The sequence below is a fragment of the Streptomyces violascens genome (genome assembly GCF_014649955.1).
Classification (GTDB): domain Bacteria; phylum Actinomycetota; class Actinomycetes; order Streptomycetales; family Streptomycetaceae; genus Streptomyces; species Streptomyces violascens.
In genome coordinates, this window is sequence record NZ_BMUA01000016.1 from 111828 (window position 1) to 167395 (window position 55568).

At 71.0% G+C, this 55568-nt stretch carries 52 protein-coding genes and 3 tRNA genes (2 of these 55 cut by a window edge); 23 read left to right on the forward strand and 32 right to left on the reverse strand.

Annotated elements, in window-relative coordinates:
• Window positions 1-231 carry the 5' portion of a cytochrome P450 family protein gene (locus IE206_RS27405; RefSeq protein ID WP_189966633.1) on the reverse strand. The gene continues 1005 nt to the left of window position 1, outside the view, so the window shows 231 of its 1236 coding nt (coding positions 1-231); its start codon is at window positions 229-231; its stop codon lies off the left edge, out of view.
• Window positions 232-320: 89 nt separating this feature from the next.
• On the reverse strand, window positions 321-1223 hold the full coding sequence (locus tag IE206_RS27410; protein ID WP_189966635.1) for a TroA family protein: 903 nt from the start codon (window positions 1221-1223) through the stop codon (window positions 321-323).
• Window positions 1224-1579: 356 nt separating this feature from the next.
• On the opposite strand from IE206_RS27410, the gene IE206_RS27415 reads away from it, so the two are divergent.
• On the forward strand, window positions 1580-2095 hold the full coding sequence (locus IE206_RS27415; protein WP_189966637.1) for a COG1361 family protein: 516 nt from the start codon (window positions 1580-1582) through the stop codon (window positions 2093-2095).
• A 63-nt stretch (window positions 2096-2158) separates the two neighbouring features.
• On the opposite strand, the gene IE206_RS43440 is transcribed toward IE206_RS27415, so the two are convergent.
• Window positions 2159-2812 carry a chaplin gene (locus tag IE206_RS43440; protein ID WP_189966639.1) on the reverse strand — a complete coding sequence of 218 codons (654 nt, stop codon included), beginning with the start codon at window positions 2810-2812 and terminating at the stop codon, window positions 2159-2161.
• 300 nt (window positions 2813-3112) lie between these two features.
• On the opposite strand from IE206_RS43440, the gene IE206_RS27425 reads away from it, so the two are divergent.
• Window positions 3113-3919, forward strand: coding sequence for a hypothetical protein (locus IE206_RS27425; protein WP_189966641.1), 807 nt, complete (start codon window positions 3113-3115; stop codon window positions 3917-3919).
• Between the two features lie 15 nt (window positions 3920-3934).
• Here the strand turns inward: IE206_RS27425 and IE206_RS27430 are convergent, their stop codons facing one another.
• The 4 genes from IE206_RS27430 to IE206_RS27440 form a co-directional block, all read right to left on the reverse strand.
• Window positions 3935-4654, reverse strand: a complete 720-nt coding sequence (locus tag IE206_RS27430) for an MgtC/SapB family protein (RefSeq protein WP_189966642.1) — start codon at window positions 4652-4654, stop codon at window positions 3935-3937.
• Window positions 4655-4736: 82 nt separating this feature from the next.
• Entirely contained in the window at window positions 4737-5528 is a 792-nt protein-coding gene (locus tag IE206_RS43445) for a PucR family transcriptional regulator (protein WP_308433951.1), read from the reverse strand.
• 363 nt (window positions 5529-5891) lie between these two features.
• Window positions 5892-6257 carry a PucR family transcriptional regulator ligand-binding domain-containing protein gene (locus IE206_RS43450; RefSeq protein ID WP_308433952.1) on the reverse strand — a complete coding sequence of 122 codons (366 nt, stop codon included), beginning with the start codon at window positions 6255-6257 and terminating at the stop codon, window positions 5892-5894.
• Window positions 6258-6653: 396 nt separating this feature from the next.
• Window positions 6654-6727: transfer RNA gene (locus IE206_RS27440), tRNA-Pro, on the reverse strand.
• Window positions 6728-6820: 93 nt separating this feature from the next.
• Between IE206_RS27440 and IE206_RS27445 the strand changes: the two genes are divergently transcribed.
• Window positions 6821-7306, forward strand: a complete 486-nt coding sequence (locus IE206_RS27445) for a DUF309 domain-containing protein (protein WP_189966644.1) — start codon at window positions 6821-6823, stop codon at window positions 7304-7306.
• On the opposite strand, the gene IE206_RS27450 is transcribed toward IE206_RS27445, so the two are convergent.
• The 6 genes from IE206_RS27450 to IE206_RS27475 all read right to left on the reverse strand — a co-directional run bounded on the left by IE206_RS27450 (window position 7296) and on the right by IE206_RS27475 (window position 13374).
• Complete coding sequence (locus tag IE206_RS27450; protein ID WP_189966646.1) at window positions 7296-7919, reverse strand: LutC/YkgG family protein; 624 nt, start codon at window positions 7917-7919, stop codon at window positions 7296-7298. The two genes, IE206_RS27445 and IE206_RS27450, sit on opposite strands and share 11 nt — an antisense overlap.
• Window positions 7916-9343 carry a LutB/LldF family L-lactate oxidation iron-sulfur protein gene (locus tag IE206_RS27455; RefSeq protein ID WP_189966648.1) on the reverse strand — a complete coding sequence of 476 codons (1428 nt, stop codon included), beginning with the start codon at window positions 9341-9343 and terminating at the stop codon, window positions 7916-7918. The genes IE206_RS27450 and IE206_RS27455 overlap by 4 nt, the downstream gene beginning before the upstream one ends.
• Window positions 9340-10095 (reverse strand): (Fe-S)-binding protein, encoded by a 756-nt coding sequence (locus IE206_RS27460; protein ID WP_189966650.1) that lies wholly within the window; start codon window positions 10093-10095, stop codon window positions 9340-9342. The genes IE206_RS27455 and IE206_RS27460 overlap by 4 nt, the downstream gene beginning before the upstream one ends.
• Before the next feature lie 142 nt (window positions 10096-10237).
• Window positions 10238-11467, reverse strand: coding sequence for a cytochrome P450 (locus IE206_RS27465; RefSeq protein ID WP_189966652.1), 1230 nt, complete (start codon window positions 11465-11467; stop codon window positions 10238-10240).
• A 110-nt stretch (window positions 11468-11577) separates the two neighbouring features.
• Entirely contained in the window at window positions 11578-12435 is an 858-nt protein-coding gene (locus tag IE206_RS27470) for a class II fructose-bisphosphate aldolase (RefSeq protein ID WP_189966654.1), read from the reverse strand.
• A 54-nt stretch (window positions 12436-12489) separates the two neighbouring features.
• A complete protein-coding gene (locus tag IE206_RS27475) occupies window positions 12490-13374 on the reverse strand; it encodes an SIS domain-containing protein (protein WP_189966656.1) in 885 nt (294 codons plus the stop codon).
• A gap of 156 nt (window positions 13375-13530) precedes the next feature.
• Between IE206_RS27475 and IE206_RS27480 the strand changes: the two genes are divergently transcribed.
• Entirely contained in the window at window positions 13531-14310 is a 780-nt protein-coding gene (locus IE206_RS27480; RefSeq protein ID WP_189966658.1) for a DeoR/GlpR family DNA-binding transcription regulator, read from the forward strand.
• Window positions 14311-14383: 73 nt separating this feature from the next.
• Here the strand turns inward: IE206_RS27480 and IE206_RS27485 are convergent, their stop codons facing one another.
• Window positions 14384-14983, reverse strand: coding sequence for a TetR/AcrR family transcriptional regulator (locus IE206_RS27485; RefSeq protein ID WP_189966661.1), 600 nt, complete (start codon window positions 14981-14983; stop codon window positions 14384-14386).
• Window positions 14984-15154: 171 nt separating this feature from the next.
• Here IE206_RS27485 and IE206_RS27490 point away from each other — a divergent pair, with 171 nt between their 5' ends.
• Entirely contained in the window at window positions 15155-16027 is an 873-nt protein-coding gene (locus IE206_RS27490) for a phosphatase PAP2 family protein (RefSeq protein WP_189966663.1), read from the forward strand.
• On the forward strand, window positions 16024-16938 hold the full coding sequence (locus tag IE206_RS27495; protein ID WP_189966665.1) for a DMT family transporter: 915 nt from the start codon (window positions 16024-16026) through the stop codon (window positions 16936-16938). The genes IE206_RS27490 and IE206_RS27495 overlap by 4 nt, the downstream gene beginning before the upstream one ends.
• Window positions 16939-16948: 10 nt before the next feature.
• Here the strand turns inward: IE206_RS27495 and IE206_RS27500 are convergent, their stop codons facing one another.
• Window positions 16949-18058, reverse strand: a complete 1110-nt coding sequence (locus IE206_RS27500) for an FAD-dependent monooxygenase (protein ID WP_189966667.1) — start codon at window positions 18056-18058, stop codon at window positions 16949-16951.
• Window positions 18059-18290: 232 nt separating this feature from the next.
• On the opposite strand from IE206_RS27500, the gene IE206_RS27505 reads away from it, so the two are divergent.
• Window positions 18291-19256 (forward strand): TetR/AcrR family transcriptional regulator C-terminal domain-containing protein, encoded by a 966-nt coding sequence (locus IE206_RS27505; RefSeq protein ID WP_189966670.1) that lies wholly within the window; start codon window positions 18291-18293, stop codon window positions 19254-19256.
• Here the strand turns inward: IE206_RS27505 and acuI are convergent.
• Window positions 19246-20229, reverse strand: a complete 984-nt coding sequence (acuI, locus tag IE206_RS27510; RefSeq protein ID WP_189966672.1) for an acrylyl-CoA reductase (NADPH) — start codon at window positions 20227-20229, stop codon at window positions 19246-19248. The genes IE206_RS27505 and acuI overlap by 11 nt on opposite strands.
• A 133-nt stretch (window positions 20230-20362) precedes the next feature.
• On the reverse strand, window positions 20363-23032 hold the full coding sequence (locus IE206_RS27515) for a glycoside hydrolase family 31 protein (RefSeq protein WP_373300989.1): 2670 nt from the start codon (window positions 23030-23032) through the stop codon (window positions 20363-20365).
• Window positions 23033-23628: 596 nt separating this feature from the next.
• Between IE206_RS27515 and IE206_RS27520 the strand changes: the two genes are divergently transcribed.
• A complete protein-coding gene (locus IE206_RS27520) occupies window positions 23629-24771 on the forward strand; it encodes an acyltransferase family protein (RefSeq protein ID WP_189966674.1) in 1143 nt (380 codons plus the stop codon).
• Window positions 24772-24840: 69 nt separating this feature from the next.
• On the opposite strand, the gene IE206_RS42600 is transcribed toward IE206_RS27520, so the two are convergent.
• On the reverse strand, window positions 24841-25410 hold the full coding sequence (locus tag IE206_RS42600) for a DUF308 domain-containing protein (RefSeq protein ID WP_226599568.1): 570 nt from the start codon (window positions 25408-25410) through the stop codon (window positions 24841-24843).
• Between the two features lie 450 nt (window positions 25411-25860).
• Between IE206_RS42600 and IE206_RS27530 the strand changes: the two genes are divergently transcribed.
• Complete coding sequence (locus tag IE206_RS27530; protein ID WP_226599569.1) at window positions 25861-26598, forward strand: AfsR/SARP family transcriptional regulator; 738 nt, start codon at window positions 25861-25863, stop codon at window positions 26596-26598.
• Window positions 26599-26610: 12 nt separating this feature from the next.
• Here the strand turns inward: IE206_RS27530 and IE206_RS27535 are convergent, their stop codons facing one another.
• On the reverse strand, window positions 26611-27603 hold the full coding sequence (locus IE206_RS27535) for a DUF2156 domain-containing protein (RefSeq protein ID WP_189966678.1): 993 nt from the start codon (window positions 27601-27603) through the stop codon (window positions 26611-26613).
• 224 nt (window positions 27604-27827) lie between these two features.
• On the opposite strand from IE206_RS27535, the gene IE206_RS27540 reads away from it, so the two are divergent.
• Genes IE206_RS27540 through IE206_RS27575 form a run of 8 tightly spaced genes read left to right on the forward strand, consistent with a single transcriptional unit; the run spans window position 27828 to window position 35417 of the window.
• Window positions 27828-29450, forward strand: a complete 1623-nt coding sequence (locus IE206_RS27540) for an aldehyde dehydrogenase family protein (protein ID WP_226599570.1) — start codon at window positions 27828-27830, stop codon at window positions 29448-29450.
• A 10-nt stretch (window positions 29451-29460) separates the two neighbouring features.
• On the forward strand, window positions 29461-30594 hold the full coding sequence (locus IE206_RS27545; RefSeq protein ID WP_189966680.1) for an acyl-CoA dehydrogenase family protein: 1134 nt from the start codon (window positions 29461-29463) through the stop codon (window positions 30592-30594).
• Window positions 30595-30608: 14 nt separating this feature from the next.
• Window positions 30609-31895 carry an aspartate aminotransferase family protein gene (locus IE206_RS27550; RefSeq protein WP_226599571.1) on the forward strand — a complete coding sequence of 429 codons (1287 nt, stop codon included), beginning with the start codon at window positions 30609-30611 and terminating at the stop codon, window positions 31893-31895.
• A gap of 7 nt (window positions 31896-31902) precedes the next feature.
• Entirely contained in the window at window positions 31903-32421 is a 519-nt protein-coding gene (locus tag IE206_RS27555; protein ID WP_189966682.1) for a type II toxin-antitoxin system RatA family toxin, read from the forward strand.
• Window positions 32421-32912 carry a hypothetical protein gene (locus IE206_RS27560; RefSeq protein WP_189966684.1) on the forward strand — a complete coding sequence of 164 codons (492 nt, stop codon included), beginning with the start codon at window positions 32421-32423 and terminating at the stop codon, window positions 32910-32912. Before IE206_RS27555 ends, IE206_RS27560 begins: the two co-directional genes overlap by 1 nt.
• Before the next feature lie 14 nt (window positions 32913-32926).
• Window positions 32927-33391 carry a flavin reductase family protein gene (locus tag IE206_RS27565; RefSeq protein WP_189966686.1) on the forward strand — a complete coding sequence of 155 codons (465 nt, stop codon included), beginning with the start codon at window positions 32927-32929 and terminating at the stop codon, window positions 33389-33391.
• Window positions 33392-33396: 5 nt separating this feature from the next.
• A complete protein-coding gene (locus tag IE206_RS27570; RefSeq protein WP_189966688.1) occupies window positions 33397-34371 on the forward strand; it encodes a VlmB-like protein in 975 nt (324 codons plus the stop codon).
• Entirely contained in the window at window positions 34368-35417 is a 1050-nt protein-coding gene (locus tag IE206_RS27575; RefSeq protein WP_226599572.1) for a fatty acid desaturase family protein, read from the forward strand. The genes IE206_RS27570 and IE206_RS27575 overlap by 4 nt, the downstream gene beginning before the upstream one ends.
• 11 nt (window positions 35418-35428) lie before the next feature.
• Here IE206_RS27575 and IE206_RS27580 read toward each other — a convergent pair whose 3' ends face one another.
• From IE206_RS27580 to IE206_RS27590, 3 genes are read right to left on the reverse strand one after another with little or no spacing between them, the layout of a single operon-like run.
• On the reverse strand, window positions 35429-36208 hold the full coding sequence (locus tag IE206_RS27580) for an SGNH/GDSL hydrolase family protein (RefSeq protein WP_189966689.1): 780 nt from the start codon (window positions 36206-36208) through the stop codon (window positions 35429-35431).
• A complete protein-coding gene (locus tag IE206_RS27585) occupies window positions 36205-38277 on the reverse strand; it encodes an MmgE/PrpD family protein (protein ID WP_189966691.1) in 2073 nt (690 codons plus the stop codon). Before IE206_RS27585 ends, IE206_RS27580 begins: the two co-directional genes overlap by 4 nt.
• Window positions 38274-39866, reverse strand: coding sequence for an MFS transporter (locus IE206_RS27590; protein WP_189966693.1), 1593 nt, complete (start codon window positions 39864-39866; stop codon window positions 38274-38276). Before IE206_RS27590 ends, IE206_RS27585 begins: the two co-directional genes overlap by 4 nt.
• A gap of 150 nt (window positions 39867-40016) precedes the next feature.
• Here IE206_RS27590 and IE206_RS27595 point away from each other — a divergent pair, with 150 nt between their 5' ends.
• The 3 genes from IE206_RS27595 (at window position 40017) to IE206_RS27605 (ending at window position 41780) form a co-directional block, all read left to right on the forward strand.
• Window positions 40017-40646: a TetR/AcrR family transcriptional regulator gene (locus tag IE206_RS27595; RefSeq protein WP_189966696.1), complete on the forward strand. Its 630-nt coding sequence runs from the start codon at window positions 40017-40019 to the stop codon at window positions 40644-40646.
• Between the two features lie 89 nt (window positions 40647-40735).
• A tRNA-OTHER gene (locus tag IE206_RS27600) sits at window positions 40736-40827 on the forward strand.
• Window positions 40828-40865: 38 nt separating this feature from the next.
• A complete protein-coding gene (locus IE206_RS27605; RefSeq protein ID WP_226599573.1) occupies window positions 40866-41780 on the forward strand; it encodes a diacylglycerol/lipid kinase family protein in 915 nt (304 codons plus the stop codon).
• 112 nt (window positions 41781-41892) lie between these two features.
• On the opposite strand, the gene IE206_RS27610 is transcribed toward IE206_RS27605, so the two are convergent.
• A tRNA-Pro gene (locus IE206_RS27610) sits at window positions 41893-41969 on the reverse strand.
• A gap of 295 nt (window positions 41970-42264) precedes the next feature.
• Window positions 42265-43458: a Gfo/Idh/MocA family protein gene (locus IE206_RS27615; protein ID WP_189966698.1), complete on the reverse strand. Its 1194-nt coding sequence runs from the start codon at window positions 43456-43458 to the stop codon at window positions 42265-42267.
• Between the two features lie 1246 nt (window positions 43459-44704).
• On the opposite strand from IE206_RS27615, the gene IE206_RS27620 reads away from it, so the two are divergent.
• Window positions 44705-45910, forward strand: coding sequence for an acyl-CoA dehydrogenase family protein (locus IE206_RS27620; RefSeq protein ID WP_189966700.1), 1206 nt, complete (start codon window positions 44705-44707; stop codon window positions 45908-45910).
• 24 nt (window positions 45911-45934) lie between these two features.
• Here IE206_RS27620 and IE206_RS27625 read toward each other — a convergent pair whose 3' ends face one another.
• The 7 genes from IE206_RS27625 to IE206_RS27655 form a co-directional block, all read right to left on the reverse strand.
• On the reverse strand, window positions 45935-46498 hold the full coding sequence (locus tag IE206_RS27625; protein ID WP_053730981.1) for a GAF domain-containing protein: 564 nt from the start codon (window positions 46496-46498) through the stop codon (window positions 45935-45937).
• Window position 46499: 1 nt separating this feature from the next.
• Window positions 46500-47117, reverse strand: coding sequence for a GTP-binding protein (locus IE206_RS27630; protein ID WP_226599575.1), 618 nt, complete (start codon window positions 47115-47117; stop codon window positions 46500-46502).
• Complete coding sequence (locus tag IE206_RS27635; RefSeq protein ID WP_189966701.1) at window positions 47095-47466, reverse strand: DUF742 domain-containing protein; 372 nt, start codon at window positions 47464-47466, stop codon at window positions 47095-47097. Before IE206_RS27635 ends, IE206_RS27630 begins: the two co-directional genes overlap by 23 nt.
• A 2-nt stretch (window positions 47467-47468) precedes the next feature.
• The gene (locus IE206_RS27640) at window positions 47469-47903 is read right to left on the reverse strand and encodes a roadblock/LC7 domain-containing protein (protein WP_189966702.1); all 435 of its coding nucleotides are present in this window, start codon (window positions 47901-47903) and stop codon (window positions 47469-47471) included.
• A 7-nt stretch (window positions 47904-47910) separates the two neighbouring features.
• Window positions 47911-49830 carry a sensor histidine kinase gene (locus IE206_RS27645; RefSeq protein ID WP_189966703.1) on the reverse strand — a complete coding sequence of 640 codons (1920 nt, stop codon included), beginning with the start codon at window positions 49828-49830 and terminating at the stop codon, window positions 47911-47913.
• 342 nt (window positions 49831-50172) lie between these two features.
• Window positions 50173-52245, reverse strand: a complete 2073-nt coding sequence (locus IE206_RS27650) for a nuclease-related domain-containing DEAD/DEAH box helicase (protein ID WP_189966704.1) — start codon at window positions 52243-52245, stop codon at window positions 50173-50175.
• Window positions 52246-52361: 116 nt separating this feature from the next.
• The gene (locus IE206_RS27655; protein WP_189966705.1) at window positions 52362-52799 is read right to left on the reverse strand and encodes a hypothetical protein; all 438 of its coding nucleotides are present in this window, start codon (window positions 52797-52799) and stop codon (window positions 52362-52364) included.
• Between the two features lie 237 nt (window positions 52800-53036).
• Between IE206_RS27655 and IE206_RS27660 the strand changes: the two genes are divergently transcribed.
• Complete coding sequence (locus IE206_RS27660; protein ID WP_189966706.1) at window positions 53037-54296, forward strand: sensor histidine kinase; 1260 nt, start codon at window positions 53037-53039, stop codon at window positions 54294-54296.
• Entirely contained in the window at window positions 54281-54928 is a 648-nt protein-coding gene (locus IE206_RS27665) for a response regulator transcription factor (protein ID WP_189966707.1), read from the forward strand. The genes IE206_RS27660 and IE206_RS27665 overlap by 16 nt, the downstream gene beginning before the upstream one ends.
• A gap of 2 nt (window positions 54929-54930) precedes the next feature.
• Here the strand turns inward: IE206_RS27665 and IE206_RS27670 are convergent, their stop codons facing one another.
• Window positions 54931-55568 carry the final stretch of a transglycosylase domain-containing protein gene (locus IE206_RS27670; protein ID WP_189966708.1) on the reverse strand. Its footprint extends 1435 nt past the window's final position, so only the last 638 of its 2073 coding nucleotides appear in the window; its start codon lies off the right edge, out of view; the stop codon is at window positions 54931-54933.

A 55568-nucleotide genomic window follows, 5' to 3' on the forward strand; every position in this document is an offset into this window, starting at 1 on the left:
GGGGTGCCGGCCCAGCTCCGGGAAGAGCGCCCAGTGCCGGCGCGGGTCCTTGCTGACCCGGGGGTCGAGGATCAGCGTCTTGAGGGTGTCGTAGCCGGTGGGCGCCCAGGCGGGGATGCCGCCCGGCAAGGTGACCGGAACGATCGGCCCGAGTGCGCGCAGGCGGGCGCTCTCGGCGGCTATGTCCGCCCCGAACGGGTCGAGGGGCACACGGGTGGGCACGGTCGTCATCCTCGGTCACTCCTGACTATGCGTGTGATGAACCTGCCAAGTACACACTGCTGTTGACCGTTCCAGCGCGCTTCCTGGGCGAGTCGTGATCAAGTCGGCGAATCTTCCTGGCTTTTTCCCCGCGTCTTCACCTGCTCCTCCAGCGCGCCCGCGACCTGGCCGAACCAGGCCGCGTGGGCGCGGGCGCTGCACGGGGATTCGGGGTTCCAGGCCAGGATGCGCGCCCCGGCCTCCAGAGCGCGCCAGGCGGCGACGGACCGCAGCTCGCCGAGCGGGGCCGCGTTCGACCGGACATCGACGAGAGCTATGCCGGGCCGCAGTTCGGCCGCCGCCGGCCACCCGGTCGTGCGCCAGTTGGCACCCGCCCCCTCCCCCGGTTCGATGAGATCCACGCCGTACTCCGCGAGGGCCCTCAGCTCGGGCCAGGCCTGCGGGCGCGCCAGGTGGACCTCGTCCGGACTCGCCGGGGAGAGCGCGAGGACGCGCGGCCGGGGGGTGCGCGCGGCGGCCGCACGCAGGCGGCTCTCGGCGGCGAGCAGAGCGGCGGCATCCTCCCGCGGAGCCCCCAACGACCGTGCCAGATCGGCGAATCGGCCCCGTATTCGAGCCGGCGTGTGCGCCTGGCCCACGTCCAGGACGACCACCGGAACCCGCTCCTCCAGGTGCTTGGCCGTCTCGGGGTCGAGCCCGTAGACCTGGCCGCCGCCGTAGCTGACGGCGACGACGAGGTCCGGCTCCGGGGCGAGCAGCGCCTCCACGTCGAGGTCCGCTCCCGCTCCCAGACAGCCGACCTCGTCCAGCGGCAGCGCGCCGGACTTGGCCGGGTCGGGCTCCGGGCCGTCGTGGAAGGAGCCGAACACCGCGAGGGGGCGTATCCCCAGGTCCTCCAGTGTCGCGCCGGCCTGGATGTAGGCCACCACGCGGGACGGAGGTGCTGCCGCCGCCGACATCTGTCCACGGTCGTCCGAGAATCGCCAGGCCGTCTGCTCCATGACGCCATCCGCCCCCAATGCGGTCGCGTTGCCGGCTCGTGCGAAGCCGGTTCCCCGCCTGACTGCCCAACGCTCGGGATCGCCACGCCAGTTCCCGCTCCGGGCCGCCAACTGCCGTTCGGGTCCAGGTTTCTGTGCCGAGGGCCATGAGTGCGGAGTACGCCGTTTCCGCCGCGCCCCGCTCGCTCCGTCATGTCGGCGCCCGGTGCGGCGTGGGCCGCCGCCATCCCCGCGCTGTGCTGCGAGAACCCGCCCGGGCGGAACCCGCCGGGACGGACCGCCCGGCACGGCCGTTTCGAGCCGTACGGCGAGGATGTGGGCGACGTCGGGCCCGGCGGCTTCTAGTCTGCGGGGCCATGAACACGACACGCCTCGTGGGTCTCGGCCTCGCCGCGGCCCTTACATGCGCCGGCGCCCTGTTGTTCAGCGTGGACACTCCGGCGAACGCCGACACGGCCGACCTGACGTTCAGCACCGACCGGGACACGGTCACCCCCGGCTCCACCGTGGACCTGACGATGACGCTCACCAACACGCAGTCGACGGAGCTGCGGTTCGTCTACCAGTCGATCCAGCCGACCTGGGACACCAGCAGCCAGGCGGGCCTCAAGTACGCCCTCGTCTCGTGCGAAACGGCGGGCGCCGACTGCAAGGACACCGCCAAACTGGGCCTCAACTACGAGGTCCCGCTCGCCCCCGGGGCCAGCCGCACGGTGACCCTGACGTACCGCGTCGCCGCGGATTCCGCGTGCGGGCTCAGCCTGGGCTTCTCCTCGTACCTCTACTACGAGTACGGCAGCGGCCTGTTCTCCACGAGCGACACCTACAACACCCCGGACATCCGCGTCGACTGCCCGCCCGCGCACTCCTGAGCCGTGCCCTCGCACAGCCGTGGCCCCGGCATCGGCACCGGGGCCACGAGCTCTTTCCGTGCGCTAGCGCGTGGCGCCGCGGAAGCGTCGGTAGAGGACGCCGCCGCCAAGGAGCAGTGCGGCCGACGCGGGGATCGCGAGCCCGATGCCGTCGGCGCCGGTGTGGGCCAGCGTGGCCCCCTGCGGCACGGGGAGCGCGCGGGAGGCCGGGACGGGGGCGGGCGCCGGGTGCACGGGAGGCGCGACCGGGTGATGGCGAACCGGCGTGGAGTGGTTCACCGAAGTGTTGCCCACGGCCGGGTTGAGCGCGCCGACGACGCTGACCGAGTTCCCGGAGATGTTGACAGGGAGATCAACGGGGAGCTGGAGACCGTTGCCCGAGAGCACCCCGGGCGAATCCTTTCCTCGACCTGACGCGGAGGCTCCGCCGGTGTGGCCGGAGTGCTCGGAACCCGCCTTGGCGCCGTGGTGGGCGCCCGAGGCGTTGACGCACGTGTTGCCCGAACTGGGGTTGAGCAGCCCGAGTACGTCGACGGTGTTCCCGCATACGTTGACCGGGACGTTGACCGGAAGCTGCACGGAATTGCCCGCCAGCACGCCCGGGGAGGAGTCAGCGCTGCCGCCCGCGTGGGAGTCCGCGTAGGCGTAGCCGGTCGCGGCCAGCACACCGCCCGTGGCCACCACCGTGACCAGGCCTTTCATGGCGACCCGTCTCATTGGTTTCCTGCCTTCCGGAGGTTGTCGCGGGCCACTCGCCCGCACCGCCATCAACTCCGGAGAAGCCTGATGGGTTATGCCTAATACGCCTTTCACCCCATCGAGTGGCCTGATTATCGATTTGAGTCAACTACATGATGTTTGCTGCTTTATGTACCTGTATGTACGCCAGCGACAAGGCGTCCCACACCTGGTCGAATGGGTCCAGGGGCGGCCCCTGCCCCATGTCCGGCTCATGGCAGGATCGACGACCGGAGGTCGGTGGGGAGTCCCTGGCCGGAGCGGGTCTGGGGGATGTCGGTGAGCGGGGACACGAAAGCCCGGGTGCGGGCCGCGGGGCCGGAACCGGCCCCCGCCGGAGTTCGGCGGCCCTTCGCCACGCCGGCGCTCCGATCGCCCGGCCGAGCCGAACGCAGCCTCAAGCGCTTCGTACGTTTCCTCGGACGAAACCTGCTCCGCGAGTTCCGCTCCATCGTCGCCGAGCCCGTACGCGAGCTCGTGCGGCGCGGCCTGTCCGGCATTCTCATCGCGGTGCTGGCGTCCGCCGCGGTGCTCTCGCTGCACGCGGTGGACCAGCACCGCACCGGCGCGGTACTGGTGCGGCTCGTCTCGCACGTGCGGGGCGACATCCCGCTCCCGCTCGTGCTGCTGCGTACGCCGCTCTCGCTGTTCGTCCCGGCCCGTGACATGCCCGCCCTGCCGGGCATCCCCGTGCTGTTCCTCGGCTTCGCGCTGGCCCAGCTGGTGCTGGGGCGCAGGCGGACCCTGCTGGTGGCGTACGCCGTGTCGCTCGCGGGCACGCTCAGCGCGCGCGTCATGATCGCGGTGGGGCCCAGGTGGTGGGGGCTGCCGCCCGAGGCCGCCCATGTCGTCGACACCGGGGCCTCCGCCGCCGTGGTGGGCCTCTTCGCCCACATCGCCACGGTGAAGCGGGCGCCCGTCCTGTTCTTCTTCGCGGTCACCCCGACCGTGATCAGATCCTTCGAGAAGCCGAACCTGGCCGGCCGGGAACACATCGTCGCCATCACGTTCGCCGTGGTCCTCGGCTTCCTCGCCACCCGGAAGTCCAGGAAGCCGGCACCCGTCGGCATGACTCGTCCGGCCTGAGGCCGGGGCCGCGGCTCACTCGTCCTCGTTGCCGCCACGCGTGCAGGCCACCACACCGGCCACATCGGCGAACCGGGCGGTGAGGACGGCCGGGTCGCCGCGGCCGACCGCCGAGATCTGCACCTCCGCCGGGTCCCCGGTGCCTCCCGCCCTCAGCATCTGGAGCCCCCCGACGGTGAACCCGGCCCGCTCGCACTGCTCCATGAGCTCCTGAAGCAGCCCGGGGCGCTGCTCGTACGCGATCCGGAAGGACGAGGCCACCGACCGCATGGCGGGCAGCCGGTGGGCTATCGGGCGGACCACGTAGGCGGCGACGAAGTACGCGGCGGTCGCCAGGACCGAGAGCAACGGCAGGCCCGCGGCCGCGGCAGCGCCCACGGCCGCCGTCAGCCAGATCGTGGCGGCCGTGGTGAGGCCCTGGACAGAGCCCCGGTGCACGAAGATCACCCCGGCGCCGATGAAGCCGACCCCCGACACGATCTGCGCCGTCACACGGGACGGGTCGAGCTCGATGGTCCCGACGTGCAGGACATCGGCGAACCCGTACTTGCTGACCAGCGTGAACAGCGCCGCGCCGACGCCGACCGTGGTGTACGTCCGCAGCCCCGCGGCCTTCTGGCGGATCTCCCGCTCCAGGCCGATGGCCGCGGAGAGCAGGAACGCCAGGCCGAACTCGCCCGCCTGGAGCCACCCCTGCCCACTCGGCTCCAGCGCCCCGGCCGCCAGCAGCACCATCCCGTGCCCCTTCCCACGCCTACCGCACGAACAGGCTCCGCCTACCCGTACAGCCACATTCCATGAGGCCCCGCCGCTTGGCTCAGCGGCAGCGGAGCGCGGCGTACAGGTCGAGCTTGTGCTCCAGGCGGGAGAGGTCGCGGCCGGTGAGGACCTCGATGCGCTGGATGCGGTAGTGGACGGTGTTGACATGCAGGTGCAGGGCCTCGGCGGTGCGCGCCCAGGATCCGTTGTGCGCGAGGAAGGACTCCAGGGTCTCCCGGAGCATCCGCGAGGACGTGTTGTCGTCGGCCAGGGGGCCCAGGACGCGGTCGTGGTAGGCGGCCCGGACATCGGCGGGGATGCCGGCGAGCAGCCCCTCCAGCGTGGTCAGGTCCTCCACGGAGTCCAGCCTCGCCCCGTCGGGTGCCTTCGAGCGGGCCGTGGCCAGGGCGTATCGGGCGCCGGTCAGGCTGGAGTTGAGCCGGTCCGGCGAGGTGACCTCGGCGCCGATGCCGCCATGCAGCGGGACCAGCGGTGCACAGGCGTGCGCCACGGGCCACAACTCGCCCAGTTTCACGGCCGGTCCGGGCCCACCCTGGACCACGGCCACCACCTCGCCGTGCGGGAGCCGGCCGAGGGCGAACGGCCGGTCGGGGGTGTGGCGCAGGGCCTCGGCGAGGGCGTCGGCCGCCGCGCCGTGGTCGGCGTCGGCCTTCGCGGCGGCGGTCAGGACGTGGAACGGGCCGTCGTGGGACAGCCCGCAGGCGGTGAGCGCGCCGCGCAGCGCGGAGAGGTCGGGGATCGGCGCGTCGATGAGCCGGACCAGGTCACCGGCCCGCCGCCGGGCCTCCTTCCTCGCCCGGTCCCGGCCGTACCGGTGGTCGGCGAACACGTCCGCCGTCTCGTGCAGGAGCCGCGGCGGGGCGGTGGCCGCGTCGGCGAGGTGCAGGTACCAGCTGTCGTACGGCGAACTGTCGGTGTCGATGCGCAGGGTGAGGCCGTCGGGCGCGCGGCGCAGCAGCTCCCGGGCTCGCTGCGCGGGGATCGCGGGGGCCTTGGGGGTGCGCGCGACGGTGCGCCCGGTCGGTGTCAGTACGTAGCAGTCCGGGGCGCCGAGGTGGGCGAGCGCGCGGTCGAGCAGAACGTCGGGCTCCGCGCCCGCCCGGACGAGGTCGCTGAGCTCGCTGCGGACGTTCTCGGGCAGGGCGTAGCGGTGCGAGGTGGGCCGCCTGCTGAGGTCGCCCCACTGGCGCAGTTAGACGGCCTCGGTGATGGCCCGGAAGTTGGTGCGCGAGGGCACGGCGAGCAGCGCGATGCCGTTCTCGCGGCACGACCGGGTCAGCTCGTCGGGTACGGCGCCGTGCGTCTCCTCGCCGGCCAGGAGCGCCGCCGCGCCCGCGGTCGCCAGCGCCGAGACGAAACGGCTGATTTTCTCCGTCCCGTTCCCGGGGCTCCACCACACCAGACCGCTGAGCACGACCTCGCCCGGCCGCAGGAAGCGGGTCGGGTCCTGCAGGTCGGTGGCGGTCACCCCGGTGATCTCCCGGACGAGCTGCTGCTCGTCGCCCCAGAGCAGTTCCAGGTCGAGCGATTCGAGACGCAGGAGGTCTTCGACGTGCATGAGTGGCTCCTTGGTGCGGGTGCCGGGCCGCTGGCACCGGTTCTCGCATTCACCAGGTGAATATGAGTTTCTGCATCGTAGATACAAGGCTAGCTGGCCGATACACCTCTTGTTTGATCATCCAGAGACGGCTCGGCCCTCTGGTGGTTTTCCGTGTGACGCACCAGTCGCGCCGGACCGGGACACGTTGCTTCACTCCCCCCGGCGAACAGGCGGCGGAGGGCCCGGGTCGAGGGCGCCGGTGCCCCAGGGCCGAGGGTGCGGATGCCCCGAGACCCTCAACTCCACTCCGCGCGGCGGAAGTTCCCCGATGAGCGCGGCGTCAGAACGCCCCGAAAACGCCGAAAGCCGCATCGGAATGATTCCGATGCGGCTTCGACCTACGACTCTTACGAGTCGGGACGACAGGATTTGAACCTGCGACCCCTTGACCCCCAGTCAAGTGCGCTACCAAGCTGCGCCACGTCCCGGTGCCCGTCTGACCTGGGGTTTCCCCCGGCCGTTCGTGCATGAGAACCATACCGCACTCTGGGACCCCGACAGGAACGGGGGACAATCGGCACATGGAGAGTTCGACGCACCGCGATCGTGATACCGAGGGTCGGGCGCGCAACGCGCGGCCCAGGGACGGGCTCGGCCGGCCGCTGCCCTATGGCGCCGACGGGGTGGCCCGCCAGCCGGAGGGCGTGGCCAGGTCCCCCGAGGAGACGGTGCGGGAGGCGCAGCGGCTGCTCGACGCGGGGATGCCGTTCCACGCCCACGAGGTGTTCGAGGACGCGTGGAAGTCGGGCCCGGCCCAGGAGGAGCCGCTCTGGCGGGGGTTGGCGCAGCTCGCGGTGGGACTGACGCATGCCGCGCGCGGCAACGCGAAGGGCGGGGCCTCGCTCCTCGATCGCGGCACGGGCTCGCTCGCCACGTACGCGGCGCGCGACGGCGCACCGACCTACGGGATCGATCTGGCCGGGCTAGCCGTATGGGCACGCGAGCTGGCGGACCGGCTGCCGGGCCCGGTGGACGCGGCGGCCGAGGCACCCCGGATCACCCGCTGAGCAGAACCACTTCGAGGGTGCGGGGGCCGTGCACGCCCTCCACCCGGTCGAGTTCGATGTCGCTGGTGGCGGAGGGACCCGAGATCCAGGTCAGCGGGCGGCGCGGGTCGAGCCGGGACATGGCCTGCGGGACGGAGGCGACGACCTGGTCCGGCACCCGTACGACGCAGATGTGATGGTCCGGTACGAGGGAGATGCGGCGGCGGCCCTGGCCCGGGCCCGCGTCCAGGACGATGGTGCCGGTTTCGGCGATGGCCAGGGCACAGCCGGTGACGACGCTGTCGACGGCGTCCAGTTCGGCCGCCGTCGAGTCCGGGGTGTCGTCGATGCGTACGGCCGTGGCGCCCGACAGCCATTCCCGGGGCAGCCCGTCCGGCACAAGGACGCTCCCGGAGCCGCGTGCGGCGAGCAACTCCGTGATGAGAGGCCCGGCCGCGTCCGTGCGGTGCACGACCGCGCGGTAGTCGGCGAGGTTCTCGTGCAGGAGGTCGAGCACGGCCACCGGGTCGTCGGGGGTGTGGCTCGTCAGGTAGTCGCGGGTGATGGCGGGGGCCGCCGGGGCGTCGGCCACGGCGGTCCGGACGCGGGCCAGGATGCGGTCGCGTGAGCTCATGTGCGGTTCTTCTTCCACCAGTCACGGAAGGGTGCTTCGGGGAGTTCCGGCAGGTCGCGGCTGTCGGTCCAGGCCTGCGCGCCGGGCGGTCGCTTCGGATGCAGCGCCCGGGTCCTCGCCATCGCCCGCTCCCCCGCCGCCATGACGGCGGGACGGTCCATGGCCCAGCCGACCGCCTTCATCGCCGCCTTCTCCAGGCGGTGTCCCCGCCCGCCCTGGCCTGCGACCTTCTCGCGGAGGTGGACCAGGACTTCCGGGATGTCGATCGCCACCGGGCACACCTCGTAGCAGGCGCCGCACAGCGAGGAGGCGTACGGCAGCGAGGCGTCGATCCCGCTCGTCGTGCCGCGGAGTTGAGGGGTGAGGATGGCGCCGATGGGGCCCGGGTAGACCGAGCCGTACGCGTGGCCGCCGGCGCGTTCGTACACCGGGCACACGTTGAGGCAGGCCGAGCAGCGGATGCAGCGCAGCGCCTGGCGGCCGATGTCGTCGGCAAGCGCGTCGGTGCGGCCGTTGTCGAGCAGGACGAGGTGGAAGGTCTGGGGGCCGTCACCGTCGGCGGTACCGGTCCACATGCTCGTGTACGGGTTCATCCGCTCGGCCGTCGAGGAGCGCGGCAGGGTCTGGAGGAACACTTCCAGGTCCTGCCAGGTGGGGACCACCTTTTCGATGCCGACGACCGAGATCAGGGTCTCGGGCAGGGTCAGGCACATGCGCCCGTTGCCCTCGGACTCGAAGACGACCAGGGTGCCGGTCTCGGCGACCATGAAGTTGGCGCCCGAGATTCCCACCTTGGCGCGCAGGAATTTCTCGCGCAGATGCAGTCGGGCCGCCTCGGCGAGGTCGGCGGGCGTGTCGGTGAGCCCGTCGGGGGCGGGCCTGCCCCAACTGCCCATCTTTTCGAGGAAGATGTCGCGGATCTCGCCGCGGTTGCGGTGAATGGCCGGGACGAGGATGTGCGAGGGCCGGTCGTCGCCGAGCTGGACGATGAGCTCGGCGAGGTCGGTCTCGTAGGCGTGGATGCCTTCGGCGGCGAGCGCCTCGTTGAGGCCGATCTCCTGGGTGGCCATGGACTTCACCTTGACCACCTCCGTCTCACCGGTGGCCTTGATCAGGTCGGCGACGATCCGGTTGGCCTCGTCCGCGTCGGCGGCCCAGTGGACGGTGCCCCCGGCCGCGGTGACCGACTCCTCCAACTGCACCAGATAGCGGTCGAGGTGGCGGAGGGTGTCGTCCTTGATGCGCTTGCCGGCCTCGCGCAGCTGCTGCCAGTCGGCGAGTTCGGCGACCGCCTTGGCTCGCTTGTCGCGGATGGTGTGCGTGGCGTGACGCAGATTGCCGCGCAGGGTGGTGTCGCGTACGGCGTCGTGGGCCGCCCGGGGGAACGGAGGGAACGCCGGCATGCCGACGAAGGTGCCGCTCATACGTGGGGCTCCGCTTCCGTGCTGCCCAGGATCTCGGCGATGTGCAGGGCCCGCAGCGGGGCGTCCTGGCGGTGGAGGATGCCGCCGAGGTGCATCAGGCAGGAGTTGTCGGCGCCGCACAGCACCTCGGCTCCGGTGGCGGCGGCGTTGCGTACCTTGTCGGTGCCCATCGCCGCCGAGACGTCCGGGTTCTTGACGGCGAAGGTGCCGCCGAAGCCGCAGCACTCCTCGGCGCCGGGCAGTTCGCGCAGCTCCAGGCCCTTGACCGCTTCGAGGAGCCGGCGCGGCCGGTCGCCGAGGCCGAGCAGGCGCAGGCCGTGGCAGGAAGGGTGGTAGGTGACCGTGTGCGGGAAGTACGCGCCGACGTCGGTCGTGCCGAGTACGTCGACGAGGAACTCGGTCAGCTCGTACATGCGCGGCACGAGAAACTCCGCGGCCTCGGCCAGGTCGGCGCCCCGCCGCTGCGCTGCGGCTCTGCGCGCGATGCGGGGATAGTTGTCGCGGACCATCGCCGCACAGGAGCCGGAGGGGGTGACGATGTGGTCGTAGCCCTCGAAGACCCGGCCCATCCGGCGCACCAGTGGCTCGGTCTCGTGCCGGTAGCCCGTATTGAACTGCGGCTGCCCGCAGCACGTCTGCCCGGCCGGGAAGTCGACCTCGACCCCGAGCCGTTCGAGCAGCTTCACCGTCGCGATGCCGGTGGCCGGGTACACCGCGTCATTGACGCAGGTGACGAAGAGTGCGACTCGCATGGTCGGAGGATATGCCGCGCGAGTGGTTCAGGGTAGGACCGTGATCAGCGGAGATTACGGCCGAATCGGGGCATGCGTTCCGGAAGCCAGTGCATAGACATCGGACAACTCCCTTGCGTGAACGGGTAGTTGACGCAAGGACTCACCACACCAGCGGAAGTTCCTCCGGCGAGCGGTGGATCATCGTGGGGCGCATGACGACGGGTCTCTCCTCGGCCAGGCGCAGTCCCGGCAGCCGAGTCGTCAGGAGTTCCAGGGTGATCCGGAGCTGTTCGCGGGCCAGGGCGGAGCCCGGGCAGCCGTGCACGCCGTACCCGAAGGCGAGGTGGCGCGCGGGCGGGCGGGTGATGTCGAAGACGTCGGGGCGTTCATGGCGGCTCGGGTCGCGGTTGGCGGATCCGAACGCGACGAACACCACGGCCCCGACGGGGAGTTCGGTGCCGGACAGGACGACCGGGCGGGTCGTGATGCGGCGGAAGCCCTGGATCGGGCTGTCGTAGCGGGCGGCCTCCTCGACGGCGGCCGGGATCAACTCGGTCTTCCGGCAGAGGAGTTCCCACTGTGTGGGGTGGTGCATCAGGTGCAGCAGCGTCGAGCCGATCAGCGCGCTCGTGGTGAGGTGCCCGGCGAGCAGGAAGTTCTGCAGATGGGCCACCATCTCGTGGCGCTCGTCCAGGGTGAGCTCGGTGGTGGGCGACTCGCCGCCCGGAGCGAGTGCGCTGATCAGCGAGGTGCACAGGTCGTCCCGGGGGTGGGCGTGCCGTGCTCGTACGTAGGTGTCGAGGAGGTGCTGCATCTCGACGACGTCGCGGGCCGCCGCGAGCTGGTCCCTCTCGGACATCGGCCGGAACAGGAGCTGCTCGGCGCGGTAGCCGCCGTGCACGACGAGCGGGACGTCCGCCTCGTCGAGGCCCACCAGGCGGCCGATGACCTGGCCGGGCAGTTTGAGCGCGAACTCCGCCATGAGGTCGGCCGAGCCACGGTCCGCGAAGGCGTCGATCAGCTCGGTGGCACGCTCCACCGCGTACGGCACGACCGCGGCGACGTGTGCGGGCGAGAGGCCGTGCACAATCGGGGCGCGCAGCCGCTGGTGCAGGGCCCCGTCGGAGCTGACCACGACGGGGCGGCCGCCGAATCCGCGGCCCATCTCGGCGAGCACCGTGGGCCCCGGCAGAACGTCGGGACGCAGCACATTGGCGGAGGAGAACGCCTCGGGGCGGCGCAGGACTTCGCGTACGTCCGCGTCCCGGGCCACCAGCCAGGCGTCGAGCTCCGGCACGAAGGTCAGTCCTTCGGCGTGCCGGGCCCGCGCATAGTGCGGATAGGGGTCGCGCTGCAGCGCGTCGAGCCGAGCGTGCTCATGCCTGTCCACAGGCCCATCGTCTACGACGTCCGGCCACATCGGAAGAGCGCCGTACGGGCGGAACGTGGCGCTTTCGCCGCCGGAACCCTGCCGGGGGCCCGGCGGCGGGCGCGTACACCTCAGGCGGTCCGGTCGAGCACCCCGATGAGGCGGGTGACGGTCGCGGCCATCGCCTGGCGGCCGACCGTCAGATAGGTGCGGGCGTCCACCGCTTCGGGGTGGGCGGCGAGATAGGCGCGGATCGCGTCGGTCATGGCGATGTTCAGCGCGGTGCCGATGTTGACCTTGGCGATGCCGCCGGCCACCGCGGCCGACAGTGCGTCGTCCGGGACGCCGGACGAGCCGTGCAGGACCAGCGGAACCCGCAGCGCGTCGTCGAGCCCGGCGAGGAGGGCGTGGTCCAGTTCGGCGGTGCGCGAGGTCATGGCGTGGACGCTGCCGATGGCGACGGCGAGCGCGTCGACGCCCGACTCGGCGACGAACTGCCGCGCCTCGTCGGGGTCGGTGCGCGCACCGGGCGCGTGCGCGTCAAGGGGCGCCTTGCCGTCCTTGCCGCCGACCTCCCCCAACTCGGCCTCGATCCACAGCCCTTGGGTGTGCGCCCAATCGGCGGCGGCCCTCGTCGCGGCCAGGTTCTCCTCGTACGGCAGATGGGCCGCGTCGTACATCGCGGAACTGAATCCGGCGTCGGCGGCCTGGCGCAGGAGTTCGTCCTGCTTGACGTGGTCGAGGTGGAGCGCGACCGGTACGGCGGCGGCTTCGGCGGCCGCGGCGGCGGCGCGGGCGAGCGGCAGGACCCGGCCGTAGCGGAACTTGACCACGTTCTCGCTCACCTGGAGGACGACCGGCGACTTGGCTGCCTCGGCGCCCGCGATGACGGCCTCGGCGTGTTCCAGCGTGATGATGTTGAAGGCCGCGACGGCGCGGCGTTTGGCGGCGGCATCGGCGACGAGTGTGCCGGTCCGGGCGAGTGGCATCAGTGCTTCCCCTTCACCTGTGTCACGTAGGTCGGTGTCACGCGTTCGTCTGCGTCAGGAGCCGTCGAGGATGACCGAGCGGGTGAGGTGGCGCGGCCGGTCCGGGTCGAGTCCGCGGGCGGCCGCGACGGCGACGGCGAGGCGCTGCGCGCGGACGAGTTCGGCGAGCGGGTCGAGGCGGCCCTCGATCCACAGGGCGCCGGTGGCGGCCACCTGTTCGGCCAGGCCCTCGGGGGCCTGGCCGAACATCCAGGTGGCGGTCGTGGTGGTGGAGATGCTGATGGGGCCGTGGCGGTACTCCATCGCCGGGTAGGCCTCGGTCCAGGACAGGGACGCCTCGCGCATCTTGAGGGCGGCTTCCTGGGCGAGCCCGTTGGTCCAGCCGCGGCCGAGGAAGCTGAACTGGGTCGATTCCACGAGGCCTTCGGGCAGCGGCTCGGCGAGCGCGGTGCGGGCGTCGGCGACGGCCTGCTCGGTGTGCAGCCCGAGGTGGGCGCGGAGCAGCGTGAACGCGGTGGTGGCGAAGCGGGTCTGGACGACCGACTCCTCGTCCGCGAAGTCGAGCAGCACGATGTCGTCGGCGGCCCGCATCACCGGGGTCGCGGGGTCGGCCGTGACGGCGGTGGTACGGGTCCGGCCGCGCACCAGCGCGAGGAGGTCGAGCACCTCGGTGGTGGTACCGGAACGGGTCAGGGCGACGACCCGGTCGTAGCTGCGCGAGGCGGGGAATTCGGAGGCGGCGAAGGCGTCGGTCTCACCCAGGCCCGCGCTCTCGCGGAGCGCGGCGACGGCCTGCGCCATGAAGAAGGAAGTGCCGCAGCCGACGACGGCGACCCGCTCGCCGGGGGCCGGCAGGGCGTCCTTGTGCTGGACGGCCAGTTCGGCCGCCCGCTTCCAGCATTCGGGCTGACTGCTCAGTTCGTTCGCGACATGGCTCATGCCGGGCTCCCACCCTCCGAAATCTGACACTCTCTGGACCTGACGCGCACATGCTTGTTTCTGCAAAATATAGCTCGCTTTCGAGCACAATCAAGCATCCAGCCGTGCGCTAAGGTCATTACGGACGGTTACCGGTACGAAGAATGGAGGGCGCGGATGTCTCGCGATGCCCGCTGGCAGACGCTCCTCGAACTGCTCGTGGAGCAGGGCCGCCTGGACGTCGACGAGGCGGCGACCGCCCTCGGGGTCTCCGCCGCGACGATCCGCCGCGACTTCGACCAGCTCGCCGAGCAGCAGATGCTGGTGCGCACCCGGGGCGGCGCGCTCGTCCACGGCGTCTCCTACGAGCTCCCGCTGCGCTACAAGACCGCGCGCCAGGCCTCAGAGAAGCAGCGCATCGCGAAGGCGGTGGCGGACCTGGTCGCCCCGGGCGAGGCGGTCGGCCTCACCGGCGGCACCACCACGACGGAGGTCGCCCGCGCCCTGGCCGTACGGCCCGAACTGGCCGCCGGATCACCGGCGTTGACGATTGTCACCAACGCGCTCAACATCGCGAACGAACTCGCGGTGCGGCCGCAGTTCAAGATCGTGGTGACGGGAGGGGTGGCCCGCCCCCAGTCGTACGAGCTCACGGGGCCGCTCGCGGGCGGGGTGCTGAATCAGATCACGATGGACGTGGCGGTGCTCGGCGTCGGCGCCTTCGACGTGACGCACGGAGCCTCGGCCCACGACGAGGACGAGGCCGGCATCAACCGTCTGCTGTGCGAGCGCGCCGAACGGGTCGTGGTGGCCGCCGACTCCACGAAACTGGGCAAGCGGACGTTCGCCCGAATCTGCGCGACGAGCCAGGTGGGCACGCTGGTGACGGACACGGCAGTCTCGCAGGAGACGGTGACCGCGTTCACGGAGGCGGGCGTGAGAGTGCTGACGGTCTGAGCACCCATCGGCATGACGCCCCGTCAACCAGGGTGCGGGCCAGCCGAGTCGGCCTGTCGGGGGCGGGTGCGCGTCAGCGGATCCGCAGCGCCGGAAAGACGACTGCCTCAAGCAGCCCGAGCAGCGCGTCCTCCCCATGGAAGCGGTCCTCGAAGAGCCGCTCGACGCGCAGCATGCCCATGATCATGGGTGCGACGTACCCGATCGCCGGGTTGTCCGCGGCCACCTCGCCCCGCTCGACCCCGCGCCGCAGCATCGCGTCCAGCGCGGCGATCTCCGGGTTCAGAACGGTCTCGCGCAGGGCTTCGCGCAGGTCGGGGTGCTTGATGTAGGCCTGGCCGACGGCCTCCATCAGCGCCGTGTCGGGGCCCTCGCGCCGGCCGACCACGCGGGCCGCCTCACGCAGATCCCCGACGAGGGTGCCCGTGTCGATGCCGGTGAAGAACGAGCAGCGCTTCGCACCCAGCGCCGCCGTCACGAGCACCGGCTTGCTCTTCCACTGCCGATACAGGGTGGCCTTGCCGCACTTGGTGCGCGCGGCCACGCCCTCCATGGTCACGGAGTCGTAGCCGCCCTCTCTGAGCATGTCGAGCACCGCGTCGTACAGCTCCAGCTCACGCTCGGGGCTGATCTTGCTGCGGCGGGCAGCGGCCGTGGCGGCCTGCGTCGACATCGTTCCCTCCGGAGAAAAACAAGGGGTGCTCCTGCACGTACGAGAGTAGGCTCCGCTCAATCGAGACGCAAACGTATCGAGACGTTTGCGTCTCGATGAGTTTCGATCTAGCCTTCCTACGTTTGCTTGTCTTTTTTCCATGTATCGATCCAGGTTCAAAGGGGCCGGAGAATGTTTGCCGGTATAACCACGGGGACGCGTCGCCAGACCCGTCCCGCCGGACCGGAGACGACCGCTTCCCGGCCGCCCCTGGTACGCGAGCTGCTGCTCGTGACCGCGCTCTTCCTCGTCTACAAGTTCGGCCGTCAGCTGGCGAACGGGCACGAGGCGAGGGCCTTCGACAACGCCGACCGCGTATGGAGCTGGGAGCGCGCCCTGCACCTGCCCGGCGAGGGCTCCGTGCAGCATCTGCTGCTGCACGGCGACACGCTCGTCAAGGCGGCCAACACCTTCTACGCGACGGTGCACTTCCCGGCCACGGTGGCCTTCCTGGTCTATCTGTACCTGCGCCGCCCGGGCCACTACCTGTGGTCGCGCCGGGTGCTCGCGGGGCTCACCGCCGCCGCCCTCGTGCTGCACATCACGGTCCCGCTCGCCCCGCCGCGCATGCTCACCACGGCCGGACTCGTCGACACCGCACAGGTCTACGGGCCCTCCGTGTACGCCGCGACGCCGGACAACGACGCCATGGCGAACCAGTTCGCCGCGATGCCCTCGCTGCACTTCGGCTGGGCACTGATGGTCGCGATCGGTCTGATCATGGCGACCCGGAGCCGCTGGCGGTGGCTGTGGCTGCTGCACCCCGCACTCACCCTGCTCGTGGTCGTCGGCACCGCGAACCACTACTGGCTGGACGCGATCGTGGCCACCGCGCTCCTGGGGGCGGTCCTCTACTTCGTACCGGCGCCGAAGCGGCCCACAAGGTTGCCTACGGCATCCAAGGCGGGCCGGCAGGCATCCGTTCCGCAGCAGACGCCCGTCCCCGAACCCGCGCTCGCCTCCCAGCAGGCACCCGCGCCCCAGCTTTCCGAGGCCGTGCGATGAACGAATCCGCGCTGCTCGCCATCCTGCTCTCGCTCGCCTCCGCCGCCGCCTACGCGCTGGCCGCCGTCGGCCAGTCCCGGCTCGCCGCTCAGGGGGGCGGCGGTATCGGCCAGTTGCTCACCCGCCCGCTGTGGTGGTGGGCCGTCGGCCTCAACGCGGCCGGCGCCCTCATGCACGTGGCCGCGCTCCACTACGGCCCGCTCACCCTGGTCCAGCCGCTCGGCGCGCTCACCCTGGTCGCCGCGCTGCCGCTCTCCGCGTACTACGAGCGGCGCCGCGTCACCCGGCGCGAATGGCGCGGCGCGGCCTGGACGCTGGCCGGGCTCACCGGTCTGATCGCGGTCACCGGCCCCGCGAGCCCCGGTGACGCGCTCAGCCTGCGCGAGGCACTCGCGATCGCCGCGGCCACCGCGCTGCTGCTCGCCTTCCTCGTACGGGCCGGGGCGCACTCCGCACGCGGCGGCGGCCTCGGCCATGCCACCGCGTCCGGCGTCGCCTCGGGGGTGGCGTCCGCGCTGACCCAGACCGTCACCGCGTCGCTGGCCCGCGAACTGCCCGGGGGCCCGCTGAACTGGTGGCAGACCGCCCTGCTCGCGGTGCTCGTCGCGACGTTCGCGGTCGGCGGGCTCCTGCTCTCGCAGGCGGCCTATCGCGGTGGCCTCGCCGCCCCGCTCGCCGTGGTGAACCTCGCCAACCCGGCGGCGGCCGCGGTGATCGGGGTCGCGCTGCTCGGCGAGAGCTTCCACGGCGGGCCGTTCGGCTGGCTGGTCGCCGCCGCGTCGGCGGGCCTCGCGGCCCGCGGCGTGATCATGCTGACCGGCGCCACGCCCGCGGACCTCCCCGCGCCTGTGCCCGCGGCCCTGCCCACCGACCTGTCGGCCCCCGAGCCGGCCGTCCGCATCACCGCCTGAGGCACGCGCCTCAGACATCCAAAGTGATCGCGTTCTTGGCGCGCTCGACGGATTCCTCGGCGGCCGGGCCTCCCGGGTTCTCCGTCGCCAGCGCCTGGTTGGCCTCGACGAAGGGCCGCAGGCGTGCCTCGTACTCCGCGAAGGCGGCACGGTGCTCACCGCCCGCGCGGCCGAGCGCATCCGCTAGGACGTACGCGCCGACCAACGCGAGGCCGGTGCCCTGGCCGGAGAGCGGCGAGGCGCAGTACCCGGCGTCGCCGAGCAGCACGGCCCGCCCGCGCGACCAGCGGTCGAGCCGGATCTGGGCCATGGCGTCGGAGTAGAAGTCCGGCGCCTCCCAGAGCGCCTTCAGGAGCCGCGGCGTCTCCCAGCGCAGTGCGCCCATCCGCTCGGCGACCTCCCGCTTCAGCGCTTCGGGGTTCCGGTTCGCGGGGTCGAACGGGCCGGACGCGAAGCCGAAGGTGACCCTCAGCTCGCTGTTGTCGCGCACCGGGTAGATCCCGTACCCGGCGTCGCCGTCGCGCTGCCAGAGCTGCCAGTTGTCCAGGCCGAGGAAGTTCTCCGCGCTGAAGATCGCGAGATGCGTGCCGAGGTGGTGCAGGAAGTCCGCCTCGGGCCCGAAGTCGAGCCCGCGCACGGCCGAGTGCAGGCCGTCGGCCCCCACGACGAGGTCGAACCTGCGGGACGCGCCGTGCTCGAAGTCGACGCGGACGCCGTGCTCGTCCTGGTCCAGCGCGGTGATGCGATCACCGTAGATGAACTCGGCCTGCCCCTGGGCGAGTTGATCCAGCATGCCGATGAGGTCCTCGCGCAGCAGCTCGACGTCGCCGCTGTCGAGTCGGCCGCTGCTGAAGGTGGCCTCGGTGGACCGGTGGAGCTCATTGCCGTCGGCGTCGAGCACGGACATGCCCCGCATGCGAGTGGCCGCCGCACGCACCGGGCCGAGCAGCCCCATCCGCTCCACTACGTCGAGCGCCACTCCCCTGATGTCGACGGCCTGGCCGCCCGGCCGCGGCCCCGGGGCGCGCTCGACGACGGTCGGCTCGAAGCCGCCCCGCCGCAGCCAGTGGGCGAGCGCACAGCCGGCGACTCCGGCGCCGGAGATGAGGACGGTCTTCATGGCGGACTCCTTGATGGCGCGATGAGCGCGATGAGTGGAATGAGCGATCCGAATACGGTGTACGCAATCTGAATGTACGGCGTACTCATATGCCTGCCAACTGGCCTTAAACTTCAACTGAGCTAGGACAGAGGCAGCACAGACCGCCTCTCTGCTGCTAGCCTCTGCACTAGTACAGGAAGCACGGCGGCCCAAAAACTTTCGCGGCCGCCGACGGGAAGGACGTACCGGCATGGCCGTGCAGAGCGAACCGCCCTACCTGCGGATCGTCGCCGAGATCCGGCGGCGCATCACGAGCGGCGAGCTCGCGCCGGGCGACCGGGTGCCCTCGACCCGGGGGATCGTCAAGGAGTGGGGCGTCGCGCTCGCGACGGCCACCAAGGCGCTCACCACCCTGCGCCTCGAAGGGTTCGTGGAGACGCTCCCCCGGGTCGGCACCGTGGTGAGCGACCGCGCCCCGGCAGCGCCGGTGAAGGCGCGCACGCAGCCCGAGCACGATCTGACGCGCGAGCGGATCGTGCGAGCCGCCATGGACATCGCCGACACCGAGGGCCTGGCCGCGCTGTCCATGCGCGGGGTGGCGGCCCGGCTCGGGGTCGCCGCGATGTCGCCGTACCGGCATGTCGGCAGCAAGGACGACCTGGTGCTTCTGATGGCCGACGCGGCGTTCGGCGAGGCCCGCTATCCGGCCGTGCCGCCGGCCGGCTGGAGGGCCCGGCTCGAACTCGGCGGACGGACGCTCTGGTCACTGTTCCGCAAACACCCGTGGCTCACCCAACTCGCCCCGCTCACACGCCCGTTGCTGCTTCCCCAGCTCATGACGCACGCGGAGTGGGCGCTGGCCGCGCTCGACGGTCACGGGCTCGACCCGGTCACCATGATGGACGTGCACGTGCTCCTGTACGGCTATGTGCAGGGGCTCGCGGTCGGCCTGGAGCAAGAGGCGCAGGCTGCGGCCACCACCGGGGTGAGCGAGGACGGGTGGATGGAGCAGCAGGCCGCCGCCCTCAACTCCCTTGTGGCGTCCGGGAGGTACCCGGTCTTCAGCCGGGTCACGGCGTCGCTGGCGGACGGGTACGAGCTGCGCTTCGACGAACTCTTCGAGTTCGGGCTCGGCCCGCTCCTCGACGGCTTCGCAAGCGTGATCGAGGGCGGCGGGCCAGGACCGGTCGCCCCCGCGCGCCCTGTCAGGCGTTGACGTCCACGACCGTGCGGCCGCGCACCTGACCGGCCAGGATGCGCTCCGCGACGGAGGGCACCTCGTCGAGACCGACGACCGTGGTCATCCTCTCCAGGCTCGCCAGATCCAGATCGCGGGCAAGGCGATCGTACGCCCTGATCCGGCGCTCCATCGGTGCCTGTACGGAGTCGATGCCGGCCAGCGTCACCCCGCGCAGGATGAACGGCATGACGGTGCCCGGCAGGTCGAGGCCCTGAGCGAGGCCGCAACTGGTGACGGTGCCGCCGTAGCGGGTGCCCGCGAGGACGTTGACCAGGGTGTGGCTGCCCACCGAGTCGACGGCCCCGGCCCAGCGCTCCTTGCCTAGCGGGCGGCCGGGTTCGGAGAGTTCGGCGCGGTCGATGATCTCGGCGGCGCCGAGTTCACGCAGGTAGCCCGCCTCGGCGGGCCGCCCGGTGGAGGCGAGCACCCGGTAGCCGAGCCTGGCCAGGAGTGCCACCGCGACCGAGCCGACACCGCCCGCGGCGCCGGTGACGAGCACGTCGCCGCTCGCCGGGGTGAGGCCCGCGTCTTCGAGGGCGAGCACGCTGAGCATCGCGGTGTATCCGGCGGTGCCGATCGCCGCCGCCTGCCGAGTGGTGAGCCCTTCCGGCAGCGGGACCAGCCAGTCGCCGCTGACCCGGGCCTTCTGCGCGAAGCCGCCGTCGTGCCGCTCACCGACGCCGTAGCCGTTGAGCACCACCTTGTCGCCGGGCGCGAACGAGGCGTGGGTGGACGACTCGACGGTGCCCGCGAAGTCGATGCCGGGCACCAGCGGATACGTCCGCACGATGCCCTTGTCGGCGAGCGCGAGGCCGTCCTTGTAGTTCACGGTCGAGTAGTCCACGGCGACGGTCACATCGCCCTCGTGGAGTTCGCTCTCCTCCAGGGTGACGGTCTCGACCCGGTGGCCCTGGTCGTCCTTGGTCACACGGATGGCGCGGAATGACATCGAATCGATCTCCTGGCAGTCGGGGGCCGGTGAAGCCGTACGTCGATCTTGCCCCAGCCTCCGCCGCGCACGTGCGGAGGGGCCGCACCGGACGGCTCACGGCACGGCCCCCGACCCGGTGGCGACGGTCAGGTCAGGCGATCTCGACGGAGAAGCCGTGCCCGGTCGACTGCGACGGCGTCTTCACCTCCGTCACTCCGGTCGCGGCATCGGCGTACCAGCCCGAGCCCGCCGCGGCGAGCTCCGCCGCGGAGCCGTACCGGTGCAGCCGGTTACCGCCGAGGGCGACGAGCGAGGGAGCCGCCTTGGTGTGGACGGTGAAGCGGTACGAGCGGGTGGCCGGCTTGCCCTGGTAACTGCCCACGCTGGCACCGACGTTGACGACCGAGGCACGTCCGGCCGAGGTGACCTGCACCCGCTGGGTGGCCGAGGCCCCCTTGGCGAACTGCCGGGTTACGCCGTCGTCCTCGTACAGGGTGTACGAGGAGGTGCCGAGCTGCGGATAGATGTCGTAGTCGAGCTCGCCCTTGTCCCGGGTCCCCCAGGACGTGGTGCCCTTGGGCCACATCGGCACGATCGAGCCGCCCTTCACGAACAGCGGGAGCGTGTCGAGCGGAGCCGCGTAATGGTCGACGGTCGTCGGGCCCTGATAGGTCTTGCCCGTCCAGTAGTCGGTCCAGGTGCCCTTGGGCAGATAGATGCCATTGCGGACGCTGGTGTCGCTGTACACCGGGGCGACCAGGAAGTCGGGCCCGGCCAGGAACTCGTACTTGGCGTTCGCGCCCAGAGTGTTCGGATCGTCCGGGTACTCCAGGGAGAGCGGGCGGACTGCGCCTACACCGGTCTTGGTGGCGTCCTTGGAGAGCCCGTACATGTACGGGATCAGCCGCTCCTTCAGCTGAAGGTACTTGCGGTTGATGGAGGCGTACGGCTCGCCGTCGAGCCAGGGCTGCTGGTCGGCGGCCTTGCCGGTGGTGAGGTCCTTGGCCCAGCCGTCCATCGTCATGATGGCGGGCAGGAACGCCTTCCACTGGAGGTCGCGGGTGTACATCTTCGGGTCGTGGCCGAAGATGCTGCCGACGTCACCCGTGTTGTACGCGATGCCGGAGAGCGTGGCGCCCGCGTAGGTGGGGATCTGCCAGCGGAGATAGTCCCAGCTGAGCTTCTGGTCGCCGCTCCACAGGACGCCGCAGCGCTGCGCACCGGACCAGGAGACGGGCAGCCACACGAAGCCGCGCGCGTCGCTGTTGTCCTCGATGCCGGCCTTCGCCTGGTCGCAGGCGTTCAGGGCGAAGCCGTAGCCGTTGCCGACCCAGGCGACGTCCAGTTTCGCGACGCGCTGGCCCGCCTTGACCTGATCGGCGAGCTTGTCGAGGCCGTCCTGGGTCCACAGGCCGAGCTGGGCGCCCTGTGCCTGGAGGCCCTTGCCGGTCTCGGCGAGGTTCTCGTAGCCGCAGCCGTACCCGTCGTTGACGAGCATCCAGCCGAGCGGCATCTGGTTCTGCGTGTAGCCGTCGGCGACCTTGAGCGCGTCCAGGGTGTGCCGCTCGCCCCGGTTGGCGTTGTGCAGATAGCAGTCGGAGTCGCCGGGTTCGAGTCCGTAGACCGGCGGCATGAACGGCTTGCCGACCAGCGAGGTGTACTTGCCGATCACGGATTTCACGTCACCGGTGAAGTAGTAGGCGTCCAGGCGCCGTTCCTGCTGCCCGGTGCGCACCCGCGGCCCGAAGTCGTACACGCCGGGGCTGAAGGTGTTGCGGAAGACGCCGTATCCGGCGGAGGAGATGTAGAAGGGCTGGGAGTTGTTCCAGCCGCCCTCGTTCCAGTTGGTGTTGTTGCCCACGTTCATGGCCTGGTCGCGGTGCGAGAAACTGCCGTTCTGCTCGCCGCCACCGAAGAACTGCTCGTCGGCGCCGCGCGTCAGGCTCTGCCGCATACCGCCGGAGGTCCAGCGCAGCGGGTCGGCCTCCGACCAGATCACGGTCTTGTCGTCGCCCTTGTAGAGGGCGAAGCGGAGCGGCTTCTTGTAGACGCGCAGGACGACGTCCTTGCTGCGGATCCCGTAATAGGCGCCCGCGTCGAAGGACTTGGTGTCCTTCCGCGGCTTCGGCTGGGTCTGGATCATGTGGCTGCCGGGCGGGTCGGTGAACGTCCCGTCCGGGGCGGCGCGCAGCCTCAGCGTGTCGTCGGCGAAGAAGTCGGCGCGGGCCTTGAGCGACCCCGCGGCGATGTCGTAGGTGCCGTCCCTGCCGCCGAAGGACGTGAGGTTCCCGGCGTCGGTCGGCTCGGGCAGATAGGCCTTGCCCGTGAACGAGTTGTGGTGCACGTCGTACGGGACGACGACCACGTGGTACGTGCCCGACGCCTTCGGGATGACGGTCGCCTCGGGGTCGGCGGTGCCCGCGCTGGAGGCGACCTGCTTGCCGGCGTCGTCGTAGATGTACATGTCGAAGTCGTCGGTGGGGGTGGCCCATTGGACGGAGACGGGCACACCGCCCTCCGGGTTGTCGTCCCAATGGCCGGCCGGCGGCTTCACGGTGAGGTCGAAGCGGGCGCAGACGGCGCCGTCCGGGTCCTGCGCGGGCGGCGGACACTTGTCGGGCGAGTCGACCGTGCCCTTCTCATAGACCGGGCTCTGCCAGGTCAGGGATTTCGTGCCGCTGTCCAGGACACCGCCGGGCGGCGTCGCGGCCTCGGCGTGGGCGGCGGGGACGGCCAGGGCGGTGAGGCCGAGCGCGAGCGCCGAGAACACGGCGACGGCGGGCCTTCGGGGCGGGTGGGAGCGATGCCAGGGGGTCCGCAAGAGTTCGTTCTCCGTTCGTACCGAGCAACAGCCGGGCGCGGCGTGCGCGTTCATGCTTGGAACAGTGGAGTTTCGAGCATCAAGATTCACCGTGAGCCGGGTACATGTCAACGTCTGTGGCGCCTGAGGTGCTGAACCCCTCGACAGAAATGGCAGTTTCGCGACACGGGCGACGCGATGATGGCGCAGAATCGGCCGATCACAACCGGCCCCCGACCCGGCGCCCGCGGCTCGCCACACTCCGGCTCACGGACTTCCGCTTCAGCCGCCCCGCACGCGGGGGCCGTTGCGGCGATCACGCGCTGTCCGGATTCCGGTTGTGGCGTTCCGGGTGATCGAAAGCGTTCAGAAAGAGACGGATCCGGGCGGCTTGAATAGCGATGCGTCAATCAAACCGCCATTGCGGTTTGTTAGCTTGATCGGGTCAATGTGCGCAACCGCCCCATCCCGCGCACCCATCAACCGACGGGGGTTGACTCGCCATGTCCGTTTCCCTCTCCAGACCTCTCCCATCCACCAACTACCGCGCGAACGAAGCGAGTTCGCGACCGAAGCCAGGACCGACGAACGGCCGGCGCCGCGCGCACGAACCCGCGATGGACGGCCTGCGCGCGCTCGCCATGCTGATGGTGGTCTGCCTGCACCTGGGGCAGTGGACCGGAAGCCTGATCGACGACAAGGGGCGGCCCGGGCCACTCGCCCGGGTGCTCAACGGCTTCGACGTATCGGTTCCGCTCTTCTTCGTCATCAGCGGCTATCTGCTCTACCGGCCGTGGGCCGCCGCGGCCCTGACGGGACTCAGGGCTCCGCGGACGGTGGACTACTACTGGCACCGATTAATCCGGATCATGCCCGCGTACTGGCTGCTCATCATCACCTCGCTCCTGGTCTTCGACCGCGAGCGCCTGGGCGACGGCTGGCGCATCGTGCGGCTGCTCACCGTGCAGCACGTCGAGCACTGGATGGATCTGCGGGTGGACCCGGGCAGTGTGAGCGACTGGGCGCAGACCTGGAGCCTCGCCACGGAGGTGCACTTCTATCTCGCGCTGCCGCTCATCGCGTTCGTGCTGCACCGCGCGCTGTCCTCGCGGCACGGAGTACGCCTCGCCCTCGGTCTGCTGGCCGGTGTGGTGGCGCTCGATCTGGCGTGGCTCGTCGCCAGCAGCCCCGCGAGCCTCCAGGGCCCCACGGGTCTGTGGTGGCTGTGCGGCTATGTGGGGTTCTTCGCGGTCGGCATGGCGCTGGCCGTGCTCGTCGCCCATATCGACCGCACCGGGCAACTGCCCTCGCCCGTACGCTTCGTCATCCGCCACCCGTGGGTGTGCTGGGCGGCGGCGGCCATCGCGTTCGCCTTGCTCAACACCCCGCCGGCGGGTGACCTCAGCGCCCCCGCCGGCCCATGGGAGGCCGCCTTCCGTTACGTCGCCGACCTCACCGTGGTCGTCGGCCTCGCGGCACCCCTGGTGTTCGCCCGCGCGAGCGGTCCGGCGCGGCTGCTGTCCCACCCCGTGCTCGCCTGGCTCGGGGGCATCTCGTACGGGATCTTCCTGTGGCACCTGATCGTGCTCCAGGTGACCGTGCGCAATGTGCTCGGGCTGCACTATGCCCAGGCGGGTACGGGCGCGTTCTTCGTGCTGCTGCCGTTCGTCCTGCTGCTCTCGGTCGCCGCGGGCTGGGCCTCGCACCAGCTGGTCGAGGCACCGGTCGTACGCCGGTTCCGCCGACGGCCAAGGGGGTAGCGGTCGTACGTCGCCGGCCCCTCCCCCCGCTGCGCAAGGGGCGGGGGGAGGGGCCGCCGACAGGCGCCGTCACGGCAGGACGAACCAGTCCATCCCGAGCGCCGCGGCCAGGCCCACCACGAGCAGCCAGGAACCAAGGCGGGTACGCCCGTTGCGGCTCAGCTCGATGACCACCCCGCACAGGATCAGGGCGAGCCCGTACACCCCGACGACGAGCACGGAGGACCGCGTCGCAAGCCGCACGACGAGGATCACCCCCATCGCCGCCATGAGCACCCCGGCGGCGACCATGCGGATACGGCGCGCCTGCCGCGGGGCCATGCCGCGCCGCTCAGGCTCATCGGCAGGGTCGTCGACGGGCTCGTCGACGGACTCGGGGTCGTCCAAGTCCTCGGCAGCATCGGCACGTTGAGGACCATGGGGCCGCTCGGAGGGCGTGGAGGGTCCACCCTCCCCGCCGGCCCCGGCAGCCTTCGCATCCCGAGCGGCTTCGGCGGCTTCCGCACCCCGCTCCTGCGGAGCCCGCTCGGCCGTGGGCCGGCTCGGGGCGTGGTTCGCTACCGCCGCTTCTGCCGCGCGGGACTCACCCCGCGCTTTAGGGGTCGCGTCCACCGCTTGTTCCTGATCCGAGGTGCTCATGAGCCCGGATCGTAATCGCTTCCCCGTTACGGTGTTCCATCCAGGTCACGGCCGCGCCACACCTCGACGTGAGTCCCCTCACAGGCCGTCACCTGCGGGTTGAGCGCAGGACCCCGCCACCTGCGGCGCTCCCTCCGGGCGCGGATCACCTCGCGACAGCGGACAGCGCGCTGTCAACTCACCGTTCTCTTCTGGGACGTTGACCCTAATAGCAGGGCGAAATAGTCTTCCTCCATGTTCTCTACGGGGGTAGAGCACTGCTCTTGGGAGCGATGGGCGAGAGGTCGACGGCGAAGAACGCCGATCATTCCGCCGATCCGCGGCCCGGTCGATTCGCCGGGCACACCTGATCCACTCGCCGGGCCCGCACGGCCCGTCGTCGTGGATTCCGTTTTTTGCACGCAGCACGGGGGAAGCACGTTGAAAGTTCGCCTGCTCGGGTCCCTTGAATTGACCGACGGACACATCACGTTCAAGATTCCCGGCGAAAAACTCAGGGCGATCGTGGCGGCACTCGCCCTTTCGCCCAACCGTCCGGTATCCCGAAACGACCTCATCGACGAACTGTGGGGAGAGGAACTCCCGCGCAACGCCGAGAACTCCCTGCAAGGTCATGTGGCCCGGCTCCGCCGTGTCATCGAATCCCGTACGGGCCACGACGGCCTGCGGGAACTGATCCGCACGTCCGGTTTCGGCTACGCCCTCGCACTCCCGGAGAGCGACGTGGACGCCTCGCTGTTCGAGTCACTGGTCCGCGAGGCGACCGCGCTCGGCCGGAGCGACCCGGACCGGTCGGTGCGGCTGCTCACCGAGGCGCTCTCGCTGTGGCGCGGGCCCGCGCTGCTCGACGCCGGGCAGGGCCTGATCAGCCGTATGGCGTACACCCGGCTCACCGAGATCAGGCTCACCGCGTACGAGCACCTCTTCGACGCCGAGCTCGCCCGGGGCCTGCACCGTGAAGTCATCACGGAACTCCAGCAGTTGCACGCCCAGTACCCACTGCGGGAGCGGTTCTGTGAGCAGCTGATCACGGCGCTGTACCGCTCGGGCCGCCAGGCCGAGGCCCTTGACGCCTACCACCGCACCCGGCAGCGGCTCTCGCACCACCTGGGTCTGGAGCCCGGCGAGGCGCTGCGGGCCAGGTTCCAGGGCATCCTGCGCCAGGAGCCGGTGCCCGCCGGACGCTGAACACACCGTATTTCAGAGGGAGTTGGTGACGCGAAGGAGCTGCCAGACGGCGCCCGCCCTGGCCCTTCCCTGGAAGGCCAGGTACTCGGGCAGGACCAGGTGCGGCGCCCATTTCTCCTTGTACGCCAGTTGGCTCGCGGCGGGGTACACCTTCTCGCCGTGCGCGGCGAGCTGCCGCAGGAACCAGGCCGTGGGCCGGCTGGCGGAGGGCGCCTCGCGCTCGGGCGTGAGTCCGGTGAACGGGGTGAAGCCGAAGTGCAGCCACTCGGCGCCCTCCCCGCGGAAGGCCTCCACGGCCGTCAGGTTGATCGCCTCCAGGACGCCCGGCGCGGTTCCCGGCAGCCGGCGGCTCAGGTCGTGCAGCAGTCCGGCGCGCTTGCCGAAGGCCGGCGCGTACGAGATGTAGGCCACGAGTTCGCCGTCGATCCGGCCCGCGAACAGCCGGCGGTGCACCTGCCCGGGGCCGCCGAGCTGGCCCACGAGGAACTCGATCTCCTTGACGTGGCGCCCCTTGCCGCGCAGCCACTGCCGGTCGATGCTCCGCACCTCCCCGGCGATGTTCTCGTACGGCACTTCGGCCACCTGGAGACCGCTGCGGCGTGCCCGCGACACCTTGTTGCGCAGTTTCACGAACCGCGAGCCCTTGAGCCCGAATTCGGGCAGGTGCAGGGAGTAGGAGGCACCGACCTGATTCACGGTGAATCCGCAGCGCACGTAGAGATCGACGTCCTCGCTCTGCAACTGGACGGCTGCCACCGTGCTCCGGCGCGCCCGCGCGAAATCGAGGAATCCGCGCAGGAGTTCCTCCCGCGCATGCTCCGGCGCGAACACGCCGCCGAACTGCATCAGATACTTTCCCGCCCTCCTGCAGGCGATCACACCCGCACTGCCGGGCACGGTGAAGTACTCGTTTCCCGTGTTCATCGCCAGAAACGCGCTGGGATTGTCCGCGTAGTCCCGTAGTTGATGCAGAACGCTGTCAATGGCAAGGACATGACCGGTCATCGAAGCTCCTCCGCTGGTCGTCCGGCGAATCGTGCCACCGTGCCGTGTCGAATTCGCTGAAGCCGCCGTCTCAGCGCCGTCTCAGGTGCTTCTCAGCCAGGGCTGAAAAATTTACGGCGAAACATTCAAGCAATTCCGCCGCGCAGCGCGGGGCGGACGTAAAACGGGGGCCTTGCGTGACCGGAATATCAGCGAAATCGCGTGCACTACTGCATCCCGACGACGTGCTGCTCCCCCAGGGGGCGCGCTCCTACGGCTCGTACGTGGCGGGGAAGAGCGTGCCGGGTGAGGAGTGGGTGTACGTCGTCGACTCGGCGGCTCTCCTCGACGACGCGTTCGCGAGTCTCACGCTGAAACGGAAGCTGGAGAAGGGCTGGACGCCGATCGGGCCGCTGCCCGGCTCGATCGTCGCCCGCGTGGCCAAGGCCTCCGCCGGCACGGTCGGGGAGGTCCTCGAAGCGGCCGCGGGCGCCGCCGCCGAATGGGGTGCGACGCCTTTGGACGTACGCCTCGACCAGGTCTGCTCCCTGCTGCGCGAGCGCATCGCCGAGCGCACCGACGAGATCATCGAGGTGCTCGTCCAGGAGGGCCACCCGCTGGCGCTCGCCCGCTGGGAGGTGTCCGGGATGCTGCAGTGCTGGAGCCCGGAGTCGATCGGCTTCTACCACTCGCAGATGATCCAGGAGTTCCGGCACGGGGTGCGCGAGATCTCCGTGCGGCGCAGGCCGGACGGGGTGGTGTGCCTCAACCCGCCGCAGAACGCGCCGATGGCCAGCGCCCTGCTCGGCGTGTACTCGATCTTCGCGGGCAACGCTCTGGTGGTGCGGGCACCGCGCAGCGGCCCGCTCGGCGTGATGTACGCCCTGCAGGAGCTGGTCGCCCCCGTACTCGACGAGGTGGGCGCGCCGCCCGGCACGCTCGGCGTGGTGTGCGGGGACCCGGGGCCGATGCTGAACTCCTGGCTCACCAGTGAGCATGTCGACGACATCATGTATTTCGGCAGCAGCGAGAGCGGCATCCGGTTCCAGGAGGGGTGCATCGCCGCCGGGAAGAAGCCGATCCTCGAACTCGCCGGCAATGACATCGTGACCGTCTGGAAGGACGCCGATGTCGAACTCGCCGCCGAGGCGCTCACCGAGGGTTTCTACGGTTCCGGCCAGCTCTGCATGATTCCCAATCAGGTGGTGGCCCACCCCGACGTCGCCGACCGCCTGGTGGCCGAACTGGCCCGCCAGGCCCGGCGGATCAGGCCCGGCCGAGCGAGGGACGAAGGGGTGCTGCTCACCCCGGTGCTGCGCAACGAGAAGTTCTTCGAGTGCCTCGACGACGCCCTGGCGCACGGCGCCGAGCTGGTCTGCGGCGGCCATGCCACGCAGCTCGACGGAACGCGGGACGCCAACGGCATCTTCCTGGAGCCGACCGTGGTGCGCGTGAACGGGCTCGCCCAGGCGCGGCGGGTGCAGGCGGTGCGGCACGAGACGTTCTTCCCGCTGCTCCCGGTCGTCGTGGCCGAACAGGGCGAGGACGACGAGCTGTTGGCGTCCTTCATCGACTTCGTGAACACCAACTGGTACGGCCTGCGCAACTCGCTGTGGGCGAAGGACCGCGCGGTCATCGACCGGTTCGTGGCCCGGGTCACCGAGGGCGGGCTGCTCAAGGTCAACGACTCGCACATCGGGTTCCTGCCGTATCTGCCCTCGCACGGCGGCACCGGCCTGACCGGCGGCGTGTTCGGCGAGGCCAACTATCCGATGCTGCGCACCACCCATGTGCAGGGCGTGAGCGTCGCACCCGGCGGGATCCGCCCGCGCGACGCCGTGTTCGGCACCGGCAGCAGTGCGGCCTGAGGAGGATCCGATGCGTTCGACGGAACGGGCCGCGGAGGTCTGCGAGCGTTTCCTGCCCGGGCTGCTCGGCAAGCTCGCCGACATCCCGCTGAGCGAACTGGAGGCGCCGGGCAGCCCGGCCCTCGCCCACTTCAAGGCGTGCAAGGGCCCGGGTCTGGTGATCCCGGAGGCCTACCAGGGCAGCGGCGCCACGCCGCTGGAGGCGCTCGCCGTTGTGCGGGCGATCGCGGCGGCCTCGCCGTCGCTGGCCGTGGGCACCGCCATGCACCACTTCTCGGTGGCGACCCTGTTCACGCTCGCCGACAGCATCAAGAGCAGCGGCATGGAGTGGGCGCTGCTCGAAGGCATCGCCGAACAGGGCCTCCTGGTCTCGTCGGGCTTCGCCGAGGGGCGGCCCGGACAGGGCATCCTGTCGCCGACCATGACCGCGGCGAAGGCCGAGGGCGGCTATCTCGTCAACGGCTCGAAGAAGCCGTGCAGCCTGGCGCGCTCCATGGATCTGCTCACCGCGTCCGTGGCGTTGCCCACCGATTCCGGCTCCGAGATGGCGGTGCTCCTGGTGCCGCGCGGCACCCCGGGCATCACCGTCCACCCGTTCTGGAAGAGCTGGGCGCTGGCCGGCGCGGAGAGCGACGAGGTGCGGCTCACGGACGCCTTCGTGGACGAACAGCTCGTCGTGCGGCCGGAGTTGGGGGGCGCCGGAGAGCTGGACGAGCTCCAGACGGTCGGCTTCATCTGGTTCGAGCTGCTGATCTCGGCCTCGTACCTGGGCATGGCCGGCGCGCTCGTGGAGCGGGCGCACGCCGCGGGCCGGGGCAGCGCCTCCGACCGGGCCGAGCTGTTCATGACGTACGAGAGCGCGGGCCTGCTCCTGGAGGGCGTGGCGCGGATGCTCGGGGACGGCGAGCACGGCAACGAGGCGCTCGCCAAGACACTGGTGGCCCGGTACGCGGCGCAGGACGCGCTCGGCGTGGCGGTGCGGCGAGCCGTGGAGCTGCTCGGCGGCATGGCGTTCATCGGCTCGTCCGACGTGGCCTACCTCGCCGCTGTCTCGCACGGGCTCGCCTTCCACCCGCCCTCACGGGCGAGCTTCGCGGCGCCCTTCCTCGACCACGTCGACGGCCACCCGCTGCGGCTGGCCTGAAGGGGGTGGACACCGTGACGGTCACGACAACACCGGTCAGGGAACTGCCCGACCGGGACGCCCTCGGCCGCCTGTACCGGGCCCGGCTCAGCAAGGGCCGGGCGACGCTCGGCGAGATGTTCGGCGGCCATGTGGAAGTGGAGTCCGAGGGGGCCTGGGTCACCACGGCCGAGGGGCGCAAGTTCCTCAACTGCGGGGGCTACGGCGTCTTCATCACCGGCGCGAAGCATCCCACGGTGATGCGTCACGTACGGGAGCAGCTGGAGCGGCACCCGGTGGCGACCCGACTCTTCATGGAGCCGCAGATCGCCCTCGCCGCCGACGCCCTGGTGTCCGTCGCCCCGCCCGGCCTGGAGCGGGTGCACTTCGCGGGCTCGGGCGCCGAGGCGGTCGAGGCCGCGATCAAGGTGGCCCGCACGCGCGGCAGGACCCGGCTCATCGCGATGGCGGACGGCTACCACGGCAAGACGATGGGCGCCCTCAGCCTCACCGGCAAGGACGTCTTCCAGGACCCCTTCCGCCCGCTGCTTCCTTCGGTCACCCATGTGCCGTACGGCGAGGTGGAGGCCCTGCGCAAGGAGCTCGCAACCTGTCCGGGCGAGGGCTGCGTCTTCGTCGAACCCGTACAGGGCGAGGCGGGGGTCGTCATTGCCCCGCCCGGCTATCTGGGCGCGGTCGAGAACGCGTGCCGCGAGTACGGGGCGCTGCTCGCTGTCGACGAGATCCAGACCGGTCTCGGCCGGCTCGGCACCTGGTGGGGCTGCGGGCCCGAGGGGGTGCGCCCCGATCTGCTGCTCGTCGGCAAGGGACTCAGCGGCGGCGTGGTCCCGGTGTCCGCGGTGCTCGCGACGCCGGAGGTGTTCGATGCCTTCGACCGCGACCCGTATCTGCACACCTCGACGTTCTCCGGGGCGCCGCTTGCCATGGCCGCCGCGCGCGGCGCGATCGCGGCGCTGCGCGAGGACAACCTGGTGGGGCGGGCTCGGGTTCTCGGCGAGGAGATTCTGCGGGTCGTCGGCCGGATCGTGCGCGGCCACTACGGGCCGGTCGTGCGCGAGGTGCGCGGCCGCGGACTGATGCTGGGCATCGAGTTCGCCGAACCCGGCCCGGCGGGCGACCTGCTGATCGAGCTGATCCAGCACGGTGTCATCGCCAACCACTCCCTCAACTCCCATCTGGTCCTGCGGCTCACCCCGCCCGCGGTCCTGACCCGCGGCGATCTGGACTTCCTGTACGAGGCGGTGGACCGGGCCTGCCGGGCCCAGGCCGCCCGCTACACCCCGACCCGTGAAAGTGGCTGAGACAACCATGCGCAGCACTCAACTGACCGTCCGTGTCGAGGCCGTCTGCCCCGGCACGGCCTACCACCGCATCAAGGACTACGCGCGCTACCCCGAACTCGCCCCCGTCGTACGGTCTGTGACGGTCCATGAGGTGGGTGAGGGAGAGGAGCGCAGCGACTGGGAGGTGTACTTCCGCAACGGCATCCTGCGCTGGACGGAGACCGACCGGTTCGACGAGGCGAAGCTGCGGATCGCCTTCCGTCAACTCGAAGGCGATTTCGCCGAGTTCACCGGCACGTGGTCGGTGACGCCGGACGGGGAGGGGTGCCTGGTGGACTTCGCGGCCGAGTTCGACTTCGGCATTCCGAGCCTGGCGGGCATTCTCGACCCGGTCGCGGCGCGGGTCCTGAAGGAGACCATCGGCGTGGTCGTCACCAGCCTCTTCGAGCGGGCCCATGTGGTCGGCGACGACCCGGTGGCACGCTCGGTCGCCCGGGCCGCCGCGGGCGCGCCGCACCGGGACCTCCCCGGAGCGGCCGCCTGATGGACGCGAAGAACCTCTTCGAGACACCGGTGACGTACCGCCTCGTCCGCCTTGAGTACGCGGTCGGGCTCGCGGTGGCCGCCGGGCTGCTCCTCGCCCACCTCGGCGAGGTGCGGTGGGGGGTGGCGGCCGGGCTTTTCGTGTACATCGACCTGATCGGCTACATCCCGGGGGCGATCGCCCACCACAAAAGCCCGGGCGGCCGTGTCCCGCAGGCCTATTACGTGCTCTACAACGTGATGCACAGCCTCGCCACGCAGACACTGGTGGCGCTCGCGTGGATCTGGCTCTTCGGCGCCGAGTGGGCGCTGCTCGCGCTGCCCATCCACCTGTTCGGCGACCGGGCGGTCTTCGGGAACTTCCTGAAGCCGTTCGGCGTGAGCTTCGAACCCGTGGCGCACCCCGCGTACCAGCGCTTCAGCGGCGAGTACGCGGCCGGAACCACGGACCGAAAGCGCCACATCGTACGCCTCGGCGCGAGGCCGTCATGACGGCGCCGGGAAGCGTGTCCACCCGTACGGGCTGGCGGTTCGCGTCGGGGGTGTCCGTGCTGACCTGCGGGGCGGCGGACCGGGCGCACGGGGTCACGGTCAGCACCCTGTCCGTGGCCTCGGTCCACCCGCCGATGGTCTCGGTGGCGCTGCGCCGGGGCAGCCGGGGGCTCGGCGCCCTGCTCACCGCCGGCCGCTTCGTCGTCAACGGGCTCTCGGTCCAACAGGCCCCGCTGGCACGGTACTTCGCGCGCAAGGACCGCAGCGACGGGCTGGCCCTGTTCGGCCCCGAGGCCGAGTCGGCGTGGGAGCCGTACACCGCCGACGGGGTGCCGCTGCTCGCCGGAACGGTCGGCCGTCTGGAGTGCCGGATCGAGCGGACCGTACCCGTCGGCGACCACGAACTGCTCATCGCCCGCGTGCTCGGCTCGTACCTCGGCAGCGGCACTCCCCTGCTCAACATCGACACCAGGAGCTGAATCCGATGACCGACACCGAGAGCGCTCTCAGCGCGATTCCCGCCGAGGCCGACTGGCAGCGGGCGCCGTCCCTCGTGGACGGAGCGATGCGACTGGAGCTGACGGCCGCCGACTGCGATCTGCGGTACTGGCTGCGGGCCGTCCCGCAGGGCACCCTGCGCGGCCAGGAACTGGGCCACGCCGACGACGTCCGTCCGCTGGCGGTGACCAGCGAGCCGGGCCCGCTGAACGACGCCCTCACCCAGGAGCTGGCGTTCCGCTCGATCGCGGAGGAGAAGGCGACCCGGGCGATCTCGTATCTCGTTGCGCTCGCACCCGACATCGACAGCATGGAGTTCTACGCCACCCAACTCCTCGACGAGGCGCGGCATTCGATGGTGTTCCGCTCGCATCTGACGTCGCTCGGCGTGACCGAGCCCGAGCTGTGGCCGACGGTGGAACGACTGGCCGGCGCGGACCGCGAGGCCGTTCTGGTGCCGCTGGAGGAGCTCGGCCTTCGGGTGCTGCGCGACGAAGGCGACTTCATCGGCGGTGTGGTCGTCCTGACCATCCTGGTCGAAGGGGTGCTCGCGCCCGCGGCGGAGCTCAGCGAGCGCAAGTGGCGGATCTTCGACCCGGCGGCCGCCGACATCGAGCGGGGCGCCGCCATCGACGAGATCCGGCATCTCACGGTGGGCAGCTCGATCGCCCGCGAACACCTTCTCGCGCACCCCGAGGACAAGACCCGCATCCTGGAACTGATCGCTCGGGGACGGGAGTTGTGGGGTTCGCTGCCCGCCACGGACATGATTTTCCGCCGCGAGTCCCTGTTCCAGGAGGGGCTGCGCAAGCACGCCGAGCTGGCCGGTGACTACGAGATCTGGCCGGGCCGACGTCTGGTGGACACCGATGTCGAGGAGCGCATGACGACCGCACTGGGCTGGGCGGACGCCATGCAGCGCCGCCGCCTGGAGTACATGGGCCTGGAGGAGGCACTGTGACGACCACCGCCCCCACCCCGTCCGGCACGCTGGACGAGGTCACCCGAATCGTACGCAACGCCGGCCTGATGGACACCCGCCGCGGCTACTACGCATGGAAGATTCCGCTCAACTTCCTTCTCCTGTCGGCTGGTTGGGTGCCCTTCGCGGTCCTGGGCGACACCTGGTGGCAGCTCGCGGTCGCCGCGTATCTGGCCTTCTGCTTCGGGCAGACGGGCCTGATCGGACACGACGCGGGCCACCGGCAGATCGTACGCACCCGCCGCGGCACCGATCTGCTCGGCCACTTCCACGGCAACCTGCTGACCGGGGTCAGCTTCGGCTGGTGGGTGGGCCACCACACCGCCCACCACAACTACCCGAACCATCTGAAACTGGATCCCGACATCCTGCGCCGCCAGGTCATCTTCGACGCGGGCCAGCGCGAGCAGCGGACGAGCCGGGCGGCCCGCTTCATCGTCCGCCACCAGTCGTGGATGTTCTTCGTCCTGATCACACTTGAGGGCGTACGGCTGCACATGTCCGGCTATGTGGCCGCGCGGCGGGGCGCCCTCAAGAAGTACCGCAGGACCGAACTGACCGTGCTCACCCTGCATTTGGCGGCCTACTTCGCCGCCGTCTTCTCCGTCCTGTCGCCCGCGAAGGCGGTCGCGTTCATCCTGGTGCACCAGCTCCTGTTCGGCTTCTACATGGGGCTGCTCTTCGCGCCGAACCACAAGGGTCTGCCGGTGCGCGACGGCGAGACCGAGGAGCTGGACTGGCTCACCCGCCAGGTGATCACCTCGCGGAACCTGCGCCCGGGCCGGGTCACCGACTTCTTCTACGGCGGCCTGAACTATCAGATCGAGCACCATCTGTTCCCGTCGATGCCGCGTACGAGCCTGCGCCGCGCCCAGCCTCTGGTGAAGGAGTTCTGTCAGCGCGGCGGCCTGCCGTACGCCGAGGTGTCCCTCATCGCGTCGTACCGGGAGGTCTCCGGATACCTGGGCGGCATCAGCGCGGAGGTCGCCGAGCTGGAGGGGACGGCGACCTCCGCCACACGGTAGGCATCCGGACTTCATCGAGTTCGGGCCTGTTCGGCCAGGGCGCGCACGACCGCCGCGGCGGCCACGGCGTGCCCTCGGCCGCTGAGCCGGCCGGGCTGCGAACTCCACAGCAGCTTCGAGTCGAGGCCCTTCTCATACGCCATCAGGTCGATGTGCACCGCCCCATGACGGAGTGTCACCACAGTGACGCGCTCGACGAGAAGGCGCTGCCGGGTACGGATGCGATCGCGCTGGGCTCCGGCCAGCTGGCCGGAGCCTGACCAGTCGAAGGGGCTGACCACGGCGGCGCCCCGGCAGGTCGCTCCCTTCAACGACGTCAGAATCCGGCCGAGTTCGGACTCCACGACATCGGGGTCGAAGCTACGGGCCCGCAGATCGGGGCCGCCGCAGGCCAGCACCGCCAGGTCGGCCTCGAAGGCCAGCGCCTGCGCCAGCTGCCGGGAACGCACCTCGGACAGGACCAGGTCGCGCCGGGCGCGCAGGGACAGACAGGCGAGCTCGGGCGGCCCGGCCTGCCTGAGCAGGCAGGCCACCCGCTCGGGCCAGGCTTTCGCCGGCCGGCCGCGCACCACGGCCTCCGGCACGGGGCCTGCCTCGCAGCCGCCGAACACCACGGCCCGCCGCCACGGCAGGCCCGCGAGCAGCTCCTCGGGCTCGCCCGGCCGTAAGACATACGGATCGAGGCCCTGCGCATCGAGTCCGTACGGATCGGGACCGTGCGGACCGGGGTTGTACGGATCGGGACCCGCCGGATCGTGATCCTCCATGGCGTTGCCTCGCTCATCACTCAACCAGCCTTCTCCTCAAGGGAGTTGATCCTGGCGGCGTGCCCCGGAAGGTGCTCCTCGGCCCGCATGCGAACGATCTCTCCCCACGGGACGGATCCGCTGAACAACTCCTCTCCAGCCCCGTTCACGAGCCGCACCCGCACGTCGGCGACCCGGCATCGGTCCGGGGTGCGCGCGAGCACCCCGACCAGCTCGGCCGCGTTCCGCCGGACGAGCTCGACCAGGACGGCCCGGTCCGCCGCCGCCACGAGCGCATCGATCGCCGCGGGGTCGGCGGCCGCGGAATTGTCGAGTAGCGGCGCTGCCGCCCCCGCGAGCACCTGCCGCGCGATGTCCGCCAACAGACGGTCGCTGAGGGCGAGATGAGCGAGCGTACGGTCGACATCGCCCCCATCCCCGCCACCCGCTTCGGAGCCGAGGCCGGCCCGGGAGGCCGCGGCACGGAAAAGCCCGTCGTACGCCGCCTCAAGGCCGGCCGTGTCCCACATGACCTCGGGTTCGCGGAGCGGGGTCGACCGGGCGTCCGCCGCCCCGGCATCGAACCTCGCGGGCGCGGGCCGCGCGGTCCGAACCCGCCGGCTCGTCGCCCCCTCCCCCAGATCACCCAGCGCCAGCTCGACGAGGCGTACAACCCCCGACGCATCCAACTCCGTCAGATTGCCCGTCAGTTCGACCACTTCCGGCTTGCCTCCGCAGCGCAGGAACTTGCGGCGGGCCAGTTCCTCGTGGCCCGGCCCGTCCGTGCTGCCGGCCGCGCCCAGGGCGGTGCGGCGCTCGGCCCGGAGTTCGCGGCCGTCGTTCAGCCTTACGGTGACCCGGGCACCCAGATCCTTCGTCGCCCAGCGGAAGTCGTCCGCCGGGGCCAGCCAGTCCGGCGGCAGTGCGTCGACGGCTTCCCGGCCGGCCGCCCCGGCCCAGCCCGCGGCCCGCTGCCCCGCGCGCCGCAGCGCCTGGCCCAGCGGGGCCGTGGCAAGCAGCGCCGCCCGGCTCAGCGCCGGGTCGTGGACGGTCCGTACCTTCGCGGCGAGCGCCCAGCGTTTTGGCCGGGCCACGTCGGGCGGCGCGAGGTCGGCGGGTTCCAGGGACCCGGTCAGCAGGGCGGTCGCGACGTTGTAGGGCACGGAGAAGTTCAGGGCGGCGACGCTGGAGTGGGGACCGACGGACTCGGCACGGGTGAGGCGGTCGAGGCCGCTGGTGAACAGCGAGCCCTCGACCACGATCTCGGCGATGTCGTCAGCTCCCAACTCTCGTATTTCTTCGTGCAGTTCAGCCGCGCAGTCGATGGCCGCACTGAGGTAGGCGCTGCCGGGATGGACCTTGTACGAGAGCGTCTCGGTGTACCAGAGCGTGCCGAGTCCGCCCACGGCTTCCTCGGGGAGCGGCAGCGCGGCGAACCGGTACAGGAAGCCCTGGGGGTGTTCGAGGACGTCGGCCGGCCCGCCGAGCCCCGCCTTGGCGCCGTCGCAGGCGCCGAGCCCGATGCGTACCGGAACGGCGGCCGTGTACAGCTTGGCGTCGGTGGTGAAGAAGCCGCGCGGGAGCGTCCAGGTGGGGGTGGTGAAGGCCAGGCCGAGGGCGTTCACCCAGGTGTCCGTGAGAGCGCCCTCGGCGCGCAGCCTGCCCGCGACCGCGCCGGCGAGGTGGGTGTGTCCGGCGGTCTGGCCCCGGAAGGGGCCGAGCGTGGCGGCGGCCGTGATGCGGGCCGCGCATTCGTTGGCCGCCAGGATCGCGGCGGCGAGCCGCCGCCCGTCGAGGCCGAGCGGCCGGGCATACACCAGGGGGACGTTGACGCAGGAGTGGGAGAGGTGGCCCGCGTACGCGGTGTCGTCGAAGTCCAGGCAGATGGTGGCCATGGCCAGGGAGTGCGCGCCGCGCTCGGGGTCGTCCTGGAGAGGGCTCCCGTAGGCCTGGCTGATCTTGGCGCCCAGCGGGTGGCCGTATCCGGCGCGGGCGGCGGCGAGCTGGCTGAGCAGCTGGCTCCTGAGGTGGGCGCGGACGCGTTCCGGGGCATCCTCGACGTCCAATCGACTCGCCCAGGAAGCGAGTTGGTCCAGCAGTGAAGGCTCGCTCATCCCCGCCTCCGGCCCATGGCGGCCTCGGGCTGCGCCGACTCGGCCCGCTGCGGTGCGGCGTCGCCGCCTCGACGGCGCAGGAAGACCAGGGCGCACAGGCCACCCACGAGGGTGCCTGCGGCGGCGACCTCCATCACCAGGTGCATGCCGTCGATGAAGACGGGGCCGACCGCGTCCATGACGGTGCTGCGCGTGCCGGGCGGCAGCGTCCCGGCCTGCGACAGGTCGCCGCCGCTGAGCTGGGCGTAGGCGCGGTCGCGGACCTGCTGCGGGAGCGGGGCCGCCGAGAGCGCTCCCGGCAGCGCGTCCCGCAGGTGGCGGAGCAGCAGGGCGCCGGCGAGTGCGACCCCGAACACCGCGCCGACCTGCCGGAAGGTGTTGGAGATGCCGGAGGCCGTACCCGCCTGCTCGGGCGGGACCGAGCCGAGCAGGGCGACCGTGGCCGGGGCGCCGGTGAAGGAGACGCCGACGCCGAGCAGCGCCAGGGCCCACCAGTAGCCGCCGAAGCCGGTGTTCACGTCAAGGGCGGTCAGGCCGTAGAGGCCGGCCGCGGACAGGACGGATCCGACGACGATGGGCCAGCGTGAGCCCGCCTTCGCGGCTACCACGCTCGCCGCGAACGAGGCGATCATGATGGGTACGGTCAGCGCGAGGAAGCGGACGCCGGTCTCGACACTGCTCAGCCCCTGGAGGCTCTGCAGCACGAGGGTCAGCAGGAAGATCGCGGCGAACAGGCCGAAGAGGCTGAGGAAGTTGACGGCTCCGGCGACCGCGACGACCGGGCTGCGGAAGAGCTTCAGCGGAAGCATCGGGTCGGGTTGGCGCAGTTCCCAGAACACGAACAGCACGAGGGTCACCACGGAGAGCGCGAACGATCCGACGATGAGCGCCGAGGCCCAGCCCCTGCTGTTGCCCTCGATGAGCGCGTAGGCGAGCGCGGCGATCGCGACGATGAACAACGCCTGTCCCGCAAGGTCGAGTCGGCGGGCGCGCGGGGAGCGGTTCTCGGTGAGCAGCCGGGCGAGGACGAGCGCGGCGAGCACGCCGATGGGCACGTTGATCCAGAAGATGCTCTGCCAGCCGACGTGGTCGACGAGCACTCCGCCGGCCACGGGGCCGGCGGAGAGCGCGACCCCGCCGATGCCCGCCCAGATGCCGATGGCCTTGGCCCGGGCGGCCGGTTCGGTGTAGGCGGCGGAGACCAGGGCGAGCGACACCGGGATCATGACGGAGCCGCAGATGCCCTGGAGGGCCCGGCCCACCAGCAGCATGCCGATGGATCCGGCGAGCGCGCACATCACCGAGCTGAGGGTGAAGCCGATGAGACCGCCGAGGAAGAGCTTCTTGCGGCCGAGGATGTCCCCGAGGGTGCCCGAGGTGAGCAGCAGGCAGGCGAACGCGAGCGCGTAGGCGTCCACGATCCACTGCAACTGGGTTATTCCGGCGGTGAGTTCGTGCTGGATGTTCGGCAGCGCCACGTTCACGATCGTGGCGTCGAGGTACACCATGAACACGCCGAAGCAGAGGAAGGCCAGCAGCAGCCCCTTCCTGGGGGCAGGTGCTGAGCCGGCGCCGATGGTCTCGCTCATTGCGGATCCTCACGTGAGGGGGTCCGGGGACGGTCTGGCTCTCGCAACATAATGACCGGCGGTCAGTCAGTCAATGCGCAATGACTGGCGGTCAGTCACCAGGAGGGTAGATTGGGCCATGACCAACTCCCCGCAACCGGAGGCGAGTTCATGGCCACCACCAGTCCCCCGAGCCGTCCGCGCCGCAAGCGGGTCACCAGGAGCCCCGAGGACCGCCGCGCCGCGCTGCTGAGCGGCGCCGCCGAGGTGTTCCGCGAGAAGGGCTTCGCGGACTCCACCGTCGCCGAGCTCGCCGAGGCGGGCGAGGTCGCGAAGGGCACGTTCTACCTGTACTTCGACTCCAAGGACCATCTGCTCGGCGCGATGTGGGAGGAGTACGTCGACCGGTTCCTGGTGACCACCCGGGCGCTCCTCGACGAGGGCGGGGCCTGGTGGCCGACGCTCGACCGGCTGGTGCGCGCCCTGGTGGCGCACGCCGTGGAGAACGCCGAGCTGCACCGCATCGTCTACCGCTCGGCGAACGCCAAGGCCCTTGATCTGTGCCGGAGTTCGAACCAGCGGGTCATCGACCTGATGGCGGAGTTCATCGGCCGCGGGGCGCTGGCGGGCGCCTTCCGGGCCGGGGACGTCAAGCTCGCCTGCCGCATGCTGTTCCACGGCGCGCACGGCCTGCTCGACGACCTGATCAGCAGCGCGGAGCCCATCGACGTCGAGGCGGTTGCGGCCGCCGTCCTCGAACTGGCCCACCGCGGCCTGGGGGCGCCGGAGCCGACCGCCTGAGACCACCCCGCCCACGGTCTCAGTGCCGTCTCAGCGAAATCTCAGCCCACCCCCGCAGGATCGGAACGTACGCGGAACGAGGCGTACGGGGAGAGGTACCCGAAGCGGCCCAACGGGGTTCCGGTGCTTTCCGGTCCGGGTGTGAAAGCCCTCGCAGGTTCGAATCCTGCCCTCTCCGCCACAGCCGAAGAGCCGCCTGTCGCGACGAGGTGCCCGCCGATGACTCCATCTCTCACGTCCGTTCTGGTAGTGGCCAATCCGGCCGCGGGAACGTACACACCGGAGATGTCGGAGGCAGTCGTCCGGCGGATCGCGGGGGTCGGCGCGGCAGTCGAGCTGGCTGTGACCGAGCGGCCGGGCCATGCCCACAAGCTCGCCTCTGCGGTGGGCGAGCGGGGCGGCCCGGCCCTCGTGGTGTCCGTCGGCGGCGACGGCACCGCCCATGACGTCATGACCGGCCTGTACGAGGGAGCACCGGCGGAGCGGCGCGTCCCGCTCCTCGTGCTCCCCTTCGGCACGGGCAATTCCTTCTACCGCGAGATCTGGTCCGACCGCCCCTGGCACGAGGCCCTGGTATGCGCGCTCTCGCGACCGCGTGTGCGCCGGGTCGACCTGGCCCACGTCGCCGAGACGGACGGCCTGGCGCTGCTCGGCGCCTCGTCCGGCCTCGCCGCCCAGACCCTGGTCACCGCGCGCTCCGTCGCCGACACGGGCCGGGCTCGCTACGAGGAGGCCCTGGCCCGCACCGTCGAGGCGTTCCGCCCGTACCCGGGCCGGGTCACCGTCGACGGCGAAGTCGTCCACGCGGGCCCGACGGTCTCGGTCGGCGTGGGAGGCGGCCGCCATCGCGGCGGCCGGTTCATGCTGCTTCCGCGGTCCGTCATGGACGACGGACTGCTCGACGTCTGCGTCGCGGGCACGGCCCTGCCTCTCCCCGAGCTCCTGCGGCTGTGCCGCGACGGCAGCCATGTGGGCGGCCCCGGAGTCGTGTACGCGCGGGGCCGCCGCGTGGTGGTGGAGCGCACCGACGGGGAGCCGCTCGTCTTCGAGTACGACGGCGATCTGCTCCCGGGCGCTGCCGCCCGCTACACCCTGGACGTGGACCCACACGCACTCCCCGTGCTCGCCCCGTAACGGTTCCGACCGCGCTGGGCCGTGCCGGCCGACTCTCGGCTTCTCCGGCCCAAAAAACACGGAAAGCCGCCTCCGCATTGCTGCGAAAACGGCTTCCGACCTGCGAAAACGCTGGTCGGGACGACAGGATTTGAACCTGCGACCCCTTGACCCCCAGTCAAGTGCGCTACCAAGCTGCGCCACGTCCCGATGCCCGTCTGACCTGGGGTTTCCCCCGGCCGTTCGTGCATGAGAACAATACCGCACTTCCCCGGGTGGTCACGAACCCCTTTCCCGGGATGCCGCACGGCGGCCCTGAGCGACGCCCGTCAGCCGCCCGGCGCCGGACGCGCCTCCTGGATCTCGCGCGGGGCGACCTGGCGCCAGGAGTCGGCCAGGAGCGCGATGCGGCGTACGTCGTCGGCGGTGGCCATGGGACGACATACGCCGCACCGCTGACAGCGGCCCTGCACGGCCGCTCGGCGCTCCGGCTCGGCCGTCCGGCTCAGTCGGCCACGTGCCTCTGCCCCCGCTCGAAGTACGCCACGAGGTCGGGGTCGAGCCGCGGCACCTCGCGCGGGGTGCCGCCGGCCCGCAGCGAGGCCGTGGCCTGGTAGCCCGCCGCGACCGCCATCCGCGCCGCGACCGGCGAGGTGTCGGTGACGCCCCCGTCGCGCACGAAGCGCAGGAACTCGTCGATGATCAACGGGTCCGCGCCGGCGTGGCCCTGGTCGTCCTCGGGCTTGGGGATGTCGTACGTCTCGTCGGGCTCGGCGCGGTACTCGGAGCGCCGGGAGTTCCAGACCTTCACCTGGCCGCCGGGGCCGTCGCCGAAGTTCTCCAGGCGGCCCGCGTCGCCGATGACCGTGTAGTTGCGCCAGTAGTCGGGCGTGAAATGACACTGCTGGTAGGAGGCGAGGACACCGTTGTCGAGGCGCATGTTGAGCAGCGAGACGTCCTCGATGTCGATGACCGGGTTGAGCGCGCGCTGGGTGTGCGGCGGCCAGTGGCCGTCCTCGGTGTACCAGTCCTCGGTCTTGGGCTCGCCGGGAGCTCGGCGGTGCGGGTTGTCGCCGTACACCATCAGATCGCCCATGGCCTGGACGTCGCGCGTGTAGCCGCCGGACAGCCAGTGCAGTACGTCGATGTCATGCGCGGCCTTCTGCAGGAGCAGGCCGGTGGTGTACTGGCGCTCGGCGTGCCAGTCCTTGAAGTACCAGTCGCCGCCGTAGCCCACGAAGTGGCGCACCCACACCGTCTTGACGGTGCCGATGGCGCCCCGGCCGATGAGGTCGCGCATCATCCGGACGACGGGCATGTGGCGCATGTTGTGGCCCACGTACAGCCGGGTGCCGGTCTCGCGCGCGGTCTGCAGGATCTCGTCGCAGCGCTCGACCGTGATGTCCAGGGGCTTCTCGACGAAGGCCGGCTTCCCGGCGAGCAGAGCGGCGCAGGCGAGGTCGGCGTGCGTGTGGTCGGGGGTGAGGACGAGCACGGCGTCGAGGTCGGGGGCCTCGATCACCTTGCGGTGGTCGGCCGAGACGAGCGCGCCGGGGAAGGCCGCGGCGGCCGCCTCGCGGGCCCGGGGGTCGGGGTCCGCGACGGCGGCGACCACGGCGCCGCGACCGGGCCGGTGTGCGGTGCGCGCGATGGTGCCGCGCATGCCGTATCCAATGACGCCGATACGGAGGTCGGTCATGTCAACTTCCTTCACGTCGGGCGGTGTTGCGGTGGGACGGGCGGGGGCGCCGCGGGGCGGCCGGGCCGCGCCGGTGCGCGGGACGTACCGACCGGCGGGCACCATCGTCCAGGGGCATGCTGCGCATTGTTCTCGATGTCGGTGCCCACGGCAGGTACATCGCGGCAGCGGGCCGCAGGCGTCGGCCGGACGGGGCCCGCCCGGCCCATGGAGTGGCCGGAATCCTCACCACTTCCCCACACCTCAGGGACCGCGAGCGCCCATGCGGCAGCGGGGGCCGCTCGGTCACCCACCGTTTCGCGTCGGCGTCCGGTGTCCGGATGAGGGCACTCACTGGCCGGACCGTGCCGGTGCCGCACGACGCCGACCAGCGCGGCCCCCGATTCCGCATCGGACGCTCCGACACGCACCCCGGACCACTTCCGCGCACTGTGCGCGCCGGACCGCACCCCAACGCGCCACCCCCGAGCGCAACCGTGAGGGTGACGGAGAGGTATCGGTGCCTCTTTCACAACCGATCAACTCGCGTTCAAGGAAGGGGGGTTACGGATCAAGTGAGTCGCCCGGAGACTCCCTCGCGGATTCGTGCCGGGCGGTCGGCGTGACGCGCCGCGTGGCAGAGCGAGATCCCCACCCCTTTTCGCTGCCACCGGCCGGAGATCCGCCATGCCGTACGTCGCACGGCAGACAACCAGGTCAGCGCTGCCGCTGGGCGAATCGCGCAGCCTTCTCGACAGGCCGCCCGACCCGGCTCTGCCGGGAGCAACTCCCGTACATCACCCAGTGGTTCGCCACCCGACGCCACCCCAGCAAAGCGACGGAGCAGGCCGGTGCGGCACTGCGGGTCTCCCCCGTTCACCCACATGCATCAAGGGAAGGTCGATTTCGTCGATGTCGAAGCCGAATCGGTTCTGCACTTGTCCTCGGATGTCACGACCGTGCCCATCTGATTCCGCTTCCTGACCCTCAGTGCCACATGCCCACGAAACCTTTGCCGTTGGCATGTGGCAGAAACTTGTGTGAAGGGGATGCAATCGACTGGGACCGAACAGGCCGGCCCGCACACAACACATCGCCATTCAAACGTCAACACACCTGATTCTGGCCAAAGTTGACGGCGAATGTTGTACGAACCGAAGGTGATCCACAGCATTGAGGAGGTCGGCCTCTTCGGGACGGGACCACTGCCGATGCACCACCTGCCGGGGCCTTGCCCGGCAGGCGTTTCGCGGAGGAGGGCTCGCGGATGGACGGATACTTCAACAGCCGACTGCACCAACAACTCAGGGAAGACGTACGGCACTTCGCGGAACGCGAGGTCCGGCCGCGGATCGCCGAGATGGAGACGGCCCGCACCGTCCAGCACGAGCTGTCGCGGCTCATCGCCCGGCAGGGCTGGATCGGAGCCACCGTGAGCCCCGCATACGGCGGTATGGGGGTGGGGCACCTCGGCAAGACCATCATCATCGAGGAGCTGTCACGGGTGAGCGGCGCGATGGGCGCCATGGTGCAGGCCTCCCAGCTCGGTGTCGCCAAGATCGTGCATTTCGGCAGCGAGGAGCAGAAGAAGTGCTGGCTCCCGGCCGTTTCGGCGGGTGAGTGTCTGCCGACGATCGCGGTCACCGAGCCGGAGTCGGGCGGTCATGTCCTGGGAATGGCGGCGAGCGCGGTCCGCGACGGCGACGACTATGTACTCAATGGCCGAAAAGTGTACGTCGGCAACAGTCACGTCGGCGATCTTCACGGGGTGATCCTGCGTACCGGACCCGGTTCGAAGGGGTTATCGGCCTTCCTCGTGGAGTCGGACCGGCCGGGCTTCTCCCTGGGCGAGCACCGCGAGGCGATGGGCCTGCACGGTTTCAGCTTCGGCGAGGTCCACTTCCACAACTGCCGTGTCCCCGTGGCCAACCGGCTCGGCGAGGAGGGCGACGGGCTCGCCGTCGCGTACTCCTCCAGCGTGCTCTACGGGCGGGCCAACCTCACCGCCGTGTCGCTCGGCATCCATCAGGCGATCCTGGAGGAGACCACCCGGTTCTGCACGGAGCGGATCCGCTACGGCAAGCCGCTGCATGAACTCCCCAACATCAAAATCAAGTTGGGGCAGTTGAAGTCCCGCCTGATGACGGCCCGGCTCGTCGCCTACCACGCGGTCCATCTGCTCGACCAGGGGCTGCCCTGCGACGCGGAGCTCATGAACGCGAAGGTCGTCAACGTCGAGTCGACACTGGACTCCGCGCGCAACGCCATGGAGATCCACGCGGCGGCCGGCCTGTTCACCGACCGCCCCATCGAGCGCTATCTGCGCGACGCCCACCACATCTTCGCCCCGGCCGGCACCTCGGACGTCCAGCTGCTGAGGCTGGCCGAGGTGGCGCTCGGCACGGCGAAGGGCCAGTGGTCACAGCGGCTCTCCGAGCTGGTGCGCATGGAGGAACTGGCGGCGGCCCACTGACCGTACGTGCGCCGCGAGGGCGGCTCAGATACGGCCGTCCTCGCGCCGGTGGATCTGCTCGACGAGCTCCGCCGCCATGGACTTGATGGTCTCCAGACCGGCCCGGCCCCAGGGCCTCGGCTCGGTGTCCACCACGCAGATCGTGCCGAGCGCGATGCCCGTACGGTCGATGAGCGGCGCCCCGAGGTAGGAGCGGATGCCGATCTCGTCCACGACGGGGTTGCCCGCGAAGCGCGGGTAGTCGCACACGTCCTCCAGGACCAGCGCCTTGCGCCGGACGACGACGTGCGGGCAGTACCCGTGGTCGCGGGCCATGATCCGGCTCACCCCGCCGGAGGCGGCCGCCAGGTCCGAGCCGGTGTGCGCGCCGTTCGGGGTGTGCAGACCGGCGAAGAACTGCTGGTTCTCGTCGATGAAGTTGACCATCGAGAAGGGCGCTTCGGTCACCTCGGCGAGCTTGCGCGCGAATTCGTCGAAGGCCGGGTCGGGCCACTCCCCCATGCCCAGCTGCCGCAGCCGCTGGACGCGGACCGGCGCCTCCCGGTCGACGGGAGTGAGCAGGAGGTGTCCGGTCGGGTCGTACGTCATGTCAAGCTCCATGGCTGGTGGCTGCCGGGATGGTGGCGAGCAGATGCTGGACCAGGGTGACCAGCGTCCGGATGCCGGAGCTGCCGATGCGGGCGTCGCACAGGACGACGGGGACCTCGGGCTTGAGGTCTATGGCTGCCCGCACCTCCTCCGGCTCGTAGCGGTACGAACCGTCGAACTCGTTGACGGCGACGAGGAATCCGATGCCCCGCCGCTCGAAGAAGTCGACGGCGGAGAAGCATTCGTCGAGCCGCCGGGTGTCGGCGATGATCACCGCCCCCAGGGCCCCTTCGGACAGCTCGTCCCACATGAACCAGAAGCGCTCCTGCCCCGGTGTGCCGAACAGGTACAGCACGTGGTGGTCGTCCAGGGTGATGCGCCCGAAGTCCATGGCGACCGTGGTGGTGGTCTTGGTCTCGACCCCTTCGAGGCTGTCGTGAGCCACGCTGACCGTGGTGAGGAGCTCTTCCGTGGAGAGCGGTTCGATCTCGCTGACCGCGCCGACGAAGGTCGTCTTGCCGACCCCGAACCCGCCCGCGACGAGGATCTTCAGCGCGGTCGGGAACTGGTCGACGGCGTCCCCGTCGGACAGGGCGTCAAAGCCGTCGTCGTAGGCCATCGAGCACTGCCTCCAGCAGAGATCGGTCGGTGGGTGTGTGGTGGAAGCGGGGGGCTCGCGCGGTCACCGCCCCGCAGTCCACCAGGTCGGAAAGGAGCACCTTGGTGACGACGGCCGGCAGCCGTAAGTGCGCCGAGATCTCCGCCACCGAGGTGGGCCCCTTGCACAGGCCGAGGGCCTGCGAGTGCTCGGGGCCCAGGAGCGTCTGGGGGATCGTGCCGGTGGCCATCACCTGCGAGAGCAGGTCCAGGGTCGCGGTCGGCCGGGTGCGGCCGTTGCTCACCGTGTAGGGGCGGATCAGCCGCCCGGCCGCGTCGTCGAGCCACGGCCCGTCCTGAGGGGCCGCCACGGTCAATTCCTCAGGCCGCTCGGTGTCCCGGCTCCTTGCCTGGCCGGCGTCACGAGATAGGGCCGTACGCTCTTGACGAGCATGGCCATCTCGTAGCCGAGGACCGCGGCGTCCGCCTCCCGGCCGGCGAGCACGGCGAGACAGGTGCCCGATCCGGCCGTGGACACGAACAGCAGGGTGGAGTCGAGCTCCACCACGACCTGCCTGACCTCGCCTCCGTCGCCGAAGCGGGCCCCCGCGCTCCGGCCGAGCGAGTAGAGGCCGGAGGCGAGGGCCGCCATGTGGTCGGCGCTGTCGGTGTCCAGGCCGTGAACGGATTTCACCAGGCCGTCCGAGGAGAGCAGAACCGCATTGCGGGTGTAGGGCACCCGCTGGACCAGTCCGCTCAGCAGCCAGTCGAGGTCCGAGACGTGTCCGGTCGGCGCATCGCTCGCCATGGTGCATCTACTCCTTGGAGTGTTCGGCGTCAGTTTCCGACTGGAGCGCCTGGGGGGACTGGTGGGTCGGCTGTGCGGGGTGGTTCTGCTGTGCCTCTGCGAGGCCGATGCCGCGCTGGAAGGCGGCCATCAAGCCCGGGTCGTGCAGGGCGTGTTCGTCGTCCTTGCGGGGTGCGGGTGCGTCCCGCAGCTGGGGTACGAGGTGTTCCTGGCTGCGGCGCCGGGGCAGATCGGGGCGGCCCATGGTGCCGCGTACGGCTCCGTTCTGGGCTCTCGGGGTGACGGGCACCCGGGTTTCGACGGGCTCGGGGGCCGCGCCGTGGTGGATGCCGGGGGGTGCGGCGGCCGGGTTGGGCCGGTCGTCGTACGCCCCGCGAACGGGCAGCGGGCCGCTGCCCTGGCCGGCCGTGGTGGGCTCCGACAGATGCTGGCGGGGCGGGGGCAGCAGGTCGATGGCGGGCCGGGCCTGATGTGCGGGTTCCGGCTGTACGGGGGCGATGGCGGGCGCGGGAACAGCGGGCGGGAGAGGCGGGCTCACCTCGGCGGGCTTGGCCATCTGAGGGGGCGACGGCACGACGGGGATCTGGCCGGTGCCGTCCCGCTCCGGGTTCTGCGCCGCCTGCGGCTGAGGGCGCCCCTGCTGGTTGAGGCCCTCGGGCTCGGCACCCAGCAGGCCCTGCGGCAGCACCAGTACGGCCTGGACTCCGCCGTAGATGTTGGTCTGGAGGCGGACGGCGATGCCGTGCCTGCGGGCCAGCGCGGAGACCACGAACAGACCGATGCGGCCGTCCTGGAGGAGGTGGGCGACGTTGACCTGGTCGGGGTCGGAGAGCAGCGCGTTCATCTTGTTCTGCTCGGTGACCGGCATGCCCAGACCCCGGTCCTCGACCTCGACGGCCAGACCGGCCGTCACGAACTGGGCCCGCAGCAGGACTTGGGTGTGCGGGGCCGAGAACACCGTGGCGTTCTCGACGAGTTCGGCGAGGAGGTGGATGACGTCGGCGACGGCGTGACCGCGCAGTGTCCCGTCGATCGGCGGCACCAGCTTGACCCGGGGGTACTGCTCGACCTCGGCGATCGAGGAACGCAGGACCTCGGTCATGGTGACGGGGTGGGACCACTGGCGCCGCGAGATGGCACCGCCGAGCACGGCGAGGTTCTCGGCGTGGCGGCGGATGCGGGTGGCCAGGTGGTCGACGTGGAAGAGGCCCTTCAGCAGCTCAGGGTCCTCGACCTCGTTCTCCAGCTCGTCCAGGAGCTGGATCTCGCGGTGCACGAGGGACTGGAGCCTGCGGGCGAGGTTGACGAAGACCTCGACCTTCTGTTCGTTGCCGACGCTGCTGGAGAGCTGGGAGGCCTGCACGACGGCAACCACGGCCGCGTCGTGCGAGCGGGTCAGCTCGTGTGCGAGCAGCTCGAACTCATCTGCACCCGCAGGCAGTTGGGCTGGTGCGTGATGCGCCGGCGGCCCTTCGCCGCGGCGCAGCGCCTCGACGACCGTACGGAGGTCGGCGGCCGAGCGGGCGCTGCTCCGGCGCAGTGCGTTGGCTCGGCCGAGCACGGTCTTGGCCGCCCGGTCGGCGCCGATCCCGGCCGCGATCAGCGCGGCGATCGCGAGCACGGCGAGGCCCGCGAGCACGGCCCAGAGCCCCACGGTCGGGTGCCGGCCGGTGGAGTGCAGGGTGAAGGCGACGGCGGCCGCGCCGCACAGCACTGCCACGGTGGCGGGCAGCACGGCGGCACGCAGCAGCTGCGGGCGTATGCGGGACTCGGGTGACGGGCGCGGCCCGGGGGGCATCGGCGCCCGGCCCGCCGGGGCCGGATGCCCGGCGTCGGCGGTGGGCTGCTGCGGCCGGGTGGCGTTGCGGCCGTGCCGCCCGCCCTCGCGGCGGTCCGGCCGCGCGGCGGGTGCGCGGAGATGAGACATCGGTGTCCTCGGTGCGTGGGGTCCCATGGATCATTCTGGCAGGCCCAACTCGGCTGATGTAAGGCCCACTTTGATCGTCGACCACTCACCGTAGTCGTCAATACATCACCCTCGGTGCGCAGTTGGCAAAGTTCCACGCACGTCGTCCCGCTCTGGTATGACGCATCGTACGACAGACCGATAACGTGCGGGATCTTCAACTCACCTTCGCGGAACGGCCGATGTCATTTACCGCTCCTCCGGGTTCCGCTTCCCGGCAACGGGTGGGTGGGTGGCCGGGAGACTTCCGACATGGGTTCGAGGGGCGGCTCCGGGAACGGTCGGGCGACGGGCATGGCACCGCTATCCGGCCACACTGCCCAGCCAGAGCACATCGCGTGCGCGGGTCATCGCGACGAACAGCCGGCTGCGGACCAGCTCATCGCGCTCCCGTGCCGTTTCGGCCACGTCCGCCCCCTCGCTGTTGCCTCCCGGCAGGAGGGTGTCGTACTGCGGCAGATACACGTGCTTGAACTCCAGCCCCTTGGCCCTGCGGTACGAGCCGAGCTTGACCGCGTCCACCGGGTTGCCGTCGTAGTGCTCAAGGAGACACACCGGGATCTTGGCTTGGGTGAGCAGGCGCTGGTAGCGGTCGATGGTCCGCGCGGACGGGCACAGGACCGCGGCGTCGGCGAGCGCACCGGAGGGCAGGGCTGCCAGGGCGTCCAAGAGGGCTTGGTCGTGTTCGGCGAGGCTCGGCTCGGTGACTCGCACCACCTGGCCGTCGTGGTAGGTCAGGTCGACTTCACGGCGGCCCGGTGTGCGCAGGCCGTCGATGTCCTCGAAGGCGTCGTCGGCGACGACTTCGAGCGCCGCCTCCAGGATCTGCTTGCTGTTGCGGTAGTTGGTACGCAGCACCTGCCCCCGGTCGCCGCGGATGTCGATGCCGGCGTCGGACAGCCGGAACCCGCCCGGATAGACGGCCTGTTGTCCGTCACCGACCAGGAGGAGTCCGTTGGGCGCGTCGCCGACCAGGGTGTGCAGCAGACGCACCCCGACGAGGGTGAGATCCTGCACCTCGTCCACGACGACGGCCGCGTACGGCGGGTTCGGCGCGCACCGCCGGGCCTCCGCCAGGGCGAGCGTGAGCACATCGTTGAAGTCGTGCACCCCGCTGTTGATGCGCAAGGACTCGTACGCCTCGTACAGAGCCCACACCGCTCGCCGGTGGGTCTCGCGCAGATTCGCCCGACGACGCCGCCGACGCACGGCCTCGTACTCCTCGAAGGTCGTGATGCCGCGCCCTTTGATGACGTAGTCGATCTCCTCCTGCCAGTAGTTCGACACCGGATCGATCTCGGTCAGGCGGCTGTCGCGGCCGACGCGCATCCAGGCGCGGCTGAAGGCGGTGGTCGCCTTCTCCTTGTGCAGCCGGACCGGGACACCACGCCCGCGCAGGAACTCCTGGGCCCACGCGTGCAGGCTGCTGAAGTCCACCCGGTCCGCGACGGCGGGAGCCATGGCCTTCAGGAAGGTGCTCTGCACCCTGGGCAGGTTCTTGGCGAAGGTCACGTACAGGATCCTGCCGGTGGTGCGCCGGGCGAGGTGGGCGGTGCGGTGCAGGGCGACGACGGTCTTGCCCGTGCCGGCGGGGCCGCTGATGCGCGCGGGGCCCGCCCAGTTGCGGCGCACCAGTGCGAGCTGCTCGGGGTCGAGGAAGGTCATCCACCGCTCGATGGGCGCCCGCAATGCCTCGTCCAGGGCCGCGTCCCGCAGGCCTTCGAGGTCGAACAGGCCGTCGGATGCGGGCTGTTGGGGCTGGGCCGGAACCTCGGTGCGCCGGACCGTCGATCCCTCGTAGTCGGGGAAGACCCGCTCCAGGTGGTCGGCGATCGCCCGGACCGATTCGGGGCGCATCCGGCGGCGCTCGGCCATCAGCGCCGGCCCCACCTCCCGCTCCCCCAGCACCCGGATCCTGCCCAGCTCGGCGTCGGCCTGCCGCCCCGCGAAGACCATGAGCGGCTGGACCGCCACCGGCGAAAGACCCAGGGAGGCGACCGCGCCCTCGGCCACCCTGGTCACGGCCAGCAGCTTGGCCGCGTGACCGTCGCGCGGCTCGCCTCCGGCACTGAGCCGGCCGCCCGAAGTCTCGGGCGGGGAGCGCCAGTTCTTGACGTCGACGACGAAGACACCACCCGGTCCGACGAGGACCATGTCCACATTGGCGGCCCGCGTACCCGGCCAGCGGCGGTCCACCAGTAATCGCCACCCGTACTCGGTGAGCATCAACAGCTGGGCGTGGACCCGCTGTTCACCCTCGCTGGCCGCCTCCCACCGGTGTGCCTCCCGGCGGGCCGCCTGCCACTGCTCCCGCAGCAGCCGCTCCTGCCGCCGCGCCTCCTGCGCCCGCCGCCCCGCCGATCCACCTGCTGCCATGCCCCGGCCCCCCTCGTACGCGGAGCAGTGATCATAAAACCGTGTGCGACTCCTACGGCAGGGGGCATCGCCGTCATGTGCGGGCCGGGTTCATGTGCGGGCCCGAAGGTTGCGCGTCAACGCTGCTTGGGGAACGCGGCTCGCACATCGGACCCGTTGACCACGAAAGCCGTCGCCCCGATGGTGAGCGCGCACACGACCTGCATCGCGACGAACCACCCCGGCAGGCCGCCGATGATGTCGACGGCGACGATCGCGATCGGCACCACGACCGAGATGACTCGCACGCGCACATAGGCCCATCGCTTTCCCTGTGCGGCGACGGCGGTCAGCCAGTACGTCACCGCGGCGCTCGCCAGCACTCCGCCCGACCGGCCCCACATGAACGAGCTCACTGTGTGGCCGGTGAGGGCGCGGACGACGACGGTGAGCAGAACCACGGCGCTCAGCGCGCCATAGGCGGCGACGATCAACCTGGCCCTACGGAAGGTGAGTTGATTGCGGGGATGGGCGATGTGGGCGGCGGCGGATGTGGTGTGGGTGCTGGTTTCCATGGTCTCGGCTTCCTTCGTGGTGTCGGTTTCCGGCTTCGTGTCGACGTTAGGAAGCGCGTCGGTCCGCCGGTATGGGCCTGGGCGCCGGGGTGGGTGGGTCCAGCCCCACTCCTGGGCCGACCTGGGGCGTTGCGGGCTGCGGGCGGTGCAGAGTGGGGGTCACGAAGCCATGCCCGACCGGTGGGCGGCACTGGAACTGCCGTGCCGCGGTCGGGGTTGTGAGGGAGAAGGATGGTCATGCGTCAGCTGGGGGCGTGGGTGGCAGATGTCTGTGTGGGTTTCTGGCGATCCTGCCTGGTGGTGGCGGCCACCATGGTGATCCCGGCTGTGTGGGCCGGCGCCATAGCGTTGGGCATCTGGTGGGGAGCGGCGAACCCCTGGTCGTGGGTCGCGCCCGTCGTGCTGGTGTGTGTGGGCACGCTCGGCCTGTCGCGCCCGGTGTGCCGGGTGGTCCGCCATCTCGTCGCGCGGTGGACCGGCACGGTCATCCCCTCCGGATACCGGCGGCCGGGGCCGGTGACGCGGCTGTCCACCGGGTACTGGTGGAACGGCTTCAGCTACGAGCGCACCAGCCGCGATGCCGTCATGGACCAGAAGATGCGGCTGCGGTGGAGCGACCCGGCCAACTGGCGCGACCTGCGGTTCACGGCGATCGTGGCGGTCGGCGCGGGCGTGGTGGCGGCCGTTCCCCTGGCCGGGGTGGCCGCGGCGGCCCTCGGATTCAGCGGGTCGGGGCTCGCCCCGCACTTCGTCGGGGTGCTCGGCGTGGTCGTCGCCGTCGCTGCCTCCCCGTACGCCTGGCGGCCCGTCGAGCCCGTGGGCGTACGGTTCCTGCGGGCCTCGGCGGCGATGGCCCTTGCCGACCGGGTGGACGAGCTGACCGCTCAGCGGGCGGACACCACGGTCGCGCAGGCCGCCGAGATCCGGCGGATCGAGCGTGACCTGCACGACGGGGCGCAGGCGCGCCTGGTCGCGCTGGGCCTTTCGCTGGCGACCGCCGATAAGCTGATGGACACCAATCCCGAGCAGGCGAGGGCGCTGATGCGGGAGGCCCGGGTCGGCGCCGCCACCTCCCTGACCGAGCTGCGCGAGCTCGTCCAGGGCATCAACCCGCCCGTCCTGAACGAACGCGGGCTCATCGATGCCGTACGCGCCTTCGCCCTGGACAGCCCGCTGGAAGTGACGGTCGACGCCGATGTGGAGCTGCGCCTCGACCCGCCCATCGAGTCCGCCCTGTACTTCGGCATCGCCGAGCTGGTGACCAACGCGGTCAAGCACGCCCGGGCGAGCCGGGGCAGGATCACCATCGACGTGGACGGCACCGACATCGTCGTGGAGGTCGAGGACGACGGCCGGGGCGGGGCCGACGTGCGCGCGGGCGGCGGACTCGCGGGGCTGCGCCGCCGCCTCACGGTCTTCGACGGCACCCTGGAGATCACCAGCCCGGCGGGCGGTCCGACGCGGGTGAGGATGATGGTGCCATGCGAATCGTTGTAGCCGAAGATCTCTACCTGCTGCGGGACGGGATGGTCCGTCTCATCGAGGCGTACGGACATGAGGTGGTGGCGACGGCCGCCACGGGTCCCGAAACGCTCGACGCGCTGCTTGAGTGGCGGCCGGACGTGGCCGTCGTCGATGTGCGCATGCCACCGGGCCAGTCGGACGAGGGCCTGCGCGCCGCTCTCGCCGCCCGCCGCGAAGTACCCGCTCTGCCGGTCCTGATCCTCTCCCAGCATGTGGAACAGCTCTATGCCCGCGAGCTGTTGGCCGACGGCACCGGCGGCATCGGCTACTTCCTCAAGGAGAGCGTGTTCGACGCGGACCAGTTCATCGACGCACTGGAACGCGTTGCTGCCGGCGGCACCGCCATGGATCCGGCCGTCATCGCCAAGCTTCTCTCCAGCGGCTCCTCGAACCGGCTGCTCGAAGGGCTCACCGAACGCGAGCACTCCGTCCTCGGCCTGATGGCCGAAGGCCTCTCCAATCAGGCCATCGGCCGGCGGCTCTTCCTCAGCGAGAGCGCGATCAGCAAGTACACGACGTCGATGTTCGGCAAGCTCGGCATCACGGACGACGACAGCAACAACCGTCGCGTCCTTGTCGTTCTCACCTATCTCAACAACCCCTGAGCTCAGCGGCCGGAGGCGCCGGAGCCTCCGGGCAGTGTGGTCGTGGTGAGCGTTCCGGCGGGCTGTCCCGCGAGGGCTCCCTCTATGGAGTCCCGCCACACAGGTCCCGCGAGAGTGCCGCCGAAGGCCTGGCCGATGGTTTCGCCGCCGATGCTCTGGCCGTCGAGATCCCGCGGGCTCCTGGTGTCGCTGACGACGGCGGCGCCGGCCAGTTCGGGGGTGTATCCGGCGAACCACACCTGCTTGCTCTCGTCCGTGGTGCCGGTCTTGCCCGCGCTGTCGCGATCGGTGAGCCCGGCGGGCTTGCCGGTGCCGTCCTGGACGACGCCCAGGAGCATGGTGGTCACGGTGTCGGCGGTCTCCGCGGACATCACCTGGTGGCAATTGGCCTGCGATACCGGGACGTTGGACCCGTCCGGCTTGGTCACCGAGGTGATGGCGACCGGGGTGCAGTACGTGCCGTGGTTGGCGAAGGTGGCGTACACATTGGCCATCTCCAGCGGGGTCAGGTCGTTGCTGCCCAGGGTGAGCGAGGGAACCACCTGCAGCTTGGTGCCGCCGGCCTGCTGCGTGATGCCGAGCGCGTTGGCCATCTTCGACACGTCGCACAGCCCGGTGTCGGCCTCCAGCTGGGCGAAGT

What these genes read in the sequence shown, in the direction of transcription:
- IE206_RS27410 (WP_189966635.1), bottom strand. Translation starts at nt 1,223, where the DNA reads ATGGAGCAGACGGCCTGGCGATTCTCGGACGACCGTGGACAGATGTCG.
- IE206_RS27415 (WP_189966637.1), top strand. Translation starts at nt 1,580, where the DNA reads ATGAACACGACACGCCTCGTGGGTCTCGGCCTCGCCGCGGCCCTTACA.
- IE206_RS43440 (WP_189966639.1), bottom strand. Translation starts at nt 2,812, where the DNA reads ATGAGACGGGTCGCCATGAAAGGCCTGGTCACGGTGGTGGCCACGGGC.
- IE206_RS27430 (WP_189966642.1), bottom strand. Translation starts at nt 4,654, where the DNA reads ATGGTGCTGCTGGCGGCCGGGGCGCTGGAGCCGAGTGGGCAGGGGTGG.
- IE206_RS43450 (WP_308433952.1), bottom strand. Translation starts at nt 6,257, where the DNA reads ATGCACGTCGAAGACCTCCTGCGTCTCGAATCGCTCGACCTGGAACTG.
- IE206_RS27445 (WP_189966644.1), top strand. Translation starts at nt 6,821, where the DNA reads ATGGAGAGTTCGACGCACCGCGATCGTGATACCGAGGGTCGGGCGCGC.
- IE206_RS27450 (WP_189966646.1), bottom strand. Translation starts at nt 7,919, where the DNA reads ATGAGCTCACGCGACCGCATCCTGGCCCGCGTCCGGACCGCCGTGGCC.
- IE206_RS27455 (WP_189966648.1), bottom strand. Translation starts at nt 9,343, where the DNA reads ATGAGCGGCACCTTCGTCGGCATGCCGGCGTTCCCTCCGTTCCCCCGG.
- IE206_RS27460 (WP_189966650.1), bottom strand. Translation starts at nt 10,095, where the DNA reads ATGCGAGTCGCACTCTTCGTCACCTGCGTCAATGACGCGGTGTACCCG.
- IE206_RS27470 (WP_189966654.1), bottom strand. Translation starts at nt 12,435, where the DNA reads ATGCCACTCGCCCGGACCGGCACACTCGTCGCCGATGCCGCCGCCAAA.
- IE206_RS27475 (WP_189966656.1), bottom strand. Translation starts at nt 13,374, where the DNA reads ATGAGCCATGTCGCGAACGAACTGAGCAGTCAGCCCGAATGCTGGAAG.
- IE206_RS27480 (WP_189966658.1), top strand. Translation starts at nt 13,531, where the DNA reads ATGTCTCGCGATGCCCGCTGGCAGACGCTCCTCGAACTGCTCGTGGAG.
- IE206_RS27485 (WP_189966661.1), bottom strand. Translation starts at nt 14,983, where the DNA reads ATGTCGACGCAGGCCGCCACGGCCGCTGCCCGCCGCAGCAAGATCAGC.
- IE206_RS27490 (WP_189966663.1), top strand. Translation starts at nt 15,155, where the DNA reads ATGTTTGCCGGTATAACCACGGGGACGCGTCGCCAGACCCGTCCCGCC.
- IE206_RS27495 (WP_189966665.1), top strand. Translation starts at nt 16,024, where the DNA reads ATGAACGAATCCGCGCTGCTCGCCATCCTGCTCTCGCTCGCCTCCGCC.
- IE206_RS27500 (WP_189966667.1), bottom strand. Translation starts at nt 18,058, where the DNA reads ATGAAGACCGTCCTCATCTCCGGCGCCGGAGTCGCCGGCTGTGCGCTC.
- IE206_RS27505 (WP_189966670.1), top strand. Translation starts at nt 18,291, where the DNA reads ATGGCCGTGCAGAGCGAACCGCCCTACCTGCGGATCGTCGCCGAGATC.
- acuI (WP_189966672.1), bottom strand. Translation starts at nt 20,229, where the DNA reads ATGTCATTCCGCGCCATCCGTGTGACCAAGGACGACCAGGGCCACCGG.
- IE206_RS27520 (WP_189966674.1), top strand. Translation starts at nt 23,629, where the DNA reads ATGGACGGCCTGCGCGCGCTCGCCATGCTGATGGTGGTCTGCCTGCAC.
- IE206_RS42600 (WP_226599568.1), bottom strand. Translation starts at nt 25,410, where the DNA reads ATGAGCACCTCGGATCAGGAACAAGCGGTGGACGCGACCCCTAAAGCG.
- IE206_RS27535 (WP_189966678.1), bottom strand. Translation starts at nt 27,603, where the DNA reads ATGACCGGTCATGTCCTTGCCATTGACAGCGTTCTGCATCAACTACGG.
- IE206_RS27545 (WP_189966680.1), top strand. Translation starts at nt 29,461, where the DNA reads ATGCGTTCGACGGAACGGGCCGCGGAGGTCTGCGAGCGTTTCCTGCCC.
- IE206_RS27555 (WP_189966682.1), top strand. Translation starts at nt 31,903, where the DNA reads ATGCGCAGCACTCAACTGACCGTCCGTGTCGAGGCCGTCTGCCCCGGC.
- IE206_RS27560 (WP_189966684.1), top strand. Translation starts at nt 32,421, where the DNA reads ATGGACGCGAAGAACCTCTTCGAGACACCGGTGACGTACCGCCTCGTC.
- IE206_RS27570 (WP_189966688.1), top strand. Translation starts at nt 33,397, where the DNA reads ATGACCGACACCGAGAGCGCTCTCAGCGCGATTCCCGCCGAGGCCGAC.
- IE206_RS27585 (WP_189966691.1), bottom strand. Translation starts at nt 38,277, where the DNA reads ATGAGCGAGCCTTCACTGCTGGACCAACTCGCTTCCTGGGCGAGTCGA.
- IE206_RS27590 (WP_189966693.1), bottom strand. Translation starts at nt 39,866, where the DNA reads ATGAGCGAGACCATCGGCGCCGGCTCAGCACCTGCCCCCAGGAAGGGG.
- IE206_RS27595 (WP_189966696.1), top strand. Translation starts at nt 40,017, where the DNA reads ATGGCCACCACCAGTCCCCCGAGCCGTCCGCGCCGCAAGCGGGTCACC.
- IE206_RS27605 (WP_226599573.1), top strand. Translation starts at nt 40,866, where the DNA reads ATGACTCCATCTCTCACGTCCGTTCTGGTAGTGGCCAATCCGGCCGCG.
- IE206_RS27615 (WP_189966698.1), bottom strand. Translation starts at nt 43,458, where the DNA reads ATGACCGACCTCCGTATCGGCGTCATTGGATACGGCATGCGCGGCACC.
- IE206_RS27620 (WP_189966700.1), top strand. Translation starts at nt 44,705, where the DNA reads ATGGACGGATACTTCAACAGCCGACTGCACCAACAACTCAGGGAAGAC.
- IE206_RS27625 (WP_053730981.1), bottom strand. Translation starts at nt 46,498, where the DNA reads ATGACGTACGACCCGACCGGACACCTCCTGCTCACTCCCGTCGACCGG.
- IE206_RS27630 (WP_226599575.1), bottom strand. Translation starts at nt 47,117, where the DNA reads ATGGCCTACGACGACGGCTTTGACGCCCTGTCCGACGGGGACGCCGTC.
- IE206_RS27640 (WP_189966702.1), bottom strand. Translation starts at nt 47,903, where the DNA reads ATGGCGAGCGATGCGCCGACCGGACACGTCTCGGACCTCGACTGGCTG.
- IE206_RS27645 (WP_189966703.1), bottom strand. Translation starts at nt 49,830, where the DNA reads ATGTCTCATCTCCGCGCACCCGCCGCGCGGCCGGACCGCCGCGAGGGC.
- IE206_RS27650 (WP_189966704.1), bottom strand. Translation starts at nt 52,245, where the DNA reads ATGGCAGCAGGTGGATCGGCGGGGCGGCGGGCGCAGGAGGCGCGGCGG.
- IE206_RS27655 (WP_189966705.1), bottom strand. Translation starts at nt 52,799, where the DNA reads ATGGAAACCAGCACCCACACCACATCCGCCGCCGCCCACATCGCCCAT.
- IE206_RS27660 (WP_189966706.1), top strand. Translation starts at nt 53,037, where the DNA reads ATGCGTCAGCTGGGGGCGTGGGTGGCAGATGTCTGTGTGGGTTTCTGG.
- IE206_RS27665 (WP_189966707.1), top strand. Translation starts at nt 54,281, where the DNA reads ATGCGAATCGTTGTAGCCGAAGATCTCTACCTGCTGCGGGACGGGATG.